The organism is Williamsia muralis (genome assembly GCF_002735905.1).
Classification (GTDB): Bacteria; Actinomycetota; Actinomycetes; order Mycobacteriales; family Mycobacteriaceae; genus Williamsia; species Williamsia muralis_A.
Window position 1 is genome coordinate 1 of record NZ_PEBD01000011.1, and the last position, 57671, is coordinate 57671.

Here is a 57671-nt window from a genome sequence, read left to right on the forward strand (position 1 = left end):
TGCTCATCAGTCCCTGGTGGCGACGCGGATGCGTACGCCCGGTGGGGTGATGGTTGCCCCGTATGTGGCGGCGATGACCCCGCAGTTGGTGGCGGTGGAGTGCTGGGGCGGGGCGACCTACGATGTGGCGTTGCGGTTTTTGAAGGAGGATCCGTGGGACCGCCTGGCGCAGCTGCGTGAGGCGATGCCCAACATCAACTTGCAGATGCTGCTCCGCGGACGCAACACGGTCGGCTACACCCCGTACCCCGAGCAGGTGACCCGCTCGTTCGTGTCCGAGGCCGCCGCGACCGGGATCGACATCTTCCGGATCTTCGACGCGTTGAACAATGTTGATCAGATGCGGCCGGCGATCGATGCGGTCCGCGAGACCGGCACCACGATCGCCGAGGTCGCCCTGTCCTACACCGGTGACCTGTCCAACCCCCGCGAGAACCTGTACACCCTGGACTATTACCTCCGGTTGGCCGAACAACTCGTCGACGCGGGCGCGCACATTCTGGCGATCAAGGACATGGCCGGACTGCTACGCCCGCAGGCGGCCGCGACACTGGTCTCGGCGCTGCGACAGAACTTCGATCTGCCGGTGCATGTGCACACCCATGACACCCCGGGCGGGCAGCTCGCCACGTATCTGGCGGCGTGGCAGGCCGGCGCGGACGCGGTCGATGGTGCCTCGGCGGCGTTGGCCGGGACGACCAGCCAGCCCGCGTTGTCGGCGATTGTTGCCGCCACCGCGCACACCGAGTACGACACCGGCCTGGACCTGGCCGCGGTGTGTGAGCTCGAACCGTATTGGGAGGCGCTGCGGAAGGTGTACGCGCCGTTCGAGTCCGGGCTCCCCGCCCCGACGGGCCGGGTGTACACCCATGAGATTCCGGGCGGTCAGTTGTCGAACCTGCGTCAGCAGGCGATCGGGTTGGGGTTGGGGGACCGGTTCGAACAGGTCGAGCACGCTTATGCCGCCGCCGACCGGATGTTGGGCCGGTTGATCAAGGTCACCCCGTCCTCGAAAGTGGTCGGCGATCTGGCGTTGGCGTTGGTGGGCACCGGGGTCAGTGCCGACGACTTCGCCCAGGACCCGGCCGCCTACGACATTCCTGATTCGGTGATCGGGTTCTTGCGCGGTGAGCTCGGCGACCCCGCCGGGGGTTGGCCCGAACCCCTACGCACCCGGGCGTTGGCCGGCCGGGCCCCGGCCAAACCGGTCACCGACCTGTCTGACGATGATCAGGTCGCCCTCGACGGCGACAGCGCGACCCGACGATCAACGTTGAACCGGTTGCTGTTTCCTGGCCCGACCCGCGACTACGAAGAACACCAAACCGCGTACGGCGACACCTCACGTTTGTCGGCCAACCAGTTCTTCTACGGCCTGCGGTACGGCGACGAACACCGCGTGGAGCTAGAACCCGGCGTCGAACTACTCATCGGGTTGGAAGCGATCAGCGAGGCCGACGAACGCGGTATGCGTACGGTGATGTGCATCCTCAACGGCCAACTCCGACCGGTCCAGGTCCGTGACCGTTCCCTCAAGGTCGACGTCCTCGTCGCCGAAAAAGCAGTCGCCGGCAACCCCAAACACATCGCCGCACCCTTCGCCGGAGTCGTCACCACCGTGGTCGAACCCGGACAACACATCGAACCCGGCGCCACCATCGGCTCCATCGAAGCCATGAAAATGGAAGCCGCCATCACCACCCCCACCGGCGGCACCATCAAACGCATCGCCATCACCACCGTCGCCCAAGTCGAAGGCGGCGACCTCATCGTCGAATTCGAATAGGAAACGGCCGATGGCGTTCTATGTGTTTGAGTAACATAGGTATTCAGCAGCGGGTCCCTTGCCGGCAGTCAGGAGTGTACGCACACGCGCAGTCAACCGTTCGTGTCGAAGCTGCCGTCCACGAAGTCCACCAGGTTGGGCATATGAACGCCCATAATGAACAGAATCGCCACGGCTGAGTGCCGGCACTTCTGCAACAGTCGAAGTCAGTGAAAGAGGCAACGTCATGGAATCAACCAAGTCAGCGCAGGCAACCGTGCTCGTGATCGGCACAACAGGACAGGTCGGCAGGCTCATCCTCGAGGAATTCGATCAGGACTCCACGGGTGTTCGGGTCCGTTATGGTGCACGCAAACCCGAGCAGGTTGACAAGCTGTTATCTGAGGGCCGCGACGCGGTGCTTCTCGACCTCGACGATCCGCGTACGTTCGCGCACGCACTCCACGGAGTCGACCGGCTCTATCTGTTGACCGGTTACACCGTGGCGATGCTCGCGCAGAGCAAGACCATCGTCGATGCGGCTGTGAAGGCGGGCGTTCAGCACATCGTGCATCAGGGCGTGTTCGCCAATTGGGACGTCACCGATCCCCACTTCGTGTGGCATCAAATGATCGAAAGGTACATCGAAGGAAGTGGATTGGCGTGGACTCATCTGCACCCGAACGTCTTCATGGAGGGGCTGTCGACGATGAGCCGGGTCGAGAACGGTGTGTTCTCGGTCTTCTGGGGTGAGCACAGGGTCGGCTGGATCGCGGCCCGCGACATCGCGGCGGTGGCGGCAACCGTTCTACGTCAAGGACCTGAGCGTCACGCAGGCAAGAATTACTGGCTCTCTACGGAAGTGGCCTCGGGACCAGAGGTGGCGGCCATCTTGTCCGAGGTGTTGGGTACCGAGTTCCGCTGTGAGATAGGCGGCCCAGAGGAGTTCAAAGCCTCACTGGCCACCGGCGCGTCCGGCGTAGAGGCCTGGTACGCCGCAGCCGGCGTCGAGTTCACCCGGCAGGTGATCGACGGCCGGATGGGCTACATCGGGACAGTGCGCGACGACGTGGAGTTCGTCACGGGCCGACCCTCGATCACGTTGCGGCAGTGGGCTGCTCAGAACCGCCATCTGGTATCGGCCAGTACCACCGACTGATCGCCAGTGCGTTGCCTGACCCCCGGTCGGTTGTCCGCTAGTGCTGTGACCACCACTGCATGGCCCGGTTGGCGCTCGCTTCGGCGCGGGCGCGTTCGTCGCCCATGCCGACGAAATGGTTGACGGCCATGGGTCGGAGCACCATCGATACCGGGTCGGCGAAGTGTGCGAAATGACCGGCCATCTCGAGTGTGACAAAACCATGTACGGCACTCCACAACTCGGCAGCGATCTGGTTGCTGTCGGTTACCGAGACCCGTCCCGACTGCGCCAATCTCTCGCAGGCGTCCGCGAGCACGGCGTACGCGGTCGCGAACCCGTTCGTGGTCTTGTGTTCGGGAGATCCGACGTATCGATAGGTGCCTCGTGTCGACAACCCGAACATCATGTCGTAGAGGTGGGCGTTGCTTTGGGCCACGCCTCGAGTGGACAGGGCGATGGCGAACAGCTGCACTCCGGGGTCCGCGTCGGCCTGGGAGGCGGCGTGCAGGGCTGTCGCCAGCTGTGAATACCCGTGGGCCACGACGTCCTGCAACAGCTCTTTCAATCCGCCGAAGTGGTGGTAGACGGCAATGGTTGAGACGCCGGCGGCTTCGGTGATGGTTCGGACTTTCAGCTGCTCAGGGCCGTGCTCAGCCAGCAAATCAACGGTCGACCGGATCAGGCGTTCGCGCGCCGAGTCGTTCAGCTGAGGTTCATGCCGCTCCGGTGCGCTTGCCACCAGAACATGGTTTCACACTGCCCGCGCCGGCCTTGTCGGCTGTCGCATCCTATTGCGGTGGCGGGGGAAGTCCGTTGTCGCCGTGCTATAACTTCATTATGCTGACGTTTCGCCAGTCCTTGAACCGATCTGTCAACAAGACCGCTGTACTGATCACGCTGTGCTTGGCGGTGTTCGTCGTGAACGTCTCGACGACGATCATCAACATCGCGCTGCCGACGCTGGCCACCGAGATCGGTGCATCGACTCGGGATCTGCTGTGGATCGTCGACGCCTTCAACCTCGCGTTCGCGGCACTGGTACTGGCGGGCGGTTCGCTCAGTGACCGATTCGGCCGCCGGCCGATGCTGCTCATCGGTCTGGGGGTGTTCCTGATCGCGTCGGTGGGAGGTGCGCTCAGCAGCGATTCCACGACCCTCATTGCCTGGCGGGCGGTCGCCGGCGTTGCCGCGGCGATGGTGTATCCGGTGACCCTGTCGATCCTGGCCAACGTGTTCACCGAGCGCTCCGAACGGGTCAAAGCCCTCGGTTTGTGGGGCGCTGCCACGGGACTGTCCGTCGCGGTCGGGCCGGTGGTCGGAGGCGCGTTGCTCGAATCATTTTGGTGGGGTTCAATTCTCATCTTCAACGGTGCGGCCGCCGCGGCCACACTTCTGTTTGCTCTGCGCTTTGTGCCTGACTCGCGCGACCCGGCGACTCCACCGCTGGACTACGTGGGACTGGTGTTGTCGACCGTTGCACTCGGGACGCTGGTCTACTCGATCATCGAGGCGCCCGATCGTGGGTGGGCCGCGGTCCCGACCTTGGTCGGATTTTCCGTCGCCACAACCATTTTGGTGGTCTTCGTGCTGCATGAGATCCGCGTAGAGCATCCGATGCTCGACGTGCGACTGTTCACCAACCTGCGTTTCACCGCCGTGAGCGGCGCCGTAACGAGCGCGTTCTTTGCGCTCTTCGGCTTCATCTTCTTGGTGACGCAGTATTTCCAGTCGGTGCGCGACTACGGTGCGCTCGAGACGGGTGTGCGAATGTTGCCCGTTGCCGGATCGATCGCGGTCGCCTCGTTGCTCGGACCGCGTCTCGCGGTCCTCATCGGATCGAAGGTGGTTGTCGCACTGGGCCTGGTGTCGCTCAGTGCGGCCTTCGGGTGGGCGTCCACACTGTCCATCGACACCGGGTATTGGACCATCGTCGGCCAGATGGTGTTGCTCGGTGCCGGCATCGGATTGACGAGCACGCCTGCAACAGAGGCGATCATGGGTGTCGTGTCACCTGAGAAGGCGGGTATGGGTTCGGCGGTGAACGACGCCACCCGCGAACTGGGTGGGACTTTGGGCGTCGCGGTCATCGGGTCGGTGGCGCTGTCGGTGTATCGCGACCACCTGCAGCCCGATTCACTGCCGGAGCCGTTGCGGGAACCGGCACGCGAGTCGGTGGGGGCGGCGCTCGCGGCATCGCAACAGGCCGCGGCGACGCTCGGACAACTCGGCGCCGACGTAGGAGCACGCCTGGCCGACACTGCACGGCTGAGCTTTGTTGATGGCTTCACCACCGGCTGCGTGGTCGCGGGCGCGGTGACAGCCGTCGCCGCAGTGCTCACCCTGATCTATCTACCAGCCCATCCCACCGCCCCGGCCGCCGGCGGTGGCCCCGACGACAAGAAGCCGAGCACGAGACCTGAAAACCCAACGGCCAGCAATCCAGGGTCACCGGTTGAACTCTTGTGACCCCAGGCGTTGCCGGGCGCGCATGGTGTCTTTGGTGATCGGTACCTGGCCGAGAGCTTTGGCGAGGCCTATCGGTGGCATGTCACCGTAGATGGTTTCGCTGGCGGCGACCTCGTAGGTCTCGTGCCAGATACCAACGGCGGCAACAGCGTTCCTCTCGCGGCGAAAGAACGCCTTCTGTGCCGGCCGATGAAGTTGTGCCATATCAGCTGCGTACGCATACAGCGATTCGGTGTCCCGCCAATACTGGATGGACGTCCCGCCGTCTTTGCCGAACACCGTGCGGTAGCCGAGTAGCCCGGAGTCCGGATCACGCGAGAGTTCCTTCAACATGCGGTACTGCCCGACAAATACAGGCAGCCACGCATCAACACGCCAAACCTTGTTCAGGCGCATTCCCAGCAGGAACACGACGACGTTGTCGCCGGACGTCCGATCGTGGGTCGTCTTCATTACCGTCATCTCACGCTCCGATCTCGTAGATATAGCCCGATGAAGAGACTATAACTTCGTTACAGTGCGGGGCGCAGGCATTTGAAGTGGTAGGGCGCAGTGGTGCTTGCTTTTCCGGCGCGCTCCACGCCGGCGTCACCCCGTCTGCGACAAGCCTGATTCCTCTGCTGGGGCTGCGGCTCTTTCGAGTGCTTCGAGATATCCGGTGATGGCGTCGCGGTTGTGGGTGAGGAAGTTGATTTTTTCGTTCATCCGGTCGCGTTCCTCCGCGAGGACCGCTTGCAGTGCCGGATCGGCGTTCTCTACGACGATTGTCTGTGGTTTGCCAAGACATGGCAGTATGTCCGCCACGATCCGAGTAGGGATGCCGGAATCGATCAAGCCGCGGATCTTCTTGACCCTGTCGATCAGGTAGTCGTCATAGACCCGGTACCCGTTCTCGAGACGGCGTGGAGTGATCAGCCCCTGTTCTTCGTAGTAGCGGAGCATCCGCCGTGGTATCCCGGTCTTCTCCGAGAGCTCTCCGATTCGCATGTGTTCTCCTTCGACGATTTGACCTTCACATTAATGGCAAGGTTGAGGATGGGGAAGTCAGGACTTACGGAAGCTTCTAAGGGGAATCGATCCATGAAGATCGGCATCATCGGAGCGGGCTCGATCGGCTCGACCATCGCCCGTCGACTCGGCCGCCAGGGACATGACGTCGCAATAGCCAATTCGCGCGGGCCGGAGACCATCCGGGCCGCAGCCTTGAGCACCGGTGCGCGCGCCGTGACGGCCGCCGAAGCGTCTCGGGGAGTGGAGGTACTCATCGTCTCGGTACCGATGAACCGCAACCCGGACATCGCCGACCACGTTAGGCAGGCCCCGGTGGACGCTGTGGTCATCGACACGTCCAACTACTACCCCATGCGGGACGGCGCGATTCGCGCCTTCGATGAGGGTCAGCCCGAATCCGTTTGGCTTTCAGAGTTGTTCGGGCGCCCGGTGGCGAAGGCGTGGAACGCGATCACGTCGCAGTCGTTCGATGCCAAAGCCACCGAGTCGGGTGATCCGCATCGGGTGGCCATTCCGGTCGCCGCAGACCTTGATGCCCACAGAGCGCTCGCGATGTCACTCGTAGAGCAGACCGGCTTCGACGCTGTCGATGCCGGGGATCTTGCGGGTTCCTGGCGCCAGCAGCCCGGCGCACCTGTCTACTGCACCGACCGTGGACGTGACGAGATGTCGCGCTGGCTCGCAGCCGCCGACAAGAACCGCGTGCCGGAGCGTCGAGATCTTGCGATGGAAGCAATCGGTGGGTACATCGCCGCCGGTGGCCGCATCGACGGGAAGTTCCTCGTGGCCATCAACCGGGCCTGCTACAGCTGACCGTCCCTGCACCCCACCACATCTATCACCACAAACCAGCCAGAATGAGGACGAACGAGTCATGACCTCCCGAGACATGTCACCGGCACAGGAAGCCGGCAGCAGTCAGTCACCTACAGGGGACGGAGCCACACAGCAGAAGGCGTCATGGATGGGGGTGTGTTCGCTCAGCGTAGGGGTGTTCGCACTCGTGATGTCGGAGTTCTTGCCGGCCAGTCTGCTGTCCCGGGTCGCATCAGATCTGGACGTCACAGAGGGCGTTGCCGGTCAGTCCGTTGCCATCACGGCCATCGTGGCGGCAATCTCAGGCCTGGTCATCCCAGTTGTGTTGTCGCGCATCGACCGCCGGCACCTGATGATTGCCCTTTCTCTACTCGCGGTCGCGTCGGACCTGCTGGTGGCGGTGGCGCCGAGCTACCCGGTTCTCCTGATTGCTCGCGTTCTGCTCGGCGTCGCGATCGGCGGATTCTGGGCACTTGCGATTTCGATGACCGCACGGTTGGTCCCGGCGTCCAAATTGGGCCTGGGCCTGACGGTCGTGAACGTGGGCGTGTCCCTGGCCACCGTGGCCGCCGTCCCCCTGGGGACGCTGCTCGGTGAAATCTGGGGATGGCGCACCGTTTTCGCGCTGGCCGCAGGTGTGGCCATGATCGCAGCCGTCCTGCAGGTTGTCGCCTTGCCGTCAATTCCGAGCGCCCCGTCTGGTGGATTCCGGCCTCTGCTGCAGACTTTTCGGTCCAGGCTGATCCAGGTGTGCCTGTTCAGCATGGCGCTGATGGGCGCGGGCCACTTTGCCGGCTTTACCTATATTCGTCCTGCGGCAGATGAAGTGGGTGGCCTCGACCCGGATCTGCTCGCCGTGTTGCTACTGGTCTACGGCGTCGGAATCGTGGTGGGAAACCTGGTGGCCGGCCCCTTGGCGGACCGGACCCTGCGGATCGCGGCATTGCTGTTCCCACTCGTCCTGGGTCTCTCGATGATCGCCTTTGCCTTGACGGGTGGCAACGCCGTTGCCTTGTTCGCCGCCGCGGCACTGTGGGGCGTCGGCTTCGGCGCTCTCCCCACCGTCATCTCGACATGGCTGGCACGAGCGGAGCCCCGCCACCTCGAGAGCGTCGGCGGGCTGCAAACCGCAGTCTTCCAGGTCGCGATTGCACTGGGCGCCTTTGTCGGTGGTTTACTCGTCGACGGCGTCGGCGTACAGACCGCAGTGATTCTCGGCGGACTCGCCGCTGTTCTCGGCGCCGGGATCTTGGTTCTGGTCAAGCCCAGACGGTCGCCCGATGACGAAGCTGCAGAGGGCATCGTCAAGAGTGAGGTGACGGTGTGACCGACAAGCAGATCATTCTCGCGATGGGATTGACCGATGGCTACGGCAATCTCCATGGGGCATGGCGTGCACCGAATGTCGATCCGAACAACTATGCCGAGATCGAAGCCAGCATCCGATACGCCCAAGCGGCTGAACGAGGTCTGTTCGCGTTCTTGTTCACACCGGACTTTCCGGCCGTGCGAGGCGACATCGAGCACGCCACCATCAGCAACGTCCTCGACCCGATAGTGTCGCTCACGGCCATTGCTCGCGCGACGAGCCGAATCGGTTTCGTGGCAACGGGTTCGACCACCTTCCAGGAACCGTTCAACGTGGCACGGCAGTTCAAGGCCCTCGATGTGATCAGTCACGGTCGGGCCGGATGGAACGCCGTCACCACCAGCGACCCTGCCGTCGCAGCCAATTACGGACGTCCGGTCAGCGATCGAGCCGAGCGGTACCAGCGCGCGCATGAGGCCGTTCAGATCGTTCAATCACTGTGGGGCAGCTGGGAAAAGGAGGCTTGGGTCAAGGACCAGGCCGGCGACCGCTTCCTGGACCCATCCAAGTTGAGGCCCATCAACCTGCAGGGTGAGCACGTCGCATCCCGCGGACCGCTCGCGATTCCCCCGTCGGAGCAGGGGCAACCGGTCATCTTCACCTCAGGGGGGCCGAGTCCGCACCTGCTCACCCTCGCGGGCCGCTACGCGAGCGGGTTCATCTCCGAGGTCTGGACGATCGATGAAGCACGCGCGCAGCGTCAAATGGTGCGTGACGCCGCAACCGAGTTCGGTCGCGATCCAGACGAGATCAAGTACTTCCCGGGTTTGATGACCACTGTTTCGCCGACTGTCCGTGAGGGCATCGACCGCCGGATCGCGTTGGCGGGCGATGTCATCGAGGCGCGACTGCCACATCTCGGGGCGATGCTCGGGCTGCACTTGAGCCCGGACCGGATCGACGAACCGCTCACCGAACGTGAGCTTGCTGCGGCGCGTGCGGCGCCCACAGACCCCCGATCCGGGATTGCTCTGGAGGTCGCCCGGCTTGGCTGGTCACCCCGCGACGTACTGGCCCACGGTGTGATCGACTTCCACCCCACCGTTGTGGGGCCGGGAGTGCGACATGCTGATCACATGCAGGAGTGGTTCGAGGCGGGTGCCGCGGACGGTTTCTGGGTGTCCCCGGACGTCTACGAGGACGGCGTCGATGCATTTGTCGACGAAGTCGTTCCGCTCCTGCAGGAGCGAGGCATCTATCCGACCGAGTACCCGGGCGCCACCTTGCGGGCCAACTTGGATGTTCCTTCTCAATACGGCATCGATCCTCGGACCAGTAGTCGGACGTCTGTGTAGTGAACTTCAGTCTGTTGCCGTCGATGACTGACAACGCGTACAAGCCACCGGGCTGTCGTCTATTGTCAGACTATTGATAAGAGGCTGGAGCACACAGGTCACTCGGGACCCGGCTCAGGACAGCGGAGTCAGCGCGACCAACTCAGGAGGTTCTTGAATGATCAGACTCGTCTCGATGATTCGCCGGCGGTCGGAACTGAGTCTGTCCGACTTCCAACAGCTTTGGCGTACCGAGCACGGACCCCTGGTGGCGTCGCATCAGAGCAGGCTCGGCCTTCTTCGCTATACGCAAACGCATTGGGACGGGAATGCGGTGCCGACGGCAGTTGCCGAGGCACGGGGGCCGATGGAGCCTTCCTATGACGGCGTGGCCGAATCCTGGTGGGAGTCCGAGGAAAGACTCATCGCGGCGCTGGAGTCTCGAGCGGCCGACGAGATCCTCACCTCTGAGAAAGCTGTCTGTGACATGTCCGAATCGCCGATTTGGGTCGCGCACGAATATCCGCAGTTCAGTTTGTCATTGACGCCATACGTTGCGCGACCGAACAGCACCATCGTCAAGGCGCACTTCACGCTGCGCCATCGCGCGGACCTCACCGTCGCAGAAGCGCAACTGTACTGGCGCACCGTCCACGGACCTCTTATTCGGTCCATGTCGCCTGTGCTCGGCCTCCTCGCCTATCAGCAGGTTCATCGGTTCGAGTCACCCGTAGAGGAGATGCTGCGGAATGCCAGAGGGACGGATGCGCCGCCCTACCTCGGGCACGCTGAAATGTGGTACGACCAATCAGTAGTGCGCCGCGCACCTGAAATCGACAGTGCGAACCGTAGGGCCGCAGAGGATGAAGCCGAATTCATCGACTTCGCTGGGTCTGCGAACGCAGTAGGAAAAGAATATGTGTTTGTCGACGCCCTCTGACTGCCGATCCGCAGCGTCGAGACCGCGGCCGGCGAACAGTCGACCACTGAAAACAAGGAGACAGAAATGACCGGCTCAACTGATGTCGATATAGACGCGACTGATCATCTCTTGAAGACGACGCGTGCGGTGCGCCGCCGCCTCGATTTGGAACGGCCGGTGGAACGAGAAGTTCTGCTCGAGTGCGTGTCGATCGCTCAGCAAGCTCCCACTGGTAGCAACCAACAGGGCTGGTCCTTCGTCATCGTGACAGATGCCGAGAAGCGGAGACGGATAGCGGAGCTGTATCGCGACGGAGTGGGCGAGATGTTCACCACCATGGCGGCCGAGGCGAAGAAGCTGGGTGATGACACGACGGCCCGTATCTACTCGGACGCAGACTATTTGGCCGATATTCTGGATCGGATACCAGCGCATGTGATCCCGTGTATCCAAGGGCGCATCCCGGAATCGACAGATCCGTTCGCGGGACCGATCACGACGTCGATGTTCGGTTCGATTTTGCCGGCGGCGTGGAGTTTCCAATTGGCCTTGCGCTCACGTGGATTGGGGTCCGCGTGGACCACTGCACATCTGATGCGTGAGCGTGAGGTCGCCGATCTGCTGGGCATTCCCGACGACGTGACACAAGCTGCGCTGTTTCCGGTGGCGTATTACACCGGAGAAACCTTCTCGCCGGCGAAACGGCCACCCCCGCAGACGATTACCCATTGGGACGGCTGGTCCGGCTAGCCGACTGGGCAGTCTGTTCGACGATGACTTTCGCCCGTTGCCCACCAGTGGCTCTGGTGGGCAACGGGCCTCCGGTGGCCTTAGAACAACGATCGTGGTCTAGTGCGGAGACCTCGATCAGTGCAAAGTCTCAGGCCGCGAAGATATCTCCGGTGGGTGGCTGCCACAAAGCGGCCTCAGCGCCTGCCCACAGTGCGCTCAGTTCGTATGGGTTCGCGATCACCCGGCGGAAAGTCCGAGTGCCCTCGCGATCCGCACTGACGTACCTGTGCTGAATGGCGACGTTGTCCCATGCGACGAAATCGTTCAGATTCCAATCCTGGTGAATGATGTTGTCGGGCTTGTATACAGCCGCCTCGATTTCGGCGAAGAGTTCTTCGCTGGTCGCGTCGTCCCATCCGAGGACGTGGCTCGAGAACAACGGCGAGACGTCGATGAACTCATCACCGGTCACCGGATGCCGTTCGATGATGGGATGCACCGCATGAGGGGCGTCCGGTACTCGACTCATTCGGCAGCGAGAGTCGAAGCGGAATCCGGGAGTCATCGCGAGCGCATTGACTACGAAAAGGTCTTCTACCTTCGCCCGAAGGTCGGCAGGGAGCAGTGCGGCAGCGCGCACCATGTTGGTGTAGCTCGTCCGCGACTCCACTTCGTTTTCGATGTTGTACCAGGACTGCGCCTGCAGTGCGCCGGCCGGAGTGAACATGTAGTCGGAGTGGAAGACCACTTCGTCCGTCTCGGGGCCGTAGGTTCCCTTGTCCGTGTTCGAGATGAACACAAACCTGTCGTTCTTCGGGACAGAGTTGGTCGCGCCTACGGCCATTGCGGGCTCGACTATGACGCCGCTGAGAAGGGACATGAATGCGACCTGCGCGGCGGGCGACATGTCCTGCTCGGGGAAAATCAGGACGCGGCGTTCGAAGAACAGCCTCCGCAATTCGCCGCCGAGTTCCTTGTCGATCGGCGCACTGAGGTCTACGTCGGTGACGATGGCTCCGAACGAGTCGGCGATGGGCTTCCATGCAACGGGCATTTGCTCTGCTCCTTGATTGGGTGAAGCTGGTTCCTTGTCACGCGGCAGTTTGTCGACGACCCCGGTGACTTGATGTGAACGAGATCACAATTTACAGCGCACTGTCGGAATTTACAACAGTCAGACATTCCGACAGTTTGCAAACGTCTCCTCGAGTCGCGCTGGCCAGGTATCGTTGCCGGAAGGTGGTTGACACCCTTGTCGCCTGAGTGCGGAGCGGTCGCTGATGTCGGCCGTTGACCACCTGGAACGCGTCGCATCCCGCGTCGGCGCTCGACCGAGAGTTCACGCGCCGTCCCTCTCGGCCAAATGCCTGACATTGCAATGGCTGACCATGTCAGTTATTTTCATCACAGGTCGAGTGTCGGGTTGGGCACAGTCCGGCATGAGCCCTCCAATGGAGCGGCAGTAATCCCGATGCACCCGTCGCTCAGATCATCGCCGTATGGCGGCCGCACAGAACGCGCGTCGCACCTTGAGGAGCTGATATGGAACTGACAGGAAAAACTGTGCTCATCACCGGCGCGGCACGAGGGCTGGGTGAGGCTTTTGCCATCGAACTGGCGAAAGACGGCGCCGAAGTGTTCTTGGCCGACGTGGGGTCGGCGGTGACTGAGGTGGCTGCGCGTATCGAGTCAAATGGTGGCCGTGCAGAGGCAATGGTCGGATCCATTGTTGAGTACGCCTTCTGCGACGACGTTGTTGCAGCATGCGTCTCCCGATTCGGCAAAGTCGATGCTGTTGTCAACAATGCCGGCCTCATACATGAAGCTTATTTCTGGGAGGATGATCCGGAAGCAATGCGCGCCATCGTGGAGGTGAACGTACTCGGCACCATGAATATGGGCCGTGCGACAGGTGCGTATATGAAGGACCACGGAGGTGGCGTCATTCTGAATGTCTCCTCCGACGGAGGCGGCGGTATGCCTCAGTACTCGGCATATGCCGCCTCGAAGGGGGCGATCTCGTCTTTGACGTACAGCTGGGCACTCGACGGTGATGATCATGACATCCGTGTGAACGCCATTGCTCCCTTCGCGCGGACGCACATGTCCTTGCTGACACCATCTTTGGCGCCGAATCCTCCCGATCCGGCGCTGATCGCTCCCCTCGTCACCTACCTGGTGAGTGACCGTTCTGAAGGAATCAGCGGACAAGTTTTTCGATTCACTTCGACCGAACTCGGACTACTTCAACATCCACGGTTGAAAGAGCCGACCTTGAAGAAGGATCGGTGGAATACCGCCGATATTCGGGAAGCAATCGATGGCGAGCTCAGCGAACACTTAGAGATTGTCAGCTCCCTGGGTTGGCGACCAAGCCGAATGCGGGATTCGGGGCGAGTCGCGGAGCAATAGGAGCGTACCCACGGCGACACCACCGACGATGCGGAGTCGCACTGCGAAGTCCGATCAGTCTTTCTTCACTGCGTCGTCGAGGCGGCCAACAACGGCACAAGGTCGCACGAGCTTCGTCACAGGGCTCCCGCTTTGCAGATCGCGTCGTCGGCTGCCGGCGCTTCGCCGGCTGTTTCGTCGTCGAGCGGACCGGCAGTGGCTGGCGCGGCATCGACCGCCTCCCCGGTGGCTGCCCCGCCGCCGACCGGACTAGCTGTCCGGCGGATGAACAGGGCGCACACCAACACGATCAGGCCGATGGCCCAGGCGGTCAGGAAGGCCCCTTGACCCGCGGATTCGGCCTGTCCGATGCTCAGTACTCCGGCGTCCTTGGCGCCGGAACCGATGGTGTACGCCGAGATGAACACCGCACCGAAAGCGGCGCCCGCAAGCTGCTGGACGGTGGCGAAGGCTGATGCGCCGTGCGAATAGAGTTCGGCCTTCAGCGCACCCATCGCACTCGTCGTGAGCGTTGCCCACATGGCGGCCTGCGCACTGGTGAAGATCAGCCACGCGAGAACAAGCGTGATGACGCTGGTGCTCGCGTCCACCTGGCTGAGGAACCACAGGACGCCCAGCCAGATGATGGCACAGGGAATCATCAACGGGCGCGGTCCGAAGCGGTCGTACACCCGGCCGCTCAAAGCTGCCATGATCGAGATCGCAGCCCCGCCCGGGATCAAGAAGAGACCGAGCTGCAGGGTGCTCAGGCCGGTGACATTGGTGAGCACCAACGGGACCACGATCAGCAGGCCGATTCCGTTGCCTGCAACGAAGACCATCCCCAAGATGGCCATGGTGTACGGCTTGCTGAGGAAGATCCGCATGTCCAAAAAGGCGCCGTCACGACGCTGCAGCGGGATCTGCCGGAAAACGAATGCCACCAGACCCACCAGGCCCACTGCGATCGGAATGTATGGCGAGATCGGAGAGTGCCCGGAGGATGCTTCGCCGATCAGGGACAGTCCGTAGACCAGGCCGCCGAACCCGACTGCGGAGAGAAGCAACGACGGAACATCCAGGGCCACTGGCTCGGGGGTGGTGGTGTTGCGGAGCTTCCATGCACCCAGCGCGAGGGCAGCGATCGCGATCGGCAGCATCAGGATGAACAGCCAGCGCCAGCTCAGCACCGACAGTATGACCCCGGAAAGCGCTGGTCCGAGGGCCGGCGCGACGGCGGGGACCGCTGTGGTGATCGCCATCATCTGGCCGCGGCGACCTTCGGGAACCAAGCGCATCGTCGTGGTCATCAGCAGGGGCAGGAAGACGGCGGTCCCCGAGGCCTGGATGACCCGGCCGGCCACCAGGAGCCCGAATGTCGGCGCGATGGCGGCGAGCGTCGTCCCGACTATGAACAGCGACATCGCGACCAGGAAGACCGTGCGCATGTGGTACCGCCGCATCACGAAACTGCTGGCTGGGATCAGCACGGCCAAGGTCAGAAGGTAACCGGTCGTGACCCATTGCCCGGTGCTCGGGCTGACACCGAAGTCCGAGATCAACGTGGGCAGGGCGACGCCGAGGAGCATCTCGTTGAGGAAGACGATGAACGTCGAGACCATCAGGATTCCGATGACCAGGAGAACGCCCGGCGGGAGCCGGTCACCGGAGCGCGTCGTCGGTGTCGTATCTGCGACGTCAGATGCCGATTGGGTGGTCATGCGTGTGCTCGCCATCTCTTGAGGTGTGGAAATGATTCAGTCGCTGCGACGTGCCTGGGCCGGTGGGCGGCCAGGATCGAGTGCGGGCCGGCGGGCAAGGCGGCTCCCCGTACGCGCGAATCCGTCAGCCGGCAGTGACCCCCGCGACCTTGAGAGCCGCCGGGCGTCGACCGGTGCTTCAATGAACCGGACAAAAACGGATGCAGTCTCCGTTCAGGGAACAACGATATGGAGGCACTGTCCGCTTGTCAACGAGGAGCGAGCGAACGTGACTGAGGCCACGAAAGTGCCAAGATGCGGATGGCTACGGGGTCGGCTCTGCGGGTGGTTGCGTGCGCCATCCCTCTCGCACGATGGCGCGCAAGGAGTCTCTTGATCCTTCGTCCGCCAGTTGCGCATCACTGACCCACTTGGAAGCGAGCACGGTGAGGACGAGGTCTCGATCCCGCACCCACGGACGGGCGCATCCGGCCGCCTGGGCGTCGGCGAGGAACCGCCCCGTGATCTCCACGAGCCATTCGCAGGTGATCGCCAACGGTGAGGTGTTCTCGCTCAAGGCTTCTCGGAGGGGGCCAGGCAAACCGTCGAAGACGGTCACATAGTCACCCAGCGCGGTCAGCCATAGTTCTAGCGCTTCAGTGGGGTCGCCCTGCTCGGCTTCGATCACGGCCCTGCGGGCGTCCAACTCCTCCCAGCGGGCCTGCATGAGCGTCGCGAGGAGTGATTCCCGGGTAGGAAAGTGGCGATAGAGGGTGCCCGGCCCGAGGCCGGCTCTCTTGGCGATGTCCTGCATTGCGCCACTCACGCCGTGCTCGGAGAAGAACTCCTCCGCGACGTCGAGAATGTGCAGTCGGTTGCGCTCCGCGTCAGCACGCGACTTCCGCGGTGCCGCCTCCTGGTGGACCACCATCTGACCTCCTCTACGAAAGCGGACGATACGTCCACATCGCACCGAGGGCAAATGGCCGCAGCCCGTGCGGGCAGCTCAGAGGAGAGACGCCTGGCAGCCTGCACCCGTCAGGTGACCAGCTTCGTCGCGATGTTCGCGTATGCGAGTCCCAGCCGCGCGGGGTCGCGATGTTCGGTGCTGGGGAACCAGCGGCACACGTCTACGCATAGCGACGAGATGGCGAGGACGGCGTCGTGCGGGTTCGGCGTATTGAAGTCGCCGTGTGATGTGCCCTCGTCGACTATGTGCGCGATCACTGCTGTGGTGTTTCGACGAAGTCCCGCGATGACTTTGTAGTGGGCGGGAGCGAGAGCGTGCAGCTCATACTGCACCACTCGAGCCAAAGCGTTGTTCTCTGCCTGCCAATGCGCGAAAGCGGAAACGACCGACCGCAATCGAGTTGGATAGTCGTCGGCCGGATTGTCCGCGTTGCTCACTGCGGAAAGCGCGCCCCGGTGGCCGTCCAGGCTGATCGCAAACAGCAACTCCTCCTTGGATGCGAAGTGTGGATAGATCGCAGCGGCACTCAGTCCGAGACGTTTGGTGATCTCCCTCGTCGAGGCGCCGCCATAGCCGGACTCCGAAAACACCTCGATCGCAGCATGTTTGATTCTTGAAACTGCTGCAGTGTCCACCGAACGTTGCACTGTCACCGCTTCCTGTCTGCTTCGTGCATCTTGACTTCCGGCCGTGTGCATTGCAGTATAAGCGAGCGCTTACCTAAGCAATCGCTTAGGTTCACTTCCCTGTCTGAGCGCGTTGAGGAGATGTCAATGCCAGAAGCTGTTGTGGTGTCCGCCGTGAGGTCGCCGATAGGCCGTGCATTCAAGGGCTCCTTGGCCTCGATGAGGCCCGACGATCTCGCTACCCAGATGGTGCGGGCAGCGCTCGCGGAGATTCCTGAGCTCGATCCTGCCGAGATCGATGACCTGATCCTTGGCTGTGGTCTCCCTGGGGGCGAACAGGGCTTCAACATGGGACGAAACGTCGCCATCGCTCTCGGCTACGACTTCATGCCTGGGACCACCGTCACCAGATATTGCTCGTCCTCACTGCAGTCCACCCGGATGGCCTTTCACGCCATCAAGGCAGGGGAGGGCCACGCCTTCATCTCCGCGGGCGTGGAGACGGTGTCGAGATTCACCAAAGGCAACTCCGATTCGCTGCCCGACACTCACAACCCGCTGTACGCAGATGCGGAAGCGAGGACCGAGGAGTTGGCCAAGGGCGGACAACGCTGGCACGACCCCCGACTTGACGGACGCATTCCGGATACCTACATAGCAATGGGCCAGACCGCTGAGAACGTCGCGCAGACAACGGGTATCACCAGGGGAGAACAAGATCGATGGGCCGTCAGGTCCCAGAACCGCGCTGAAGAGGCAATCAAGTCCGGCCATTTTGATCGCGAAATCACTCCCGTCACGCTGGAAGACGGAACGGTTGTCTCCCGTGACGACGGACCACGCTTCGGAACCACGTACGAGAAGGTCAGTGGATTGTCGCCCGTCTTCCGTCCCGACGGGACCGTCACCGCGGGCAACGCGTGTCCCCTCAACGACGGTGCGGCCGCACTGGTCGTCATGTCGGATACCAAGGCGGCCCAACTGGGCTTGACGCCTCTCGCGCGGATCGTCTCCACCGCGGTGTCGGGATTGTCACCCGAAATCATGGGGCTCGGACCTATTGATGCGTCCAAGAAGGCAATGGCATTGGCCGGCATGTCGATTCACGACATCGACCTGGTCGAGATCAACGAGGCGTTCGCCGTCCAGGTCATCGGATCTGCGCGTGAACTCGATATCGACGAGAGCAAGTTGAACGTTTCGGGAGGCTCTATCGCCCTGGGGCATCCTTTTGGAATGACGGGCGCTCGAATCGCCACGACGTTGATCAACAATCTGCAGGCGCACGACAAACAGTTCGGCCTGGAAACCATGTGTGTCGGTGGTGGCCAAGGGATGGCCATGATCATCGAGAGGATGTCCTGATGGGTAACGTTTCATTTGATTTCACCGGCCGCACTGTTGTGGTCACCGGAGCCGCCCGCGGTATCGGCAGGGCGCTCTCGCAACGTTTCGCCGATTCGGGCGCAGACACCGTGATGGTCGACTTCGACGCCGACGAACTCGCCTCCGCCGCAAAGGAAGTAGGGGCGACGGGTCTGCCGGCAGATGTCAGCAAAACCGGCGACGTCGAGCGGGTCATCAGTGAAGTCATCGAGCGAAACGGCCGCGTCGACGTGTTGGTGAACAACGCCGGAATCTTGCGGGATCGTGTTCTGTGGAAATTGACGGACGATGACTGGGAGCAGGTGCTGTCCGTCCACGCCGGCGGTACCTTTCGCTTCACCCGTGCCTGTGTTCCGCACTTTCGCGCCCAAGAGTACGGCCGCATCATAAACGTGACGTCGTACACGGGCTTGCACGGAAATCGTGGCCAGGCCAACTACGCGACAGCCAAGGCGGGAATCATCGGTTTCACCAGGACCGCAGCAAAGGAGCTGGCGGCCTTCGGGATCACGGTGAACGCCATCTCGCCCAATGCGGCAACCCGGATGACGGCTTCCATTCCCGAAGAAAAGATTGCCGAGGTGTCCGGACCGATCGCGAGGTTCGCCGATCCCAGCGAGATCAGCGACGCCGTCTGCTTCCTCGGTTCTGAAGAAGCCGGATACATCACCGGCGTGGTTCTGCCGGTCGATGGCGGCCTGTCCATTTGACGAGGGAGTCTCATTCATGCCTGCACCGCTGTCGCGCCGCGATCTCGATTTCCTGCTGTACGAATGGTTGGACATCGTCGCGTTCACCGACCGGGATCGTTTCAAGGAGCATTCGCGAGAAACTTTCGACGGTAGTCTCGATCTGAGTGCTGAGCTGGCCGTCAAACTCTTTGCGACGCACAACAAGAAGGCTGATCAGAACGAACCTCATGTTGGTTCCGACGGCAAGGTCGTGCTCATCGATGAAGTCAAGACCGCCCTCGACCAGTTCAGTCAGGCCGGGCTGCTCGCCGCGCAATTCGATGAAGAAGTGGGCGGCCTGCAACTGCCGTCTGTGGTTGCTCGCGCATGTATGGCCTGGTTCCAGGCTGCGAACACGTCGACGTCGTCATATCCCTTTTTGACCATCGCGAACGCCAATCTGTTGATGGAATATGGTTCCCGCGACCAGATCGACACCTGGGTGCGCCCGATGCTGCAGGGACGGTTCTTCGGAACCATGTGTCTGTCCGAGCCGCAGGCGGGTTCTTCTCTCGCTGACATCACCACCAAGGCGCAGCCCGCTGGTGATGGCACTCACCGAATCACCGGAACCAAGATGTGGATCTCTGGTGGCGACCATGAACTGACCGAGAACATCGTGCATCTGGTGCTCGCCAAGGCGCCGGGCGGCGCTCCTGGTGTCAAAGGCATCTCACTGTTCATCGTGCCCAAGGTGCTGCCAGACGGGCGCCGCAATGATGTTGCGCTGGTGGGCCTCAATCACAAGATGGGGAATCGGGGCACCACCAACACCCTGCTCAATTTCGGTGACGGCACATATGACCCCACATCGGAGCGAGGTGCCGTCGGGTATCTGGTCGGGGAACTGCACCACGGCTTGACCTACATGTTCCACATGATGAACGAGGCCCGGATCGGCGTCGGCCTGATGGCGACCGCTATCGGGTATGCCGGGTATCTGCAGTCGCTCGAGTACGCGAAAGTACGTGTCCAGGGCCGGACACCCTCGGTGAAGAATCCATCCTCACCACCGGTCGCGTTGATCGAGCATGCTGACGTCAAACGAATGTTGTTGGCGCAGAAGTCATATGTAGAAGGTGCGCTGGCGCTCGAATTGTATTGCGCAGCGCTTGTCGACAAACAACAAACCGCGCTGGACACTGCCGAAGCGGACCGGCTCGCAACGTTGATCGACGTACTGACCCCGATCGCGAAGAGCTGGCCGTCCCAATGGTGTCTGGAGGCGAATAACCTCGCCATCCAAGTTCTCGGTGGCTACGGCTACACCAAAGAATTCGATGTAGAACAGCTGTATCGGGACAACAGGCTCAATCCGATACACGAGGGAACCCACGGAATCCAAGGACTCGATCTCCTCGGCCGCAAAGTGGTCATGAACGGCGGATCCGGACTGAAACTCTTGGTCGAGACCATCGAGACGACGGTCTCGTGCGCCGAGGGGATCGAGAGCACAGCGCCATACGCGCTCAGACTGCGCAAGTCCGTCGACCGCCTTGTCGAGGTGACATCGATTCTGTGGTCGGCGACCGATCCTGCAGTCACTTTGGCGAACTCATCTGTCTATCTCGAGGCTGCCGGCCATGTCGTCATGGCCTGGGTGTGGTTGGAGCAGCTGATCACCGTTGCCGACCAGCAAGGCAGCTTCTACGACGGCAAGCGTGCAGCAGCCCAATATTTCTTCCGATATGAGCTGCCGCGCACGGACTTCCAGTTCGATCTGCTCGCGTCGTTGGACAGCACAACACTCGACACCGAACCGGCATGGTTCTAGAGGCATCTCGATGAACCAACTCATGGTGGCAGGAAAGGTTCAGCAATGAGCGTGCTCGACACATTTCGACTCGACGGCAAAGTTGTGGTGGTCACGGGGGCGTCGTCCGGATTGGGTGTCGCCTTCGCCGAGGCATTTGCTGATGCAGGGGCAGATCTGGTCTTGGCTGCACGGCGTGCAGACAAACTCGATGCGACGGCCGCGCTGGTCGAGCAGAGAGGACGGCGAGTCCTGACTGTGGCGACCGATGTCGTCGATCCGGAACAATGTAACTTCGCCATCGATTCGGCAATGAAAACCTTCGGCCGTGTGGATGTACTCGTGAACAACGCGGGGGTCGCATCGGCTCGGCCGGCCACCCGTGAGACCCCGGAGGAGTTCCGCGCTGTCATCGACGTCAATCTCCATGGCGCCTATTGGATGGCGCAAGCGTGTGGTCGTGTGATGACCCAGGGAAGCTCGATCATCAACATCTCGAGCATTCTGGGGATCACCACCGCAGCACTACCCCAAGCCGCATACAGCGCAAGCAAGGCGGGGTTGATCGGACTGACTCGGGATCTCGCTCAGCAGTGGGGGGTTCGAAAGGGCATCCGAGTCAATGCTCTTGCGCCAGGGTTCTTCAAATCAGAGATGACCGACGAGTACAAGCCGGGATATTTGGAAAGCCAACAGCATCGGATGCTGCTCGGCCGCATGGGCGACCCGGCTGAACTGGCTGCCACTGCGGTGTGGCTGGCCTCTGCGGCCGGCGGCTATGTGACTGGGCAGACGATCGCCGTAGATGGTGGAGTGACGACAACGTGAGGAATGCACTGTGAAGACAACTCTGGCGGAGCTCGATGCACTCGTCGGCAAGAGCATGGGAACCAGCGACTGGATCGACATCACGCAAGCGCGGGTGAACTCGTTCGCCGAGTCCACCGAGGATCGGCAGTGGATTCACACCGACCCCGAACGTGCCCGGCGCGAAAGCCCTTTCGGCGGACCGATCGGTCACGGCTACCTGACGTTGTCACTGCTGAGCGCATTCTGGGAGCAGATCATGCTCGTCGACGGTATCTCGATGGCGGTCAATTACGGACTCAATAGAGTGCGTTTCCCCGCCCCCGTCCCGGTGGGCTCGCGCGTCCGGATGTCCGCGACCCTCACGTCGGTCGAATCGGTAACCGGGGGCGTTCAAATTGTGTTGGCGGCAGTGTTCGAAGCCGAAGGTGTTGTGAAGCCGGTCTGTATCGCCGAACCGATCTTCAGACTGTACGAGTGACGCTTGGTCTCTGCGCGAGTGTTCTGCCGAAGGAAACCAACGTAACCATTGCCTCGCGGGAGGGGCCCGCACGTATGTGGTGGATCGTCGTCGTTGACGCTGAGAGCGGGGAACAGTGTCTGTGAATGGGTCGTTGCACAGTCACCTGCACTACGTCTCGCGCAGAGTTTAGTGACGCGCAGCGTCTAGACGAGTCGACCGAGTGTCTCGATGAGACTGCCTGCGATCCCGCCCCCGGGGTTCCGCGCTAACCCTTTTTCAGCGATGGCTGGGGCGTACCCAAGCGCCTATAGCTCGGCCGCGCTTCCTACTGCGATCGTTCACGAAGGCGTGGGCGGTCGTAGGGAGCCAGCAAGAAAACATTAGGGAATGCCATGCCGGCAGCCACAGTCCGGCGCGACGTGGTTGTCCCTTGCAGGGCAACCGCTGCCCGAGCGGCACTTTAGTTCGCATTGATTCAATTCGGCCTCACCTATGCCCACCTGTAGTGACCGCGTTCGAGGCGGTTACCTGTGTCCTCCCGTTGTTTGATTGTGTTCGCACTCGCGCATACCGTTTCACCCAATCATCAAGAGCGATGGAGAGACCCGGCTCACTGACATCGCAGCAACCCCATCGCTTTGGCGTGAGTGGGTGCTACCGCCGGGACCGATGAAGGGGCATGAAGTGTCTGTGGAACTGGAGTCCGCGTGAGGTTCTTGTTGATCACGCTGATCACCCACACCCCCGATCCCATCACCGGAGTGACTCTGTCGCCGGCGGCGCGCCTAGGGGAGGTCGTCGACAGCGCCGTACTAGCCGAGGAGCTCGGATTCGACGGGTTCGGTGTGGGTGAGCGTCACGAACGACCGTTCATCTCTTCGTCGCCGCCGGTCGTGTTGAGCAACATCGCCGCCAGGACGTCGACAATCGACTTGTTCACGGCCGTGACGACGTTGAGCCTGCTCGATCCGGTGCGTGCGTTCGAGGACTACTCGACCCTGGACAATCTCTCGGGCGGACGTTTGCAGCTGATGATCGGCAAGGGCAACGGGGCCGCGCAGGCCAAGCTGTTCCACGTCACCGAGGCTGATCAGTGGGAGCGCAACCGCGAAGGCTATGAGCTGTTCCGTCAGCTTTGGGAGAACGACTCCGTCACCTGGGCAGGCACTTATCGACCGTCACTGACCGACGCGGAGGCGTTACCCAGACCCCTGCAGAAGCGGATCCGTATCTGGCATGGGAGCGCTACCAGTCGTGAATCTGTGGACTTGGCAGCAGCTTTCGGCGACCCGTTGTTCTCGGCAAATGTCACCAATCCGATCGACCCCTACGCCGACCTCATCGACTACTACCGTGAGCGGTGGGTGCACTACGGCCACGACCCCGCGGCCGCGCTGGTCGGCGCCGGGTCGGCCGGGTACTACGCCACCAAGAACTCGCAAGACGCGGTCAACACCTACCGTCCGATCTACGACGCCACCCTCGCCCGGATCGAGTCCTTCGGTCTGCCCAAGGTATTTCCGACGCTCGAGGACGCGATCGAGCGGAGTTCGCTTTTGCTCGGTAGTCCGCAGCAGGTGATCGACAAAGTGCTGCGCTATCACGAGAGGTTCGGCCATGAGGTAATGCACCTGCATGCTGACGCGAGCGGACTGACCTCCTCCCAGCACCGCGATTCCCTCGAGTTGTTCCAGAGCGAGATCGCCCCCGTGCTCCGAAAGGAAATCCCCAGCCGGCCGATCTCAGCACATGCCCGTGTTGTCAAAGCGTCTTGACCCAACCCACATCGCACTAAGAGCCCGCACCATCGCGCCTCCAGATAGGAAGACCATGCCAGTAGAGTTCCTGGGAATCGCCGCCACCAATGACGGCACCGAGACACATCCCCGCACGAGCGCCAGTTCCTTCGACAAGGAGTACACACTCAAACTCGCTCGTGCACACGAGGATTTCGGCTGGGACCGCATTCTGTTCGCCTACGGTGCCGGTGCCCCGGAGCCGGCGGCGGCAGCGTCGTACATCGTCAGCAACCTCGAGGGGATCCAGATCCTGCTGGCACACCGACCCAATGTCTCGTACCCCACGTTCGCCGCGAAAACTTTTGCCACCCTTGACCAGATCTCTGGGGGACGGGTCACCGTGCATTTCATCACCGGTGGCAACGACACCGAGCAGCAGCGCGAAGGCGACTTCCTGCCCAAAGACGACAGGTACGACCGCACCAGGGAGTACATCCAGATCGTGAAGAAGGCCTGGACCTCCCACGAACCGTTTGATCACCACGGTACGCACTATCAGTTCAACGACTTCGTCTCCGACATCTTCCCGGTTGCGCAGCCCCGCCCCAACATCTCGTTCGGTGGATCTTCGGCAGCGGCCTACGCGGTCGGCGGCGCCGAAGCCGACATCTACGCCCTGTGGGGCGAACCTCTCGAGAGCACCGCCGAGCAGATCGCCTCGATCACCGCCTCGGCCAAGGCCGCGGGCCGCGAGCAGCGACCGCGACTGCAGATTGCCTTCCGCCCCATCATTGCGCCGACCGACGAGCTGGCCTGGCGTAAGGCGGAATCGATTGTCGAGCAATTGCATACACGGACTGCCGGCGGGGCGCTGATCTCCCGTATGCATTCCCTGACGGCGCCCCAGAACGCGGGATCGCAGCGATTGCTCGGTATCGCCGATTCGGTCGATCGGTTCGGCTCGGCGGGGTGGACTGCGACCGCGAAGGCCACGGGCGGCGCCGGGAACTCGAACGCGTTGGTCGGCTCACCGGAGACAGTGGCCGCGGCGTTGCTCGAGTACTACGACCTCGGAATCGAGATCCTCTCAGCCCGCGGCTACGACCTCCTCGACGACGCCATCGACTTCGGGCGGCACGTGATCCCCATCGTCCGCGAAGAGGTCGCCAAGCGCGACAAAAGTGCACAAGGCGCGGCGTGACGGGCAGCAGTTAGGACCGTGCCACTTCTATCGAAGATGTTGCTACGCAACGACGCTTGGCGTAGACGCTCTGCTCGGATCCACGGAGGAAACAGATGATTGCACGTATGTCCCGTCCACTGCTCGCCGCCGGCGGCGCAGCGTTGATGGCAGCAACGCTGCTCAGCGCATGTGGCTCCGACGACGCTGGTGGCAGCGGCGATGCCGGGCCCCCGCAGCCGGGAGGCACGCTGCGCTATGGACTCTCGCAGGCGCCGACATGTTCCGACCCCGCACAGGGAGCCAGCAACCAGACGATCTACGTGACCCGCCAGGTGGTGGACTCACTGACCGACCAGGATCCGAAAACCGGCGACATCACTCCGTGGCTCGCCGACAGCTGGGAGATCAGCCCCGACGCGAAGTCGTTCACCTTCAAGCTCAAAGACGGTGTCACCTTCAGCGACGGCACCCCCGTCACAGCCGACTCGGTCAAGAAGAATTTCGACGCCATCGGCACACTGGGTGCCGCGAAAGCTCCGCTCGCCAGCAGCTACCTGAGCGGCTACACGGGCACGACGGTGGTGGATCCGCTCACCGCGCAGGTGAACTTCGCCCAGCCGAACGCACAGTTCCTGCAGGCGACGTCGACCTCGCAGTTGGGCCTGCAGGCCGACGCCACCGTCGGCCAAAGCGCCGAACAACGATGCCTCGGCACCAACATCGGCAGTGGCCCGTTCACTTACGCGAACTGGCAGCAGGACCGCTCGGTGTCGCTCGCCAAACGCGTCGGCTACAACTGGTCGTCGCCGGTCTTCGCGCACAGCGGTGAGGCCTATCTCGACGCGATCGATTTCACGGTGATCCCTGAGTCGGGCGTGCGTACGGGATCGTTGTCGTCCGATCAGCTCGATGCGGTCAGTGACGCGCTGCCCCAGGACGCGCCGCAGATCGAAGCGGTCGGCGGAGAGGTGTTGACCACTCCGAACCCCGGAGTGCCCTTCGGATTGCAGCCCAACGTCTCTCGTGGTGTTCTCGCCGATCCTGTGGTGCGTCAGGCGATCATCCCCGCGATCAATCGACAAGAACTCATCGACACCGTTCTGGGCGAGGACTTCAAGGTCGCGACCGGTGCACTCGCCGCCAACACCCCGGGATACAAGGATCTCTCCTCGCAGGTGACTTTCGATCAGGACAAGGCGAAGTCGATTCTCGACGGTGCAGGTTGGGTCGAGGGCGGCGACGGGATCCGGGAGAAGGGCGGGCAGAAGCTCTCGTTCACCCTGTCGTTCAGTGCGGTGTTCGCCGGCAACCAGGCGATTCTCGAGCTGGTTCAGCAGCAGCTCAAGCAGGTCGGGGTCGACATGAAGCTCGGCCTGGTGTCCACCCCTGAGTTCACAGCACTGCAGGGTAGTGGCAACTACGATGCGGTGTACTACAACAGCACCCGCGCCGACGGTGACATCTTGCGCACGACCTTCGGGCTCGAGAGTCGAAACTTGAACAAGCGCGGCCCGATCCCGGCCCTCGACGACGCCCTCACCGCTCAGCTGGCGGCGACCGACAAGACCCAGCGCGACGGATACCTCGCCACCGCGCAGGAGCAGATCATCTCGAATGGGCTCTGGATTCCGACCACAGAGCTCTCCCAGGTCATCGGGAAGTCCCCGAAGACAGAGGATCTGAAGTTCGACGCCTCTGCGCGACTGGTGTTCTTTGATACCTGGATCTCCGGGAGCTGATCGTGGGCCGGTACGTCGGACTGAGGACACTGCAGGCGGTTGTCGTCCTGTGGGCGTCCTTCACGGTTGCTTTCGTGATCCTGTTCATCTTGCCGTCCGATCCGGTCAGCATTGCGGTGCAAGGTAATTCGGCAACGCCGGTCGACCAGCAGGCAGTGGAGGAATTGCAGGCCCGGTATGGGCTCGACCAGTCACTGCTCTCGCAGTACTGGGCCTCCCTGTCACATGCGGTCCGGGGCGACTTCGGGGCCTCGATCTCGACCGGACAACCGGTGACCACAGCAATCGGCGACGCATTGCCCAATACACTGGCACTGGCCGTCTCCGCGGTGGTCCTGGCTGTCCTCTTCGGCGGTTTGATCGCCTTTGCGACCACGTACACGAAGGCGCAGTGGCTGCGAACCGCCTTGCAGGCGCTGCCCCCACTGGGTGTCGCGGTGCCGACCTTCTGGGTGGGATTGATGCTGCTGCAACTGTTCTCGTTCAACCTGAAGATCTTCCCGGCCTTCGGCGACAAGGGGTTGTCGTCTCTGGTGTTACCCGCGATCACCCTCGCCTTACCGACAGGCGCCGTGATTGCTCAGGTACTTGCTTCGAGTATGGGTACCACCTGGCGGCAACCGTTCGTGGAGACAGCGCAGGCCAAGGGCGCCAGCAGGATTCGGGTAGTCGCCCATCATGTTGTGCGGTTGGCGAGCATCCCGGCCCTGACCATCGCCGGGGTGTTGTTCGGCAACCTGCTCGCCAGTGCGGTGGTCGTCGAGACCGTGTTCTCACGGGCGGGCGTCGGACGGCTGATGCAGACATCGGTGATGGCGCAGGATATACCGGTGGTGTTGGGAATCGTGGTCTTCTCGACTGTGGCGTTTGTGGTGATCAACCTGGTCGTCGACCTGCTCTACCCGCTCATCGACCCCAGGATTGTCGAGTCCTTCCGTAAGAAATCCGCGCCGGCGTCGACGGAAACCGAGAAGAAGGCAGCGTATGTCTGACCTCATCCTTGTGGGCAATCAACCGACGACCTCCGCGGGGGAGATACCCGATTCGGATCTGGCCGCACGACCTGCCGCTGCAGTCGGTCAGCATGTCGCGCGATTCGGGCTGCGGGTTTTGCTGAGATACGCAGTGCTGGCGCTGTCCTTACTGGTGGTGCTGCTGGTCATCGGCTTCGCGCTGTTTCCCTCGGTGTTCGCCGGCGGTGATCCTCTGACCGGCGTGCCCGCAGACAAGTTCGAGGCACCCAGCGCGCAACATTGGTTCGGCACCGACAACATCGGGCGCGACGTCTACACCAGGGTCGTTCACGGAGCCGGGCTGTCGCTGACGGCAACGTTGTTGGCAGTTGGTATCGCCTTGATCGCCGGCACGGTCATCGGCCTGGTGTCGGGTGCTGTCGGCGGCATCGTCGACGCCGTTCTCATGCGCGTGGTCGATGTGCTCCTGTCGATACCGGCGCTGCTGCTGTCGCTGGCGTTGGTGACGGCGCTCGGTTTCGGCACGGTCAACGTCGCCATCGCAGTCGGCGTGGCAATGGTCGCGAGTTTCGCGCGCGTCACCCGTTCGGAGGTTTTACGCGTGCGGCGCGCAACCTACGTGGAGGCAGCGTTCGCATCGGGGGTTCGCTGGCCGACGGTGTTGCTGCGCCACATCCTCCGCAACTCCTACGCCCCTGTGATCTCCTTGGCTGCAGTGGAGTTCGGCATGGCGATCCTGGCGGTGTCAGCGTTGAGCTTCCTCGGATTCGGTGCGGTACCGCCTACTCCGGAATGGGGCTCGCTGATCGCCGAGGGACGGAACTACCTCGCCGTCGCGTGGTGGATGACCACGCTCCCAGGGCTCGTGATCATCGCGGTCGTCCTGTCCGCACACCGGATCGGCCATCAACTGGATCGGGGCTCCCACCAATGACCGAAGGCACACCTTTACTCAGTGTTCGCGGTCTGCGTGTCCAGTACGGGTCCGGTCCGGAAGCGGCGATCGCCGTCGACGGGATCGACCTCGACGTCGCCAAAGGCGAGGTGGTCGCCATCGTCGGCGAGTCGGGATCGGGCAAGTCCACCACGGCCCATGCGATCATCGGCCTTCTGTCGGGGTCCGGGACTGTCACGGCCGGCACGGTGGCGTTCAACGGCACTCGGATCGACAACGCTCCTGATCGTGCGCTGGAGAAGCTCCGGGGCGCCCACATCGGGCTCGTGCCGCAAGACCCGACGACGTCGCTGAATCCTGTGACGCGCATCGGAGAACAGGTCGCCGAGGTGCTCCGTATCCACGGCCGGGCCAATCGGCGCACTGCGGCCATCGAGGCACTTCGTATTCTCACCGAAGCCGGCCTGGACAACCCTGAAGTCCGTATCAGGCAGTACCCGCAGGACTTGTCGGGTGGTCAGCGTCAGCGCGTGCTGATCGGTATCGCGTTGGCCTGCGAGCCGGAGCTGATCATTGCCGACGAGCCCACCAGTGCACTCGACGTGACGGTACAGCGACGCATCCTCGACCACCTCGACGAGAGAATTGCCGCCACCGGCGCTGCAGTGTTGCTCATCACCCATGACCTCGGGGTCGCGGCCGATCGCGCCGATCGCATCGTGGTGATGAGTGAGGGTCGGATTGTGGAAACAGGTACCGCAGCCGAAGTTCTCACCGATCCGCAGCATGAGTACACGCGGAAGCTGCTCGCTGCTGCGCCCAGCATGACGGCCGGAACCACCGTTTCCGTGCGCAGGCCACGACCCCCGGCCGAAGGTCCTGCGCTGCTGACGGTTCGGAATCTGACCAAGCACTTCCGGATCGGCCGGGGCAGCTCGATCACAGCCGTCGACAACGTGTCGTTCGATCTATCTCGAGGACAGACGTTTTCGCTGGTCGGTGAATCCGGGTCGGGCAAGTCTACGACGGCCAGGATCGCAGCCCGCCTCGAGACCGCGTCGTCGGGCACCGTCGACTTCGACGGAGCGACGATCACTGCGCTCCGCGGCAGAGAGCTTCGAGAGCTGCGACGCCGGGTCCAATTCGTCCACCAGAACCCTTACGCGTCGTTGAACCCGAAGCTCACCATCGACAAGATCGTTGCAGAACCGTTGCAGGCCTTCGGTATCGGCACTGCCGCGCAGCGATACGACAGGGTACGTGAACTTCTCGACCAGGTGGCGCTGGGCGACAAGTACCACTCCCGGCGACCGGCGCAGTTGTCCGGCGGTCAGCGTCAGCGGGTCGCGATCGCGCGGGCATTGGCCCTCAATCCGGATCTCGTGGTGCTCGACGAGCCGGTCTCGGCTCTCGACGTATCCGTGCAGGCCCAGATCCTTGACCTACTGGCTCAGCTGCAACGGGACCATTCGCTCAGCTATCTCTTCATCTCCCATGACTTGGCGGTGGTGCGTCAGATCAGCGACGGGGTGGCTGTGATGCGTCGTGGCGAAGTCGTCGAAAACGGTGCCATCGCCGACGTTTTCGACAACCCGTCACACGAGTACACCCAAGAGTTGCTGGACGCCATACCAGGTAAGAAGATCGCGCTTTCGTGATTCAGTGTGAAGCGGGCTGGACCCGGCCGACATAATGGGTCAACGCGGAGAGTAGTTTGTCGACGTCGTCCGAGGTCGAGCCGAGACCGAGACTTGCCCGTACGGCCCCACCACCCTTACCGAGTCGATCGAGTAGGGGATGGGCGCAGAATCGGCCGTCGCGCACTCCGATGCCGTGTTCGGAAGAAAGGTGATGCGACACCGCCACCGCGCTGTGCCCGTCGACGACAAAGCTGACGACGCCCACCGAGTCGGTGATGTCATGAAAGATCTTGAGGACCTCGACGCCCGGGATTTTGGCCAATCCTCGCCGTAGCTGGTCGGTGAGCAGTGTTTCATGTTGCGCCGCAGCGTCCCCGAGGGAATTGATCTCCTGGCAGGCTGCCGCCAATGCGGCCGCACCGAGGACGTTCGGCGATCCACCCTCGTGCCGGGCGGGCGCGGCCACCCAGTGCGTCCGATCCACCGTGACATCGCGGACCGCACCACCGCCGGCCAGGTATGGCGGGGCCTCATCGAGCCAATCTCGTCGCCCCACAAGAACTCCCGCGCCGAACGGTGCGTACACCTTGTGGCCGGAGAATGCGAGGTAGTCGATGCCATCGGCAGCCAGAGAGATCCGCCGGTGTGGGACGAGCTGGGCGCCATCGACGACTATGCGAGCGTCATGTGCATGGGCCAGTTCGGCGAGGCGGCGAATGGGAAAAATCTCCCCGGTCACGTTGGATGCGCCCGTCACTGCGAAAAGTGCTGCCCCAGTGCGTTTGAGTTCAGCAGCGACCAGCGCAAGCGTGGATTCGATACTGTCGGTGGACCTGACGACATGGACATCCCTCCACGGCAACAGGTTCGAGTGATGCTCGATGTCGAGGACGACCACGGGACCAGGGACGCATCCGGCAAGTAGGTTCAATGAATCGGTGGTGTTCCGCGTGAAGATCAGACACTGGTCATCGGCGGCCCCGACAAACTCGGTCACCTCGGCACGGGCGTCTTCATAGGCTTTCGTGGTGACCTGAGAGGCGTATCCCGCGCCCCGGTGGACACTCGAGTACGTCGGAAGCAGTTGCTGAATACGGCGCACGGCGCTACGGAGGGCGGGTGCGCTCGCCGCGTAATCGAAATTGACATAGCGGGCAACCGTGCCGTCGGCCAACGGCGCTTGAAGGTCCGAACCCTCAATATCTGCAACGGCTTTCGCTGTGGGTGCCAGTTCAGTGGTCGTCATGATCGCATCCTCAGGTGTTAAGGACACCAGCACGCACAGGGGTTCGCAGGGATCACCTGCGAACACCGGACATGTGGGGTCCGCGCTTGCCGACTGACGATTTCAGCCGGCCAGGTCATCACCCGGAGCACCCCGCCGCGGTGGAGGGTTGCCGATCAGCAAGCCGGGGCTGTGCGCTGATACTCGTGACCGAGACGAATGCTAACAAACACGCTGCGTGGCCGCCAGTGCCCGCCCGCGAACAACTTTTACGGTGACGCCCTAGCCCCCGGTGGTATCCCGGCGCCAGGTTAGGTTCTTCGAGATTCGAAGGGTCCACGAAAATTGATTCCGCGACGAGTTTGAGTACCCTTCTGTTCAGCGGTCGACCCGAAACCCTCTGGTGGACATCGACCGCCGTGTGTCAACGAGTACCAGTGCCAAGTTCCAGCTGGCTGGTCGGCAACCCTCCACCGCGGCGGGGTGCCCTGGATAAAGGACACGGCTCCAGTCCGAGAACGGGCATGGAGCAAGCGCGGGTTCACGCATGCGAACCCGGGATATTTCGGGAGTTCGATGTTCAGCCATACCTGGCCACCGCTGTCGGTTCGCTTTGTCGGTGTGCCGCACGCCGCTGTCCGTGAGCGGTAGCCGGAGTTCTTCAATGTCAGCCTTCCACCATCACAGGAGACCATCCATGCCGCAACCAACAGTCCGTGTCAGACGCCGATCCAGGGCAGTCTTACTCGCCGCCGTGTCGATCGGACTCGTCGCCAGCGCCTGTAGCTCGGGTGGGCGTAGCGACTCGGCCACGGCGACGGGGGATCCTGTAGACGGCGGAACGCTTCGATTCGCCAGCGCCTCGGGTCCCGGAGCGTGCGTCGATCCGCACCAGAGCCCGGCCGACATCGCGGGCTTCTACGCTCGTCCCATCCTCGATTCACTCGTCGCCCTGAACGCCGACGGCACGCTGGACCCGTGGCTGGCGACGGAATGGACTGTCTCACCCGACCAGCTGACGTACTCGTTCACCTTGCGCGACGATGTCACCTTCTCCAACGGAGAGAAGTTCGACGGAAACGCCGTCAAAGCCAACCTCGACCACATCGTCGACCCGGCAACGAAATCCCAGCTGGCCGCCAACACGATCGCGACCTACACCGGGACCACCGTCAAAGACCCCACGCATGTGAACGTGACCTTCTCGGAACCGAACTCGGCATTCCTGCCATCGCTGGCCACGGCCTACCTGGGAATCGAAGCCCCCTCGACACTTACCAAGGGCCCAGATGCGTTGTGCACGACCATCGTTGGCACGGGGCCATTCATCAGCGAGGGAGGGTACACCCCAAACCAGGGGATCGAGTACACCCGCAACGAGGACTACAACTGGGGTCCGGGCAACGCCGAACACACCGGTAAGGCCCATCTGGCCGCGATCAGCATTCAGGAGATCCCCGAGGATTCTTCCCGCTACGGTGCGCTGACCAGCAATCAGGTCGACGCGATCGCCAGCGTGCCGCCGGTCAACGTCTCCCAGCTCAAAGACACCCCCGGGTTCACCGTCGACACCGCCCAGGCACCGGGAGGCAACTACAACTACTACCCCAACACCGAGGCCGGGGTCTTCTCCGACGTCAGAGTCCGCGAAGCCTTCCGCGCGGGAATCGATTGGGCCACCATCGTCGACAAGTTGTACTTCGGTGTCTTCCAGCCCGCCAAGAACACATTGAGCCCAGCCACCGTCGGCTACAACAAGGAAAGCGAGTCGGCGTACACCTTCGATGAGGACAAGGCCAACAAACTCCTCGACGAGGCCGGCTGGACCGGCCGTGACGGCGAAGGCTTCCGCACCAAGGACGGCAAGCGTCTCACCGTCGTTCACCCCTACCTGAAGGAGTATGCGCGAGAGCAACGCGACACCTTGCTCGAGCAGGTGCAGTCCTCGGCCAAGAAGCTCGGCGCCGATTACCAGATCAAGAACATCACGGTCGACGAGTTCTACAAGGCGCTCTACACCAATGGTTACGACGTACTCGACATCAGCTGGCAACGCGCCTCTCCAGATGCACTTCGCACGCTGTCGGACTCGAGCAACATCCCGCGAGACTCCTTCGGCACCAACTTCGCTCGCTACTCCAACCCGGCCGTCGATGCCGAGCTGAAGGCAGCTCTCGCCGAAACCGACCTGGCCGAGCAGTCCGCAATCTACGGCCGCGCCCAGCAGCAGATCGCCGACGACGCGGCAGTCTTCCCGGTCTACGTGTTCAACTACGCACTGGGCCGCAACAACAATGTCCAGGGTGTGAAGTTCGAGCCGCAGGCGTTCCCGACGTTCTACGACGCCTGGGTCACGCAGTGACGGTGATCGAAACGGTGGCTGTCCCGACCGAGATTCCGCGCACTCGGACTCTCGGTCGGGCGGTCGCCCGCCGGTTGGGTGTCTCGCTGCTGGTGTTGTGGGGTGCGATCACCGCCACCTTCATCGTGATCCACTCCGGCAGTGGGTCGCCGATCAACGCCATCATCGGTACCGCCGAGGTCTCGCCGCAAGTACGGGCGCAGATCATCAGCGACTACAAACTCGACGACCCGATACTGACCCAGTACGGAAACTACCTCTGGCGTCTGTTGCACGGGGATCTCGGCCGGTCATATGCCCTGCGGATGCCAGTGTCCGAGGCGATCGGCGAGCAGATCTGGCCCACACTGCAATTGGTGATCGTCGCCGCGATTCTCTCCTTGTTGACCGCTCTGCTGGTCGGACTGGCGACGGCCAACCGTCCAGGCTGGATCCGCGGCCCGATCACCTCCCTCGAAGTGTTGACCGTGGCCGTACCGACGTTCTGGCTGGGCATCCTGCTGCTGACAATCTTCTCGTTCGAGCTGGGCTGGTTCCCCTCGGTCGGCTCCGAAGGTGTCTCGTCGTTGGTGTTGCCCGCCATCGCGTTGGCGGCGGCACCGGCCGCCCTGCTGTCGCAGGTGCTTCGGCACGGCGTCGAAAAGACGTTGGACGAACCGTTTGTCGTCACCGCCCGATCCCGTGGCGTCGGCGAGACCGTTGTGCTGTTGCGTCATGTGCTCCGGCACGCGGCGATGCCGGTGATCACGCTGTGGGGCTGGATCATCGGTGCTCTGATCAGCGGCGCCGTCGTGGTCGAGCAAGTTTTCTCTCGAGAAGGTCTCGGCCGCTTGACGATTGCTGCTGTCACCGGCAGAGACCTACCCCTGGTGTTGGGTGTGGTCATCATCGCCGCCACCTTCTACACGATCGTCAACACCCTGATCGACGCCGCCTACGGGTGGCTCGACCCACGCCTACGAACCCAGGACTCTTCGTCCGCGACCGGAAAAGCGGCCCTATGAGCACACCCTCGGTATTGCCCGACCCTGCACCGGCCGTCCGCTTCGCGTCGGGACAGACGGTCGTACAACGTATCCGGCGACTGCGGATCTCGGTGATCCTGAGCGGCATCTTCATTGCGATCATCACCCTGGCCGCATTTTTCCCGGCGATGTTCACCGATAAAGACCCCAATGCGGGTGAACCGCTGGACATGCTCCTCGCACCCAACGCTGAACACCTGTTCGGGACCGATCAGAACGGCCGAGACATCTACGCCCGCATCATCCACGGCGCCTGGCCCTCCCTCCTGATCGGTGTCAGCGCAACAGTGTTTGCGCTACTGGCCGGCACCGCGATCGGGGTGTTCGCGGCCCGAGGTGGCCGTACTGGCGACTGGGTGGTGTCCCGTCTGCTCGATGTGTTCCTGGCCATCCCTGGACTTCTGTTGGTGTTCTTGATCGTCGCGGCCCGCGGACCCGGCACCCTGACCACCATCATCGGCGTCGCGGTGGTCACCCTGCCCAGCTACGCCCGTCTCGTCAGAGGCGAAGTGCTCCGGCTGCGGGGAGCGGTGTTCGTCGAAGCGGCGAAAGCACTCGGCTGGACCCAGGCAAACATCATCGGTCGCCACATCATCCCCAACGCCGTCGGACCCGTCCTGGTCCTGGCGACCATCGGCATCGGGTCGGCCATCGGCATCGGATCCTCACTCAGCTTCCTCGGCCTCGGACCTCAACCACCCACCGCCGAGTGGGGCAGCATGCTCTCGGCCAGCCGCACCTACTTCTCCGTCGCCTGGTGGCCTGCCGTCTTTCCCGGTCTCGCCATCACCCTGACAGTGCTGTCGGTGACCGTGGTCGGGCAATACCTGCAACGCCGCACCGACGGACGGATCGCATGATGACCACCCTCACACGACACTCCAGCCCCCACACCCCGCTGGTGGATGTGCAGAACCTACGAGTCGGGTTCAGCTCCGGTGCCCGCACCATCTCTGCGGTCGACGGGGTCTCTTTCACCATCGCGCGAGGACAAAGTGTCGCGATCGTCGGTGAATCGGGCTCGGGGAAATCCGTCACCGCCCGCAGCCTCGTCGGACTCATCGGCGGCAACTCGCGCGTGACTGCAGACAGACTGCACATCAACGGTTCTGACGCCCGCTCGTACTCCGAGCGGCGGTGGCGCAGCCTACGCGGCAATCACGTCGGATTCGTCCTGCAAGACGCGCTGACGTCGCTCGACCCTCTGCGGACCATCGGCGCCGAGATCGGTGAAGTCCTGAACACCCACCGAGTCGTAGGCCGCAGCGACGTCGACGACCGGGTCATGGAACTGCTGACCACGGTGGGCATCCCAGAGCCACAGTTGCGCGCCGGTCAGTACCCGCACCAGCTCTCCGGCGGCCTCCGTCAGCGCGCCCTCATCGCTTCGGCGATCGCCGCCGACCCCGACCTGCTCATCGCCGATGAGCCGACCACCGCTCTCGACGTCACCGTCCAGGCCCAGATCCTGGAGCTTCTCGAACAACGTGCAGACAACGGCACCGCGCTGCTCCTCATCAGCCACGACCTCGCCGTGGTTTCCCGCGTCTCCGACTACCTCTACGTGATGAAAGACGGCGTCTTCGTCGAACACGGACCCACCCGCGACGTCCTGAACAACCCGCGGCATGGCTACACCCGACAACTCCTCGACGCCATCCCCGTCGCCCACGCCCGCGGCACCCGACTGTCCTCCACGTCAGGCGTCGAGGCCCTTCCGCGCGCACCGATCTCCGATGACGTCGTCCTGCAGGCACGCGACCTGACCAAACACTTCGCATTGTCAGGCAACCGACAGCTGCGCGCGGTCGACGACGTCAGCCTGACCGTCCGCGGCGGCGAAACCCTCGGCATCGTCGGCGAATCCGGCTCCGGCAAAACCACCGTCGCGCGCCTGCTTCTCAACCTCGAAACTCCGGACAGCGGCAGCGTTCACGTCGGCGGCAAAGACTGGACAGCGCTGTCCGACAGAGAAATACGGCAGACCCGGCAGAACATCGCGGTCATCTACCAGGACCCACTGAGCTCCTTCGACCCCCGCCACACTGTCGCCCGCATCATCGAGCAGCCCTTACTGGCCGCCGGCGGCCTGACCCGCGCCCAGCGCCGCACCCGGGTCCTCGAACAGCTCGAGCTCGTCGGCCTCAGCGCAGCTCACCTCGGCCGCCGACCCCGGCAACTCTCTGGCGGCCAACGCCAACGGGTCGCCATTGCCCGCGCCCTGGCCACCCGCCCCGACATCGTCATCTGCGACGAACCCGTCTCGGCCCTCGACGTCTCCATCCAGGCCCAGATCCTCGACCTCCTCGCCGACCTACAAGCCGAACTCGGCATCGCCTACGTGTTCATCTCTCACCATCTCGGTGTCATCTACCACGTCGCCGACCGCGTCCTAGTAATGAAAGACGGACGTGCGGTCGAGACCGGCACCGTCGAACAGATCTTCAATCACCCCACCGACGACTACACCCGTGCCCTCCTCGCAGCCATACCAACGCTGGAGAAGCAGCGCGACAACGACAAAGCAGGAATCGGCACATGACCATCACCCGAGTGGACACGGTCGTCGTCGGCGGCGGCGCCATGGGCTCGGCCGCCGCCTGGCACCTCGCCCGCCGCGGAGTCGAAACCGTTCTCCTCGAACGGTTCACGCCCGGTCATGCGAACGGTGCCTCCCACGGCACCTCCCGGATCTTCCGGACCTCGTACGCCGATCCCACGTACGTTGCATTGGCCCGTGAGGCCGAACGACAGTGGGCAGAGCTGGAGGGGGAGGTCGGGGCGACGCTCTTGACGGTCACCGGTGGAGTCGACCAGGGATTTACGCCCTACCTGATTCAAATTGCCGACACCCTTGCTGACCTCGGCGTCGACCACCAATGGCTGAGCGCTGATGAAGCGTCGGAGCGTTGGCGAGGAATCACGTTTACGGGCCGCTCGTTGTACTACCCGAACAGCGGGCGGGTGCATGCCGACAACGCCGTGGCGGCGCTACAGGCGGCCGCTGCCGCCCACGGCGCCGAGGTCAGACACGAATCGCAGGTGGTATCGATCGAAGTCACAGACGGCGATTCGGTCACAGTGCGCACCGCCGACCACAACTACCTCGCCCGCCGGGTGGTGGTGGCCGCCGGAGCATGGGCCGAGCAACTCGTGAGCGACATCGCGCCATTGCCACCGATCCGCGTGACGCAGGAACAACCTGCCCATTTCGCGCCGCGCGACCCGAGCATCAGCTGGCCCAGCTTCGGGATCCTGCACGACCCCGACGAGCCGAGCGCCCCCGAATTCGGTGGGGTCTACGGCCTGTCCTCCGGCGTCGAGGGAGTCAAGGTCGGCTTCCATGGAGTCGGACCGGTCGTCGATCCCGACCACCGCGACTTCACCGCGGAGCCACGGCAGTTGGCCGCTCTGCAGGACTACGTCCGCGAATGGGTGCCCGGCGTCGACGCCGACGCTCTGACGCCCATCAGTTGCACCTACGCCACCACGCCCGACTCCAATTTCGTGATCGACCGCGTCGGCCCTGTCGCCGTCGCTGCCGGATTCTCCGGCCACGGATTCAAGTTCGTCCCTGCGATCGGCAGACTCCTGGCCGACCTCACCATCGACAAAGACGCCCCAAAGTTGTTCTCCTTCCGTAGTCACTCCCCAGAAAAGGTGCACTGACATGCCAAACTTCGCCAGCCCCGCCGATACTGCGACACACGGTGAGTACACGATCAAACGCACGCCCGGCGACACCCGGCCGATCTACCGATTCACCGGACGTATCAGCAACGACGGTTCCACGCCCTACCCGGCAGTCGCCGACCGTTACCACGTCTACTCGGGCTGGTTCTGCCCGTGGGCGCAGCGGGTCACGCTCGTCATCGAGTTGGCCGGCCTCTCCGACACCGTGAGTGTCAGCTACGTAGACGGCAAGCGCGACGCGCGAGGATGGGCCTTTCGGGAAACCCACGGTCCAGATCCGGTGAACGGCTTCACACTGCTGCGTGAGGCCTATGACCTCACCGAGCCAGATTTCGATGGTCATGTCTCGGTCCCCACCCTGTGGGACCGCGAGACCAACAAGGTCATCAGCAATGACTTCGCGACGATCGACGCCGACCTCGCTTCCCAATACGACGTGGCAGCGAACGGTGGGGTCGAGCTGTATCCGGCCGACCTACGCGCCCAGATCGACGAGCTGGAGACGTGGCTGCGCGCCGACGTCAACAGCACTGCGCACACCGCGATCGGCGAAGGACCGGTGGCCGCGGAGGCCGCACGGACCTTGCAGGCGGCGTTTGTAAAGCTCGGACATCGCTTGCGCGACAGCCGCTTCCTGCTCGGTGACGAGGTCACCCTGGCCGATGTCCGACTGTTCGTGACGCTCGTACGCTACGACGCGTCCGCGGCACGAGCCGGCGCACCTCGCCTGGCCGAGTTCGGTGAATTGTGGCGCTATGCACGCGATCTCTACGCCATCGACGCGTTCACCAAGACCACGGACTTCAGTTCATTCGGCGGTGACAAATCGGTGGTCGCCGACTGGCAGAGCTCGGTCGGTGTCGCGCGATGAGTCCCGTGCATCTCGGCGTCGCACTCGACGGTGTCGGCTGGCACCCGGCTGCCTGGCGGGAGGACACCGAGAACGCCCGGCGACTGACCGATCCCGAGTACTGGGTCGAACTCGCGCAGACGGCTGAACGAGGATTGCTCGATTTCATCACCATCGACGACACGTTGGCTCTGCAATCGGAGACCTATGGTCCACCGATCCCGCGCACCGATCGAGTGCGTGGTCGGCTCGACTCGGTGTTGATCGCATCCCGGGTTGCGCCGCGTACCAAGCACATCGGTCTCATTCCTACCGTCGTGGTCACTCACACCGAACCGTTTCACGTCGCCAAGGCGATCGCAACGCTCGACTTCGTGAGCAGTGGCCGGGCAGGCGTGCGACTCAAGGTCGGAGTGACCGGCACTGAGGCACAGCTATTCGGCCGCCGCGACATTCCCGAACTCACCTTGTCCGAACTCAAGGCCGCCACCGACACGTCATTCGTCACCAAGGCATTTGACGAGGCCGTCGATTACGGCGAAGTGCTGCACAGGCTCTGGGACAGCTGGGAGGACGACGCCGAGATCCGCGACCAGTCCACCGGACGGTTCGTCGATCGAAAGAAGCTGCACTACATCGACTTCGAAGGCGAGCACTTCTCTGTCAAGGGTCCGCTGACCGTTCCACGCCCGCCGCAGGGCCAGCCGATCGTCGGCATCTTGGCCCATGCAACCGATGTGTACCGGCTGGGTGTGGCCGTCGGGGATCTCATCTGGTTCACCCCGCGGAGCAACGCCGACGTTGCAGCGGTCCGCGCCGAGATCGCTGCGCTCACTGAGGCGTCACACCGGTCTACGTCGCCCGCGAAGTTGTTCGGCGACCTGGTTGTGGTCCTGGATTCCGACCGGGAACGAGCCCTCGATCGGTTGCACCGCCTCGATGACCTCTCCGGCGAGCCGTCGGCCTCGGACGCCGACATCTTCACCGGCACCCCGTCCGAGCTGGCCGATCTGATCGACGCGTGGACGACGGCCGGCCTCGACGGCATCCGCTTGCGGCCGGCCGGCAATGCTGTTGATCTACCGCTGATCAGCGACGCGTTGGTGCCGGAGCTACAGCGCAGAGGCCTGCGACCAGATGGATACTCCGCCAACACATTGAGGGGCCATCTCGGCTTGGAGCGACCCCGCTCAAGGTACGCAACATCATCGGAGGTGTCATGACAGGCAAGCCAGTCAAACAGGTGCGTCTGGGGGCCGCCTTTCCCGGTGTCAACAACACCACCGTGTGGAGTGACCCGCGGGCGGGAAGCCAGATCGAGTTCAGCAGTTTCGTGCATCTCGCGCAGACTGCCGAAGCCGCGAAGTTCGACTTCTTCTTCCTTGCCGAGGGTCTGCGCCTGCGCGAGAAGAAAGGTCTGATCCACGACCTCGATGTCGTCGGCCGCCCCGACACATTGCCGGTGCTGGCGGCGCTGGCTGCTGTCACAACCGACATCGGTCTCATCGGCACCATCAATGCGACCTTCAACGAACCATTCGAGCTGGCCCGGCAATTCGCCAGCCTGGACCACCTGTCGGGTGGACGTGCGGGCTGGAACCTCGTGACGTCATCGGACGCGTTCACCGGTGAGAACTTTCGGCGCGGCGGCTACCTCTCCTACCGCGACCGGTATGTGCGGGCTGCCGAGCTGCTCGATGTCGTTCGGACACTGTGGGATTCGTGGCCGGAGGACGCAGTTGTGGCAGACGGGGAGCAGGGCCGGTTCTGGAGCGACCCCGACACCGGCGCGTTCGCCCACCACGGCGAGCACTTCGATGTCCGGGGTCAGTTCTCGGTTCCCGCCAGCCCGCAGCGTTATCCGGTGATCTTTCAGGCCGGCGACTCCGAGGCCGGCCGGGACTTCGGCGGTGCCTACGCCGACGGAATTTTCACCCTGGTCCGGGACATCGGTGAATCCCGCACCTACTACCAGGAACTCAAAGCCCGCAAGGTTGCGGCGGGTGGCTCGCCCGACGATCTACTCATCTTGCCGGGAGCCACGTTCGCGCTTGGTGACACGACTGAACAGGCTCACGAGAACGCCGCCGAGATCCGAAGGCAGCAGGTCAGTGGAGCAACCGCAATCGGGTTCATCGAAGAGGTCTGGAATCGCGACCTCAGTCAGTACGACCCCGACGGCCCGCTGCCGGATGTCGCACCTGACCTCGATTCCGCCGCGATCATCCAAGGCAAGAGCCGAATATACAAGGACTCGGCCGCCCTGATCGAGCGGTGGCGGCAGCTCGCCGACACGCAGAACTTGTCGATACGTGACCTCGTCGTCGAGGTCAGCGCCAAGCAGACGTTCATCGGGACGCCGGCCGAGGTCGCCGAGCAGATCAACCACCGCGTCCAGACCGACGCCGCCGACGGCTTCATCCTCTCCCCGCACCTCACTCCGTCCGGACTCGACGAGTTCGCCACGAAGGTGGTACCGGAGTTGCAGGAGCGCGGTGTCTTTCGTTCGGAGTACACCGGTTCGACGCTCCGCGAGAACCTCGGATTGCCGGTCGCGCATGCCCGGTCCTGGCCGCAAGACAACCTGCCGGCCTACGCGTCTACTTCTACCTAGGAGATTTTCATGGGACCCATACCGCTGTCCGTCCTCGATCTACTGCCGCGATCCAGCGGCGTAGACAACGCCACCGCACTGCGCAACACCATCGATCTGGCTCAGCAGGCCGAGCGCTTGGGCTACGCGCGCTACTGGTTTGCCGAACACCACCTGAACCCAGGCGTTCTCGGTTCGTCACCCGCTGTCGAGATCGCGCTGGTCGCCGGATCGACGTCGACCATCCGATTGGGTTCGGCCGGCGTGCAATTCGGACATCGAACGCCGCTGGCTACGGTCGAGGAGTTCGGTCTGATCAATGCTCTGCATCCCGGGCGACTCGATCTCGGGATCGGCCGGTCGATCTCGCGACCGGAACCGAAGGCCGCCCCCGGCGGCGAGTCGGACACGGACAGTGCCAGGAAGAGCTATCTGGCAGCACGCGGCGGCGCTTCGCACGACGAAGACAGTCACACCCCGAATGGCTTGTTGCTTCCCAGACAGTTCGACCTCTCGTCCGCGTTTTCGAGCAGCGCCGCTGCGCATCTGCTGAATCTCCTACAGCAGCCCGGTGCATACGCACCGGGCTACGACGACCAGATCTCCACTGTCCTCGCCCTGCTCAAGGGGAGCTATGTGAGCCCCGAAGGACTTCCCGCCCACGCGTCGCCCGGCGAAGGCGCGGACGTCCAGGTGTGGATCCTGGGCGCGTCAGGAGGATCGAGTGCCACGGTCGCAGGGTCGAAGGGGCTGCGATTCGTGGCAAGTTACCACCACAGCCCGAGCACGGTCATCGACGCGGTCGACGCCTACCGGGCAGCGTTCAAGTCCTCCGCGGACGTACCCGAACCGTACGTCGCGGTGTCGGTGGACGCCGTCATCGCCGAAACCGACGACGAGGCAACCGAACTCGCCAGCGGATACGCACCATGGGTGCGGAGCATCCGGCGCGGCGACGGAGCTATCCCGTTCCCGACTTCGGCCGAAGCCGCGGCGTTGGAATGGACCGACGACGATCGCGAACTCGTGCGCGATCGGGTGCTCACCCAGTTCGTCGGGTCGCCGGCCACGGTCGCCGACAAACTCGAGGTGCTGCGGGATGCCACCGGCGCGTCCGAGATTTCCATCACGACCATCACCCACGATCACGCGGCGCGGGTGCGATCGTACGAATTGATCGCGAAAGAGTGGGCCAACCGGTGACTTCCACGACGTCCCCAGACACCTCGGTGCTCGACAATGCCATGTGGGAGAGCTTGGTCGGTGCGCACGCGCACCTCAGCGAAGGTTCTCAGCGAGCTCGCCGTTACGTGCCGACGGTGGCGCCATTTGTCGCGGTCGACGATCCCGACGACCCACAGACCTGGACGGAACTCGCGCAGTTGATAGGCCCGGGCCAGGACGTCGCCATCCCGCGCGACGTCAGCATCCTCCCCGACGGTTGGTCACTGGTCATGACTGGGCCTGGCGTTCAGATGATCGCGACCGAGGCGTTGCAGTCCAGACCATTCGAAGAAGCGGTCCAGCTCGGAGCCGACGACGTCGACGACATGCTGGCCTTGATCGACCACACTCGACCCGGGCCGTTTCTGCCCGAGACATACCGTTTGGGGACCTACCTCGGAGTGAGGCGGGAGGGGAGGCTGATCGCGATGGCCGGCGAACGCCTGCATCCGCCCGGATGGACCGAGATAAGCGCCGTCTGCACCGAACCCGAGTTCCGTGGTCAAGGCCTTGCCACACGTTTGGTGCTTGCTGTTGCCAACGGTATTGATTCGCGTGGTGAGACGCCGTTCCTGCATGCAGCCGCGACCAACACAAATGCCATCGCACTCTACGAACATCTCGGTTTCGTGCTGCGGACCGAGATCACGTTCAGCGTGGTCAGGTCACCTCTCGGCTAGGGGAGTCAGGCGAAGGACTTGCCCGATCTCTTCATCAGTGCGTTGAGCTCTGCGGCCGCCACGGCCTCCGCATCATCGAGGGACTCTCCGCCGGGCTTGATGATGCGCGAGACACCGCGTCGCAGGTCGTCTTGATACCGGGCGTCGATGACATCGAATTCGAGGTTCTTGACGTAGATGCGCAAGCGATCGCGTAGTGCCTGATCCGAATCAGCTGCCTCGACAACGTTGGGCAACATGCTCGTCTGAACGAGCAAGGCATGTGCGACTTTTCGCGCTTCGGGGTCGCGGAGACCGAGCATGATCTCGCGAGGCGAGGACCGGATGATGTGGTCCTTCCACCAATCGAAGTTCGAACTCTCGTCCACGGTGACCAGTTCAAGCTTTGTTTCGTCGAGGCTGCGCGCCAGCGTCGATATCGCGAGATCGAAATACTTGGTGCGTTCCCCGGTGGGGAGGGCATTGATGTAGGAGCAGAGTTCGTCGCCGGCATCCTGAGCGGAGAAGCAATATCTTCGGATGCCGTGAATGCTCGTGTCCAGCAGCCCGTATTCGTAGTTCATGATGCGGAAGGGGCTGAGGCCACTGTCGAGAACGTCGGGACGGCCGTTGACCGAGGACTCAGCCGAGAACTCCCACGGAGTGGCCGGGTTTCGGCGACCGGCCAGGATGTCGGTCAAACGCGGTTTGCCGTAGAACCGGTGCGGCATGATCGGGCCCGGCCCACGAGAGTAGGCGATGGTGACACCGGTCGATTGTGCTTGCCGAAGAAAACGGTGGTAGTCGAGGTACACCAGGGAGGCCGTGTACCGCGTCAGGGGAGACGGTCGCAGTTCCCCGACATGGTAGACAGCGTCGTATAGCCTCAGATGCCAGTTGTCGGACCAGATCTCGCGCGCGGCGTCGGCGATGAGTCTTCCTTCCGCGGCATCATCACCGCGGAACTGGGAACCGATCGTGGCTGCACCGAGAATGCCGAGCAACGCCGTCACCGGCGCATCGAAACCGGCCGAACCGTCCGCTGAGGTGATCAGCACACCGAGGGATTTTGCGAGTGCCCCGAACGCTGTGTCGCAGTCGACATGGATGAGGGGGTCCAGGCCGGAGAGCAGCTTCAGCCCGTCCTCGGTGAACTCGTGTTGGTCGTACCCCGTGCCCATCGACGCTGTCACGAACTCGGTGAGCACCCGCGACTCCTCGACGGCGTGCTCGGTCAGTGAATCGTTTTCGATGCACTCACGGACGTCGCGGGCGAGGGACCGGGTCGATCCACGCTCGATGAGGGAGAGGAAATCGAGTACCTCGCGACGCAGAGTGCTCGAGAACGGCACCTCGCGTGTACGCCGGTTTGCCGCGATGGCCACCTCGGCGAGCGACACCTCCGGCGCGTAGCGACTCTTCGCACTGTTAGTCGCGTACGCGTGCAGCGTGCCCTTGCGTACCCACTGATTGACAGCTTGCCGGCTGACGCCGACCACCCTGGCAGCCTCGGACTGCGTCACCAGATCCGACGGCAATTCATTCGTGGACGAGCGCGTTCGAAGACGTTCCGCTGCGCGTTCGAGAGCGCGAACCAGTTCGGCGACCGGTACCGCGCCGCTCTCGCCCAGCGTGAGAGCAAGCCTTTCGAGGGCGACCGAGATCGATTCCTCGCCTTGCGTGTGCATTTTTCGAGCGTAACCGATGTCAATGGCATCGCTTGACGCTTTCGCAGAACCCCAGCTATCGTGTGACTGGGATTACACGCTAGGAGGAGTGAGACATGGTCGAGAGTGATCAGTCTACGGTGCTGGCTCGACGGGCGGCCCGTTTGCTGCCCGCACCTCCTGACACCGGCGATGCGTTCGGCATGCTGGCGTGGGAAGAGCTGGTCCTGGCGACGGCCAAGCGCCTCGGGATGGTGGCGCGGTGCGACACCCGCCATCTGCCTCCTGACGTGGTCATGCCGGCGCCAGGAACCAAAGTCACGTGGCAGACCTTGTTGAAACTCGGGGCGTTGCTCAACTCGGACGACGCCATCGGTGACCGAGCCGCCGGATGGTTCACGTCGACGACCACCACGCTCTCGGAGACCGCCGCGGCGCGCTGGGGGAGTGCTGAGAACGCGGGAGCGTGCGCGGGCGGCGTTCGTCGGATGCGTGGCCGCCGAGTCGAGCTGGCTCACGACTGACGATCAGGCCACCGATACCCGATCTGACAACGCATCCGTCCCGGACCGGGAACGGTCCCAGTGCGGGATCCAGAGAGCGGCGATCGCAGCGAACAGCATCGCCGCCGCCAACATGACGAAGCCGACCGCGTAGGCGGCTTCTGCAGGAAAACCGGCGTCCGTCACGTGTGACGCGACCAAACCGGTAAAGGCAGCGGTTCCCATCGCGCCACCGATCGTGCGAATGTTCGCGTTCATCCCGCTGGCCACGCCGGTCTGCCCGCTGGGCACCGATGTGATGACGACAGCCGCGAGCGTCGACACGACAAGACCGAGACCGACACCTTGAACGGACACGGCGAGATAGAGCTGCCAGGTCTGCGTATGCGCAGCGGCAACCATCAGATAGGCGGTCGCGCACAGGATCGACCCTGTGAACATCACGGCTCGCGCCGAGGTCGCTCGGACCAGGCGTGCTGAGAACAGGCCGATGAGCACTGACACTGCCGAGGACGGCAGTAACAGCCATCCCGACTGAGTGATGGTTGCTCCCAGGCCATACCCGGACTCCGCCGGCGTCTGGATGAGCTGGGGCAAAAATGCATAGAACGAGAAGCTCGAGAAGCCGACCATGAATGCCACCGCGTTCGCTGTCCAGACACCGCGGAGCCGCATCATCCTCATGTCGATCAGGGGATATCTGACACGCTGTTCAACGACGATCCATGCCGCAGCGAGTAGAGCTCCGCCGATGAGCAGCGCGACTACGACTCCGCTCGTCCAGCCCCACTCGCCCCCGCGACTGATCGCGAGCAGCAGGGACGCGAGCGCCCCGGAAAGGAGGAGGGCAGGAAGCGGGTTGATCGAACCGCCCCGGGTCGAGTCCGAACGCGGAATACACAGGGCTGCACCGACCACCGCAAGGGTGACCCCGATAGCCGGTAACCAGAACAGCCAGTGATAGTCGAGGAAGACCACGATCGGGCCGGCAAGAATGATCCCGGCGCCGAAGCCGATCGACGCGATCGAAGCGACGACGCTGACCGCTGTCCGGGTCTTCTCAATGCTGAACTCGTCGCGGATGATGCCGAATGACAGCGGCAACACGCCACCTCCGACCCCCTGCACGATGCGTGCCGCGATCAGCCAACCGATCGAGGGAGCGACAGCCGACAGAACCGAACCCACCGCGAGACCCGACAATGCGACGAGAAGGATTCGCTTCTTCCCCACCCGGTCCCCGATGCGCCCGAGCAGGGGAGTGGAGATCGATGCCGACAGCAGATAGGCCGTCAGCACCCACGACACCGTGGATTGATCGGTCTCGAAGCTCCGCTGGATCTCCGGCAGGACCGGGATGATCAACGACTGCAGCAGCGAGAATGCCGACACCGAGACGATGAGGACCACGAGTATGGCGCGTGGGTGCTGCCGACGCGGACGCCGCCCGGCGGCGTCGACCTGACTCAACGGAGGATGAAGCCGGTGTAACCGTCGTTCTCGATCTTGCTCAAACGTTCCACGAACTCGGGTAGTGATCCGACGTACGCCAGGTAGATGCGGCGCTTTCCGGGGATCGTCTCGCCGAAGACATACGACTTGGTGTTCGTGTTGGCAGCCAGGCCCTTGGACGCTTCCTCGTAGACGTGGTCCGTCCACTCGTCCTCAGCCGCCGGGTCGGCCTCGACCCGTGAGATGTTGTTGTCGAAGACGTGAGTGGTCAGGCGTGCCATCCACTCCAGTACCCGTTCACTGCAACGCAGCGAGTTGCCGTGGCCTCCCTTGCCGTGGGGACCGCCCATGATGAAGAAGTTGGGGAAGCCGCTGACCTGGATGCCGAGATAGGTGCACGGACCGTCCTCCCACTTCTCGCGGAGCGTGGTGCCGCCTGCGCCGTGGATGTCGATGCGGTTCAACGCGCCGGTGAATGCCTCGAAACCGGTGGCGAACACGATGATGTCGGCATCGATATTGCCCTGTGCCGTGACGAGTCCCGTGGCGCTGAAGGATTCGATGGGGTTCTCGGCCAGCGAGATCAGTTCGACATTGTCGCGGTTGTAGGTTTCGTAGTAGTTCGTCTCACAGGGCACCCGCTTGGTTCCGAACAGATGATCTTTCGGGATCAGCATCTCCGCGGTCTTGGGGTCGTCGACGCGGCCGCGAATCTTGTCGGCCAAGAACTCGCAATAGATGCGGTTCGCCTCGGGGTCACTCGCGATGTCGTGGTACATCCCGGTCCACTTCGCGAATCCCGGTGCATTCCACGCTGACTCGAACCTGGCGTTGCGCTCTTCGACGCTCACGTCGGTGGATGCGACAGGATCCCAGTCGTGCAGGAACCCGCTGAATGTGCCGCTCATCCGCTCGAAGATCGCCGGGTAGTTCTGCCGGATCTCCGCCATCTTGGCGTCGTCGAACGGGGTGTTCCGAAGCGGCACAGCCCAGTTGGGCGTGCGCTGGAACACCGTGAGATGTTGGGCGGTCTTGCCGATTTCAGTGATCACCTGCACGCCGCTGGCGCCGGTGCCGATGACGACGACCTTCTTTCCGGCGAAGTCGACGTCCTCGTCCGGCCAGAGTCCGGTATGGTACCACTCGCCCTCGAATGTCTCGATGCCGGGGATCTTCGGGAACTGCGGCGCTGAGAGGACGCCCGTGGCCGCGATGACGAGCTTGGCACGGAAGTGCCGACCGTCGACGGTTGTCAGATCCCAGTGGTCGGTGGTCTCGTCGAAGTCCATCCGGGCGACCCGGGTGTTGAACTCGATGTCCTTGCGTAGGTCGAACTTGTCCGCAACCCGGTTGAAGTACTGCTCGAGTTCCGGCTGACCGGCGAACATCTCCTTCCAGTCCCACTCTTCGAGGAGCTCATCAGAGAAGGAGTACTGGTAGCTGAAGCTCTCGGAATCCAGCCGAGCACCGGGGTAGCGGTTCCAGTACCAGGTTCCACCGACCCCGCCGCCGGCCTCGAGTACCCGAACCGAACGGCCCGCTTCCCGCATGAGGAGGAGCTCACGCATGCCGCTGGCACCCGCGCCGATGATGATGACATCGAATTCGTTTGCACCGTCATCGATTACGTCGGACGTCGATGCTGGTGACGTACTGGGCTCGCTCATGATCTCCTCCGAGATGGGTTCACAGTTGTGTTGACGCGTCGCACGCCGGGACTAGACCGCACCGACGACAGGGGCGTCGAGTGCCTGTTCGGCGATCAGCTCGTAGTGTCGCTCCGCCGAGCCGAGGACGGCCGAATCGGCCACTGCGCGTTTGAAATAGAGGTGCGCCGGATACTCCCACGTGAATCCGGTACCGCCGTGCAGTTGGATCGCGGTGGCCGTCGTCCGGAAGTAGGTCTCTGAAGCGACCGCACGGGCCAGGCTCGCAGCCAGACGAGGATCGTCAGTGTCGTCCTGGATGGCCCACGCGCCGTGATAAGCGACCGAGCGCGCTTGTTCCACCGCCATGAGCATGTCGGCGCACTTGTGCTTGACGGCCTGGAACGCGCCGATCGCCTGACCGAACTGCAGGCGGTTCTTGGCATGGTCCACGGTGCGGTCGAGCATCGCCTGACTTCCGCCGACCTGCTCGGCAGCGATCAAAACAGCCCCGACCCTGGCTGCGTACTCGCATACCGCAGGGGTCTCGATCTCGTCGGCCACGCGCACTCCGACAACGTCTTTCAGTTCGTACTGAGCCTGCCTACGGGTGAGGTCCATGGTCGTCAACGCTGTCCGGGTGAGACCTGGATCAGCGGTGTCGACCAGGAAGAGCGCAATCCCGTCGGAGGTGCGGGCGGCGATGAGTGCCGCGTCGGCGGCCATCCCGTCGGCGACGTGGGTGGCGACGCCGTGCAGCGTCCACGTGCCCTCTGACGTCGTCGCAGACACGGTGGCGTCCTCGGCGACGAACACGCCGTCGCCGATGGGGGCCGCCAGTGTCAAGACTGTGTCCCCGCTCATTGCGCCGGCGAGATGCGGTGCGGCAGCTCCGATGTCGGACAGGGCACACAGAGCGGGCACCGCCAGGGCCAGGGTTCCGACGACGGGCCCGCACACCAGTGCCGCGCCCATCTCCTCGAACAGGATGGCCTGGGCGACCAGTCCGGCATCGTCACCGCCGAGCGATTCTGGTACCGCCAGACCGAAGACTCCGAGTTCGCTACCCAGCCGTCGCCACAAAGCCGCGTCGTATCCCGACTCCGATTCCATTGCGCTTCGTACGGCGGATTCGGGTGACATCTCTTGACAGAACTCCCGCACCATTTCACGCAGGGCGATCAGATCCTCTGAGAACTGGAACTCCTGTGTCGGCTCACTCATCGCGGGATGTCCTTCCATGGCTTGCCTTTGTCGTTGCGCACTTCCTGTGGAAGCTTCAGAACCCGTTCGCCGATCACGTTGCGCATGATCTCCGAGGTACCGCCCTCGAGCGTGGTGGCGCGCGATCGCAGGAACTTGCGCTGTATCGCGGTCGGGCCGCTCACGTCGTCGGGGGCATCGGTCGAGTAGGTGTCGATGAGTGCGCCCTCGGGCCCGAGAAGTTCGATGCAGAACTCGTAGACAGCCTGATTCAGTTCCGAGCCGGCCAGTTTGATGGTGGCACTTTCGGGACCGGGGGTGCCGCGGACAGCGGACGCCCGAGCCCGCTCAGCGGTGAGGCGCTGCGATTCTGCGCGCGACCACAGTCGGGCCAGCTTTTCGCGCAGGATTGCGGTGTGGCGTTCGGGATGTGCCTTCCACAGGTCCAGGGCGTCGGCGATCGCGCCGCTGCCCCGGGCAGGAATCCGGTCGCCAAGTGATGTGCGCTCGTCACCTAGGGTCCCGGTGGCCACGAACCATCCGGCACCGACATCGCCGAGGCGCCCCGAGTCCGGGATGTGGACGTCGTCGAGGAACACCTCGTTGAACGACGCACGCCCGGTCAGTTGTCGCAGTGGTCGTACCTGCACACCTGGCGTCGTCATGTCGAGGATGAAGTAGGTGAGGCCGCGATGTTTCGGGACGTCGGGATCGGTGCGCGCCAGCAGGACGGCCCAGCGCGACTTGTGGGCGAGACTGGTCCACACCTTTTGGCCGTTGATCTTCCAGCCGTCGCCGTCGGGAACGGCCATTGTCGCGAGCCCTGCGAGGTCCGACCCGGCGCCCGGTTCGCTGAACAACTGGCACCACAGTTCCTCACCGGTGGCCAGCGGCCGGAGCAGACGGGCGGCAGTGTCGGGGTCGGTGTAGCGGCTGATGGTTCCGGCCACGATGCCGTAGCCAATTGTGTTCACTGTGCGAGGTTCGGGGCCACCGGCATCTTTGATGATCTTGTTGGCGATCATCTGCAGGCTTCGCGGTGCACCGAGTCCGCCGAGGCCCACCGGGAAATGAACCCAGGCCAGACCGGCATCGAACCACGCGCCCATGAGCTCGGTGAGCGGCACCTCGTGCGGGGGATGTTCGGCGACTACTTCGCGCGCGAGTTTCTCCACGAGTGCTGCGTCGGGTGTCACGTCGGTCGTGGTCATCGACCTTCCTTTTCTGCAGGGGATCAGCCGGGGCGCGAGTGGTTCTCGGCTATAGCTTGACTGTAACAGAAGTAGAACATAACTATGAAAGTACTTCGATTGCCGTTCCGGCCACCTCGGCACAGCAGACGGGTGAGGATGTGGTCGGGGCCATCGGACCCCTCGCGATACGGACTGGAGACCTGTGAGCAACGAACCCGCACGACGTGCGCCGCGACAGACCTATACGGCCGACGAGGTCCTGCGTCTGGCCGAGGAGCTCAGGACCTGGGGAAGGTGGGGCCCCGACGACGAATTGGGGGCGGCGAACTGGACCACGCCGGCGATGGTTTCCGCGGCCGCTGGGCTGGCCCGTCGGGGTCAGATCTTCTCTCTCGCCATCCCGATGGATCGGACCGGGCCGCAGTCGGGCCGCACAGCACGGGTCAACCCGCAGCATGTGATGTTTAAGCACGGCGGAGACATGCTCGCCGACGGTGAGGCAGGACTACGCGGCATGCGCTCGACCGACGATGCCGTCTATATGCCTCTGCAGGCCAGTACCCAGTGGGATGCCTTGTGCCACATCTTCTACGACGGCAAGGCCTACAACGACCGCGGGCCGGAGTCGGTGACCAGTGCAGGGGCAAAACACAACAGCATCACCTCGATCAAGGAGCGTGCCGCCGGCCGCGGAGTTCTTGTCGATCTGCCTCGTCTGCTGGATGTGCCATGGCTCGAACCGGGGGATTCCATCGGTGCCGAGGATCTCGAACGCTGGACCGGCCACCACGGCGTCACCATCGGGGAGGGCGACTTCGTGTTGCTGCGCACCGGGCACCTCGAACGTCGGCGGGCGGAGGGGTGGGGCGACTACGTCGCAGGTGCCGCGCCCGGATTGGGTCTGAGCGGTGCGGAGTGGCTGGTCCGGCGCCGGATCGCCGCGGTGGCGTCCGATACCTGGGGTCTGGAGGTGCTTCCATCGGAGTGTCCGGACATCGGCCATCCGGTCCATGTGGTGCTGATGGTCAACGCGGGTGTCCGCATCGGTGAGATCTGGGATCTCGAAGCCCTGTCGGAGGACTGTGCGCACGATGGTGTCCACGAGTTCTTTCTCGTCGCCCAGCCGCTCCCGATCACCGGAGCCGTGGGTTCGCCGATCAACCCAATTGCCATCAAGTAATGTTATAAGCAAGTTGCAATATTGTTCACCCGCGCGGAAGGTCCCCATGTCTGACTACCGGTTCATCACCTACGAACTCCTCGACGAGGGTCTTGTCGCGCGGATCACGCTCGATCGCGCGGGATACCGGAATGCGCAGAACCGAACCCTGCTCGTGGAACTGGACAGCGCCTTCATACGTGCCGAGGCCGACGACACGGTTCGGGTCGTGATCCTCGCCGGCGCCGGCGAGGTCTTCTCGGCCGGGCACGACATGGGCACACCCGACCGGGCCGCCGAGCGGGATCCCGAATCCGAGCACTTCCACTCGACGTTCACCACGCATGGCGCGACCAAGCGCAGCGCGGAGAAGAAGATGGTCGAAGAGTGGCACTTCTTTTACCAAAACGCCTGGCGCTGGCGCAATCTACGCAAGATCACCATTGCCCAGGTGCAGGGTGCGGTGCTGGCGGCGGGTCTCACGCTGGCGTGGTCGTGTGACCTCATCGTCGGCGCCGAGGGAACCAAGTTCGCCGATCCGGTCGCGGTGCGTCTGGGCATGTGCGGTGTCGAGTACTTCGCGCATCCCTGGGAGTTCGGGCCCAGAAAGGCAAAGGAACTCCTACTGCTCGGTGACTCCATCGACATCGAGGAAGCGCACCGCCTCGGCATGGTCAGCCGTATCTTCCCGCGCGACGAGCTGGAGGCCGAGACTCTCGAAATTGCACGCGCCATCGCCAAGCGTCCCAGTGTCACCTCGCTCCTGATCAAGGAATCGGTCAACCAGACGTTGGAGAACCAAGGCTTCTACAACGCGCTGCAGTCCGCGTTCAACCTCCACCAGCTCAATCACGCGCACTGGGCAGAGATCCATGGTGAAGGCGGCGACCGCGCGCAGCCCGAAGACGGCGCCTTGCCGTGGAAACTGCAGAGGGACTGAGCCCATGGTCGATGAACGTGACGCAAACGTGGTCCCCGACTTCAGTCGGATGCTCCGACTCGACGAGACGGTGCAGGTGGTTCTCGGCGCAGGCCTTGGCATCGGCCGTCAGACCGCCCATGCGCTGTCGTCGGTCGGAGCCCGGGTTGTCTGTGTGGACGTCGACGCCGACCGCGCGAAAACGGTTGCCGCGGAGGTGGACGGGATTCCGTGGGCCGGTGATCTCACCTCACGTGATGATGTCGCGGATCTGTTCCGTTTTGTCGCCGACGAGTGCGGCAGGCTCGACGGGGTCGTCGACATCGTGGGTGGCGCCCGCTACAAGGCGATGATCGAGCTCACCGACGACGACTGGACGTTCCACCACAACGTCGTCTTACGACACGCATATCTGACACTGCAATACGCTGCGGAGTACTGGCGCGCGTCGGGAACCGGCGGCACGGTCACGTTCGTGGCCTCGGTCGCCGGGTTGACCAGTGCTCCGATGACCGCGGCATACGGCGCACACAAGGCGGCATTGATGTCCCTCGTCCGGACCGCGGCCGTCGAACTCGGACCCGAAGGGATCCGTGTCAACGCCGTGGCTCCGGGTGTGGTGAGAACGCCTCGTGCGCAAGCGAATCCGAAATGGACCGACGATCTACTCGAGTCGAACATCGAAAAGACGCCCTTGCGCCGATTGGCCGTACCCGCTGACGTCGCCGCCGGCGCGCTCTTCTTCAGCACGCCCATGTCCGGTCACGTCACCGGACAGACATTGATCGTCGATGGCGGCAACACCATCGTCTACAACGTCGACACCCCCGGAGCCTGAGGCACGGACAACAATGCCCCCGCTCGGCGATCCGCCGGGCGGGGGCATTGTCGTAGGTGAGTGGTCAGCCCGGCGAAACGACCTCGTCGCGACGGATCAGACCGAAGTCGGAGTCGACAAGGTCTTCGTCGGCACCGGGTAGCGGCGCTGCCAACGCGGGAACCGGGGCCGACACCGAGAACTTGATCGGTGCGCCCGCGACGTCGACACCTTGGTGATAATGGCCGTCCGGCAACGTCATTCGCATTCCGCGTGCCATCGCCTGAGGATGCGAGAACGCCTCGTTCAGGCTGAGCACCTGGGCTCCGGGTAGGCGGAGCTCCACGTAACGCTGCTCCCACTCGGCTGCGGTCCGGCGCAAGAAGCTCGGCTCGACGAGCCGGTAGAGATCAACCTCGTTGACCCGACGCAGTGGCTCGGACTCGAAACGGGGATCGTGCTCCCACTCAGGTGCCTCGGCCGCCGTGCAGAAGCCGTGCCAGAACTGCTGCGTGATGCAGATGACGAACCACTTGTCGTCCTTGGTCCGGAACGCGCCGAAGGGAAGTGAACCGCTTCCGCCGCGCCGCGGTTCCGGTAAGAACCGCTTGCCGACGGTGACCGCCTGTGGAACCCGGTACGACAGCAGGGCGACCTGGGCATCGAGGAGCGCAAGGTCGATCCGCGAACCCGTACCGGTCAGCCGGCGCCTGCGTTCGGCGCCCAGCATGCCCAGCACCGCGTACATCGAGCCGGTGAGGCCGCCGATGGGGTTGCCCCAACGCACAGGTGTGTCCGGGCGGGTGTGGTCGACGGTGATGCTCATGCCGCCACCGAGTGCTTGGATGGCGTTGTCGAAGGCGGGGTAGGGGCTCCACGGCCCGGTGTGTCCGAATCCGGTGATGGAGCAGCTGATCACATCTGGCTTGATCTCTTGCAAGGATTGGTGGTCGATGCCCAACCGCTGGAGAACACCTGGACGGTAGTTGTCCAGGACCACGTCGGCGTGGCCCAGCAGTCCCCGGAAGTACTCCTGACCTGCTGCCGTCTTCAGGTCGGCGGTGACGCTCTGCTTACCGCGATTCAAACCACATCGGAAGGCGGATTCACGCTCGGGGTCGGGATACGGCTCGAGGAACTGTCCCACCGGCCGGTCGACTCGGATCACGCGGGCGCCGAGGTCGGAGAGCAGTTGTGCGGCAAAGCCCTTGCTGGGCTCATCTCCGTTCAGCTCGAGAACGACCGTTCCGGTCAGGGGGCGGTCTTCGGCTGCGGATCGACCGGTTGCGGGCTCCGGCGCGACCCGCGGGCGCAGCGGCCGCGGCGGTTCGCCGAAGCCGTCGCCGAGGTGGATTGCGCCGGCAGCGGAGAGGGATTCGAGTTCAGCTTCGGTCAGCCCGAGAACCGAGGTGAGTACGAGGGCGGTGTCGGCGCCGTTCGGGCGAGGTGCGCACCAGTGCTCCGGGTCACCGAACTTCAGCGGATCGCCGGCCACCGTTGCACTGCGGCCGAAGTGATCTGCGATATCCACAGCCATGCCACGAGCACGCACCTGGGGGTGGTCGAACACCTCCGCGACACCGAGCACACGGCAGGCGACGACGCCCGCCGCCATGAACTCGTTCTGCCACTCTTCGGCAGGGCGGGTGATCAGCACTTCTTGAAGAATTGCCACGACCTCGTCGCGATGGGCGTGCCTGGCCAGCTGGGTGCTGAAGCGGGGATCGTCGATCATGTCGGTGCGATTCATGATTCGGCATGCTGCGGGCCACATGCGCTGACTGATGCACAGCGCAACCCAGCCGTCACTGCATTCGAAGTTTCCGAAAGGCACTGTGCCCTGGCCACCTTCGAACGGCGCGGGATCTGGCTCCTGCCCGAAAGTGAGTGCCTGGGGCACGCGGTAGGTGTTCAGTGCCAGCATCACGTCGAGCATCGAGACATCGACGTGCTGACCGGCGCCGGTGCGGTCGCGGTGGATGACGGCGGCGAGAACGCCTATGGCGCTGAAGATCCCGGCGAAGAGATCTCCGATCGGGATGCCCCAGCGAACCGGTGGGCTGTCGGGATCGAGTTTTGTGTAGTTCATGGTGCCCGACAGCGCCTGGACGATCGGGTCATAGGCAGGCATGGTCGACCATGGTCCGTCGCTACCGAATCCGGAGAGTGAGCACGTGATGATCTGCGGATTGCGGGCGGCGAGCGAGTCGTAATCCAGTCCGAGCCGTTCCATCACGCCCGAGCGGAAGTTGTCGAAGACCACGTCGGCTTGTTCGACGAGTCGTAGCAACGTTTCGCGGCCCTGATCGTTCTTCAGGTCAAGGCTCACCGAATGCTTGTTACGACTGAGGCCCCAGGTGAACGCTTCGTCTTCGGTCAGAGCGGACGGCGCACTGTTGCCCGTCACCGCACCCGGAATCGATTCGATTCGGATGACCTCGGCACCGAGGTCGGACAACATGAGCGAACCGAACGGCCCGGATACGACCCTCGACAGATCGAGAACCCGTATCCCGTCCAGTGGACTGAGATTGCGTGAGTCAGGCGACATAACCGAATGTTACTGCCAAAGCTTGTTGCAACACAACTGCAACAAGTTTTCAATCTGCTTTGAAGACCATTAAAAGCGTTTGTCGGCCGTCAGACGGTCGAGCTCGCGAAGGCGGCCTCGAAGTCCATCTGGCGGGCGATGTCGTTCTTGACGATCTTTCCGCTGGCGGTGCGGGGAAGGGCCGCCGAGGTGGTCACCATCCGGGCCGGAACCTTGAATGCGGCGAGCTGTGAGGCAACGTGCGCGCGCAGGATGTCGGCGCCAAGATCGGCGCCCGGGTGGACCCGCACGATGGCGGCCAATTCTTCGCCGAGCGTCGGGTGCGCGATCCCGAACGCCGCGGCCTCGACGACATCGGGGTGGCTCGTCAGGCAGGCCTCGACCTCTGCACAGTTGATGTTCTCGCCACCGCGGATGACGACATCTTTGAGGCGGCC

49 protein-coding genes and 3 riboswitches (1 of these 52 running past the window's edge) are annotated in these 57671 nt (G+C 63.4%); of the genes, 34 read left to right on the forward strand and 15 right to left on the reverse strand.

What is annotated here, in order from left to right; all coding sequences use genetic code 11:
- Both CSW57_RS21490 and CSW57_RS21495 read left to right on the forward strand, forming a co-directional pair.
- The coding region (locus CSW57_RS21490) for a biotin/lipoyl-containing protein (protein ID WP_317615619.1) at positions 1–1786 on the forward strand (1786 nt) is incomplete at its 5' end.
- A 226-nt stretch (positions 1787–2012) separates the two neighbouring features.
- Positions 2013–2924: an NmrA family NAD(P)-binding protein gene (locus CSW57_RS21495; RefSeq protein ID WP_099384696.1), complete on the forward strand. Its 912-nt coding sequence runs from the start codon at positions 2013–2015 to the stop codon at positions 2922–2924.
- Positions 2925–2961: 37 nt separating this feature from the next.
- On the opposite strand, the gene CSW57_RS21500 is transcribed toward CSW57_RS21495, so the two are convergent.
- Positions 2962–3645, reverse strand: a complete 684-nt coding sequence (locus CSW57_RS21500; RefSeq protein WP_223249424.1) for a TetR/AcrR family transcriptional regulator — start codon at positions 3643–3645, stop codon at positions 2962–2964.
- Between the two features lie 98 nt (positions 3646–3743).
- Here CSW57_RS21500 and CSW57_RS21505 point away from each other — a divergent pair, with 98 nt between their 5' ends.
- Positions 3744–5372: an MFS transporter gene (locus CSW57_RS21505; protein ID WP_099384697.1), complete on the forward strand. Its 1629-nt coding sequence runs from the start codon at positions 3744–3746 to the stop codon at positions 5370–5372.
- On the opposite strand, the gene CSW57_RS21510 is transcribed toward CSW57_RS21505, so the two are convergent.
- Together CSW57_RS21510 and CSW57_RS21515 are read right to left on the reverse strand one after the other, a co-directional pair.
- Positions 5352–5834, reverse strand: coding sequence for a DUF4188 domain-containing protein (locus CSW57_RS21510; RefSeq protein WP_099384698.1), 483 nt, complete (start codon positions 5832–5834; stop codon positions 5352–5354). The genes CSW57_RS21505 and CSW57_RS21510 overlap by 21 nt on opposite strands.
- A 126-nt stretch (positions 5835–5960) precedes the next feature.
- The gene (locus CSW57_RS21515; protein WP_099384699.1) at positions 5961–6359 is read right to left on the reverse strand and encodes a MerR family transcriptional regulator; all 399 of its coding nucleotides are present in this window, start codon (positions 6357–6359) and stop codon (positions 5961–5963) included.
- Between the two features lie 48 nt (positions 6360–6407).
- Here CSW57_RS21515 and CSW57_RS21520 point away from each other — a divergent pair, with 48 nt between their 5' ends.
- From CSW57_RS21520 to CSW57_RS21540, 5 genes are all read left to right on the forward strand, one after another.
- Positions 6408–7196 carry an NADPH-dependent F420 reductase gene (locus CSW57_RS21520; protein WP_143696592.1) on the forward strand — a complete coding sequence of 263 codons (789 nt, stop codon included), beginning with the start codon at positions 6408–6410 and terminating at the stop codon, positions 7194–7196.
- Positions 7197–7257: 61 nt separating this feature from the next.
- Positions 7258–8526, forward strand: coding sequence for an MFS transporter (locus CSW57_RS21525; RefSeq protein WP_223249425.1), 1269 nt, complete (start codon positions 7258–7260; stop codon positions 8524–8526).
- Complete coding sequence (locus CSW57_RS21530) at positions 8523–9863, forward strand: NtaA/DmoA family FMN-dependent monooxygenase (protein ID WP_223249426.1); 1341 nt, start codon at positions 8523–8525, stop codon at positions 9861–9863. Before CSW57_RS21525 ends, CSW57_RS21530 begins: the two co-directional genes overlap by 4 nt.
- A 157-nt stretch (positions 9864–10020) precedes the next feature.
- On the forward strand, positions 10021–10782 hold the full coding sequence (locus CSW57_RS21535; RefSeq protein WP_099384702.1) for an EthD domain-containing protein: 762 nt from the start codon (positions 10021–10023) through the stop codon (positions 10780–10782).
- Between the two features lie 66 nt (positions 10783–10848).
- Positions 10849–11514, forward strand: coding sequence for a nitroreductase family protein (locus tag CSW57_RS21540; RefSeq protein WP_099384703.1), 666 nt, complete (start codon positions 10849–10851; stop codon positions 11512–11514).
- A 130-nt stretch (positions 11515–11644) separates the two neighbouring features.
- On the opposite strand, the gene CSW57_RS21545 is transcribed toward CSW57_RS21540, so the two are convergent.
- Positions 11645–12550 (reverse strand): TauD/TfdA dioxygenase family protein, encoded by a 906-nt coding sequence (locus CSW57_RS21545; RefSeq protein WP_099384704.1) that lies wholly within the window; start codon positions 12548–12550, stop codon positions 11645–11647.
- Between the two features lie 488 nt (positions 12551–13038).
- Here CSW57_RS21545 and CSW57_RS21550 point away from each other — a divergent pair, with 488 nt between their 5' ends.
- Positions 13039–13908, forward strand: a complete 870-nt coding sequence (locus CSW57_RS21550) for an SDR family NAD(P)-dependent oxidoreductase (RefSeq protein WP_099384705.1) — start codon at positions 13039–13041, stop codon at positions 13906–13908.
- 116 nt (positions 13909–14024) lie between these two features.
- On the opposite strand, the gene CSW57_RS21555 is transcribed toward CSW57_RS21550, so the two are convergent.
- The 3 genes from CSW57_RS21555 to CSW57_RS21565 form a co-directional block, all read right to left on the reverse strand.
- On the reverse strand, positions 14025–15608 hold the full coding sequence (locus tag CSW57_RS21555) for an MFS transporter (RefSeq protein ID WP_189339388.1): 1584 nt from the start codon (positions 15606–15608) through the stop codon (positions 14025–14027).
- A gap of 304 nt (positions 15609–15912) precedes the next feature.
- Positions 15913–16518 (reverse strand): TetR/AcrR family transcriptional regulator, encoded by a 606-nt coding sequence (locus CSW57_RS21560; protein ID WP_099384707.1) that lies wholly within the window; start codon positions 16516–16518, stop codon positions 15913–15915.
- A gap of 107 nt (positions 16519–16625) precedes the next feature.
- Positions 16626–17210 carry a TetR/AcrR family transcriptional regulator gene (locus CSW57_RS21565; RefSeq protein ID WP_223249427.1) on the reverse strand — a complete coding sequence of 195 codons (585 nt, stop codon included), beginning with the start codon at positions 17208–17210 and terminating at the stop codon, positions 16626–16628.
- Positions 17211–17330: 120 nt separating this feature from the next.
- On the opposite strand from CSW57_RS21565, the gene CSW57_RS21570 reads away from it, so the two are divergent.
- From CSW57_RS21570 to CSW57_RS21620, 11 genes are all read left to right on the forward strand, one after another.
- Positions 17331–18548, forward strand: coding sequence for an acetyl-CoA C-acetyltransferase (locus tag CSW57_RS21570; RefSeq protein ID WP_099384791.1), 1218 nt, complete (start codon positions 17331–17333; stop codon positions 18546–18548).
- The gene (locus tag CSW57_RS21575) at positions 18548–19279 is read left to right on the forward strand and encodes an SDR family oxidoreductase (protein ID WP_099384709.1); all 732 of its coding nucleotides are present in this window, start codon (positions 18548–18550) and stop codon (positions 19277–19279) included. The genes CSW57_RS21570 and CSW57_RS21575 overlap by 1 nt, the downstream gene beginning before the upstream one ends.
- A gap of 16 nt (positions 19280–19295) precedes the next feature.
- The gene (locus CSW57_RS21580; RefSeq protein ID WP_099384710.1) at positions 19296–21074 is read left to right on the forward strand and encodes an acyl-CoA dehydrogenase; all 1779 of its coding nucleotides are present in this window, start codon (positions 19296–19298) and stop codon (positions 21072–21074) included.
- A 45-nt stretch (positions 21075–21119) separates the two neighbouring features.
- Entirely contained in the window at positions 21120–21881 is a 762-nt protein-coding gene (locus CSW57_RS21585) for an SDR family NAD(P)-dependent oxidoreductase (RefSeq protein WP_099384711.1), read from the forward strand.
- Positions 21882–21891: 10 nt separating this feature from the next.
- Positions 21892–22341 carry a MaoC family dehydratase gene (locus tag CSW57_RS21590; protein WP_189339389.1) on the forward strand — a complete coding sequence of 150 codons (450 nt, stop codon included), beginning with the start codon at positions 21892–21894 and terminating at the stop codon, positions 22339–22341.
- 562 nt (positions 22342–22903) lie between these two features.
- A riboswitch (SAM riboswitch) is annotated at positions 22904–22999 on the forward strand.
- Positions 23000–23030: 31 nt separating this feature from the next.
- Positions 23031–24098: an LLM class flavin-dependent oxidoreductase gene (locus tag CSW57_RS21595; RefSeq protein ID WP_099384712.1), complete on the forward strand. Its 1068-nt coding sequence runs from the start codon at positions 23031–23033 to the stop codon at positions 24096–24098.
- A 55-nt stretch (positions 24099–24153) separates the two neighbouring features.
- Complete coding sequence (locus CSW57_RS21600; RefSeq protein ID WP_099384713.1) at positions 24154–25263, forward strand: LLM class flavin-dependent oxidoreductase; 1110 nt, start codon at positions 24154–24156, stop codon at positions 25261–25263.
- 107 nt (positions 25264–25370) lie between these two features.
- Positions 25371–26984, forward strand: a complete 1614-nt coding sequence (locus CSW57_RS21605; protein WP_099384714.1) for an ABC transporter substrate-binding protein — start codon at positions 25371–25373, stop codon at positions 26982–26984.
- A gap of 2 nt (positions 26985–26986) precedes the next feature.
- Entirely contained in the window at positions 26987–27976 is a 990-nt protein-coding gene (locus CSW57_RS21610; protein ID WP_099384715.1) for an ABC transporter permease, read from the forward strand.
- Entirely contained in the window at positions 27969–28892 is a 924-nt protein-coding gene (locus CSW57_RS21615; RefSeq protein WP_099384716.1) for an ABC transporter permease, read from the forward strand. Before CSW57_RS21610 ends, CSW57_RS21615 begins: the two co-directional genes overlap by 8 nt.
- Entirely contained in the window at positions 28889–30511 is a 1623-nt protein-coding gene (locus CSW57_RS21620) for a dipeptide ABC transporter ATP-binding protein (protein WP_099384717.1), read from the forward strand. The genes CSW57_RS21615 and CSW57_RS21620 overlap by 4 nt, the downstream gene beginning before the upstream one ends.
- Before the next feature lies 1 nt (position 30512).
- Here the strand turns inward: CSW57_RS21620 and CSW57_RS21625 are convergent, their stop codons facing one another.
- On the reverse strand, positions 30513–31739 hold the full coding sequence (locus tag CSW57_RS21625) for an aminotransferase class V-fold PLP-dependent enzyme (RefSeq protein ID WP_099384793.1): 1227 nt from the start codon (positions 31737–31739) through the stop codon (positions 30513–30515).
- A gap of 77 nt (positions 31740–31816) precedes the next feature.
- Positions 31817–31930, reverse strand: a riboswitch (SAM riboswitch).
- Between the two features lie 210 nt (positions 31931–32140).
- A riboswitch (SAM riboswitch) is annotated at positions 32141–32260 on the forward strand.
- Between the two features lie 155 nt (positions 32261–32415).
- Here CSW57_RS21625 and CSW57_RS21630 point away from each other — a divergent pair.
- The 10 genes from CSW57_RS21630 to CSW57_RS21675 are packed head-to-tail and all read left to right on the forward strand — an operon-like array spanning position 32416 to position 44145.
- Positions 32416–34080, forward strand: coding sequence for an ABC transporter substrate-binding protein (locus CSW57_RS21630; protein ID WP_099384718.1), 1665 nt, complete (start codon positions 32416–32418; stop codon positions 34078–34080).
- Positions 34077–35084, forward strand: coding sequence for an ABC transporter permease (locus CSW57_RS21635; RefSeq protein WP_223249428.1), 1008 nt, complete (start codon positions 34077–34079; stop codon positions 35082–35084). Before CSW57_RS21630 ends, CSW57_RS21635 begins: the two co-directional genes overlap by 4 nt.
- Positions 35081–35965, forward strand: coding sequence for an ABC transporter permease (locus CSW57_RS21640; RefSeq protein ID WP_099384719.1), 885 nt, complete (start codon positions 35081–35083; stop codon positions 35963–35965). The genes CSW57_RS21635 and CSW57_RS21640 overlap by 4 nt, the downstream gene beginning before the upstream one ends.
- Positions 35965–37647: a dipeptide ABC transporter ATP-binding protein gene (locus CSW57_RS21645; RefSeq protein ID WP_099384720.1), complete on the forward strand. Its 1683-nt coding sequence runs from the start codon at positions 35965–35967 to the stop codon at positions 37645–37647. The genes CSW57_RS21640 and CSW57_RS21645 overlap by 1 nt, the downstream gene beginning before the upstream one ends.
- Positions 37644–38774: an N-methyl-L-tryptophan oxidase gene (solA, locus tag CSW57_RS21650; RefSeq protein WP_099384721.1), complete on the forward strand. Its 1131-nt coding sequence runs from the start codon at positions 37644–37646 to the stop codon at positions 38772–38774. The genes CSW57_RS21645 and solA overlap by 4 nt, the downstream gene beginning before the upstream one ends.
- 1 nt (position 38775) lies before the next feature.
- Positions 38776–39669, forward strand: coding sequence for a glutathione S-transferase C-terminal domain-containing protein (locus tag CSW57_RS21655; protein ID WP_099384722.1), 894 nt, complete (start codon positions 38776–38778; stop codon positions 39667–39669).
- On the forward strand, positions 39666–40871 hold the full coding sequence (locus CSW57_RS21660; RefSeq protein ID WP_099384723.1) for an LLM class flavin-dependent oxidoreductase: 1206 nt from the start codon (positions 39666–39668) through the stop codon (positions 40869–40871). The genes CSW57_RS21655 and CSW57_RS21660 overlap by 4 nt, the downstream gene beginning before the upstream one ends.
- On the forward strand, positions 40868–42262 hold the full coding sequence (locus CSW57_RS21665) for an NtaA/DmoA family FMN-dependent monooxygenase (RefSeq protein ID WP_099384724.1): 1395 nt from the start codon (positions 40868–40870) through the stop codon (positions 42260–42262). Before CSW57_RS21660 ends, CSW57_RS21665 begins: the two co-directional genes overlap by 4 nt.
- Before the next feature lie 9 nt (positions 42263–42271).
- Complete coding sequence (locus tag CSW57_RS21670; RefSeq protein WP_099384725.1) at positions 42272–43444, forward strand: LLM class flavin-dependent oxidoreductase; 1173 nt, start codon at positions 42272–42274, stop codon at positions 43442–43444.
- A gap of 41 nt (positions 43445–43485) precedes the next feature.
- Positions 43486–44145: a GNAT family N-acetyltransferase gene (locus tag CSW57_RS21675; protein WP_099384795.1), complete on the forward strand. Its 660-nt coding sequence runs from the start codon at positions 43486–43488 to the stop codon at positions 44143–44145.
- Positions 44146–44150: 5 nt separating this feature from the next.
- Here the strand turns inward: CSW57_RS21675 and CSW57_RS21680 are convergent, their stop codons facing one another.
- Positions 44151–45812 (reverse strand): hypothetical protein, encoded by a 1662-nt coding sequence (locus CSW57_RS21680; protein WP_099384726.1) that lies wholly within the window; start codon positions 45810–45812, stop codon positions 44151–44153.
- A 95-nt stretch (positions 45813–45907) separates the two neighbouring features.
- On the opposite strand from CSW57_RS21680, the gene CSW57_RS21685 reads away from it, so the two are divergent.
- The gene (locus tag CSW57_RS21685; RefSeq protein ID WP_099384727.1) at positions 45908–46315 is read left to right on the forward strand and encodes a hypothetical protein; all 408 of its coding nucleotides are present in this window, start codon (positions 45908–45910) and stop codon (positions 46313–46315) included.
- A 3-nt stretch (positions 46316–46318) separates the two neighbouring features.
- On the opposite strand, the gene CSW57_RS21690 is transcribed toward CSW57_RS21685, so the two are convergent.
- The 4 genes from CSW57_RS21690 to CSW57_RS21705 are packed head-to-tail and all read right to left on the reverse strand — an operon-like array spanning position 46319 to position 51806.
- Positions 46319–47764: an MFS transporter gene (locus CSW57_RS21690; RefSeq protein WP_189339390.1), complete on the reverse strand. Its 1446-nt coding sequence runs from the start codon at positions 47762–47764 to the stop codon at positions 46319–46321.
- Entirely contained in the window at positions 47761–49413 is a 1653-nt protein-coding gene (locus tag CSW57_RS21695; RefSeq protein ID WP_099384729.1) for a flavin-containing monooxygenase, read from the reverse strand. The genes CSW57_RS21690 and CSW57_RS21695 overlap by 4 nt, the downstream gene beginning before the upstream one ends.
- A gap of 51 nt (positions 49414–49464) precedes the next feature.
- A complete protein-coding gene (locus tag CSW57_RS21700) occupies positions 49465–50616 on the reverse strand; it encodes an acyl-CoA dehydrogenase family protein (RefSeq protein ID WP_099384796.1) in 1152 nt (383 codons plus the stop codon).
- On the reverse strand, positions 50613–51806 hold the full coding sequence (locus CSW57_RS21705; protein ID WP_099384730.1) for an acyl-CoA dehydrogenase family protein: 1194 nt from the start codon (positions 51804–51806) through the stop codon (positions 50613–50615). Before CSW57_RS21705 ends, CSW57_RS21700 begins: the two co-directional genes overlap by 4 nt.
- Positions 51807–51990: 184 nt before the next feature.
- Here CSW57_RS21705 and CSW57_RS21710 point away from each other — a divergent pair, with 184 nt between their 5' ends.
- Genes CSW57_RS21710 through CSW57_RS21720 form a run of 3 tightly spaced genes read left to right on the forward strand, consistent with a single transcriptional unit; the run spans position 51991 to position 54704 of the window.
- On the forward strand, positions 51991–52968 hold the full coding sequence (locus CSW57_RS21710) for a cyclase family protein (protein ID WP_223249429.1): 978 nt from the start codon (positions 51991–51993) through the stop codon (positions 52966–52968).
- A gap of 46 nt (positions 52969–53014) precedes the next feature.
- Complete coding sequence (locus tag CSW57_RS21715) at positions 53015–53887, forward strand: enoyl-CoA hydratase (RefSeq protein WP_099384731.1); 873 nt, start codon at positions 53015–53017, stop codon at positions 53885–53887.
- A 4-nt stretch (positions 53888–53891) separates the two neighbouring features.
- Entirely contained in the window at positions 53892–54704 is an 813-nt protein-coding gene (locus CSW57_RS21720; protein WP_099384732.1) for an SDR family NAD(P)-dependent oxidoreductase, read from the forward strand.
- A 64-nt stretch (positions 54705–54768) separates the two neighbouring features.
- Here CSW57_RS21720 and CSW57_RS21725 read toward each other — a convergent pair whose 3' ends face one another.
- Positions 54769–57234 carry a CaiB/BaiF CoA transferase family protein gene (locus tag CSW57_RS21725; protein WP_099384733.1) on the reverse strand — a complete coding sequence of 822 codons (2466 nt, stop codon included), beginning with the start codon at positions 57232–57234 and terminating at the stop codon, positions 54769–54771.
- A gap of 89 nt (positions 57235–57323) precedes the next feature.
- A protein-coding gene (locus tag CSW57_RS21730) for a class I adenylate-forming enzyme family protein (RefSeq protein ID WP_099384734.1) crosses the window boundary here: on the reverse strand, positions 57324–57671 show its end. Its footprint extends 1347 nt past the window's final position; only the last 348 of its 1695 coding nucleotides appear in the window; its start codon lies off the right edge, out of view — the gene reads right to left on this strand; the stop codon is at positions 57324–57326.

Coding starts and splice junctions, on each gene's coding strand:
- CSW57_RS21495 (WP_099384696.1), top strand. CDS start 2,013: ATGGAATCAACCAAGTCAGCGCAGGCAACCGTGCTCGTGATCGGCACA.
- CSW57_RS21505 (WP_099384697.1), top strand. CDS start 3,744: ATGCTGACGTTTCGCCAGTCCTTGAACCGATCTGTCAACAAGACCGCT.
- CSW57_RS21510 (WP_099384698.1), bottom strand. CDS start 5,834: ATGACGGTAATGAAGACGACCCACGATCGGACGTCCGGCGACAACGTC.
- CSW57_RS21515 (WP_099384699.1), bottom strand. CDS start 6,359: ATGCGAATCGGAGAGCTCTCGGAGAAGACCGGGATACCACGGCGGATG.
- CSW57_RS21520 (WP_143696592.1), top strand. CDS start 6,408: ATGGGGAAGTCAGGACTTACGGAAGCTTCTAAGGGGAATCGATCCATG.
- CSW57_RS21525 (WP_223249425.1), top strand. CDS start 7,258: ATGACCTCCCGAGACATGTCACCGGCACAGGAAGCCGGCAGCAGTCAG.
- CSW57_RS21535 (WP_099384702.1), top strand. CDS start 10,021: ATGATCAGACTCGTCTCGATGATTCGCCGGCGGTCGGAACTGAGTCTG.
- CSW57_RS21540 (WP_099384703.1), top strand. CDS start 10,849: ATGACCGGCTCAACTGATGTCGATATAGACGCGACTGATCATCTCTTG.
- CSW57_RS21545 (WP_099384704.1), bottom strand. CDS start 12,550: ATGCCCGTTGCATGGAAGCCCATCGCCGACTCGTTCGGAGCCATCGTC.
- CSW57_RS21550 (WP_099384705.1), top strand. CDS start 13,039: ATGGAACTGACAGGAAAAACTGTGCTCATCACCGGCGCGGCACGAGGG.
- CSW57_RS21555 (WP_189339388.1), bottom strand. CDS start 15,608: ATGACCACCCAATCGGCATCTGACGTCGCAGATACGACACCGACGACG.
- CSW57_RS21560 (WP_099384707.1), bottom strand. CDS start 16,518: ATGGTGGTCCACCAGGAGGCGGCACCGCGGAAGTCGCGTGCTGACGCG.
- CSW57_RS21570 (WP_099384791.1), top strand. CDS start 17,331: ATGCCAGAAGCTGTTGTGGTGTCCGCCGTGAGGTCGCCGATAGGCCGT.
- CSW57_RS21575 (WP_099384709.1), top strand. CDS start 18,548: ATGGGTAACGTTTCATTTGATTTCACCGGCCGCACTGTTGTGGTCACC.
- CSW57_RS21580 (WP_099384710.1), top strand. CDS start 19,296: ATGCCTGCACCGCTGTCGCGCCGCGATCTCGATTTCCTGCTGTACGAA.
- CSW57_RS21585 (WP_099384711.1), top strand. CDS start 21,120: ATGAGCGTGCTCGACACATTTCGACTCGACGGCAAAGTTGTGGTGGTC.
- CSW57_RS21600 (WP_099384713.1), top strand. CDS start 24,154: ATGCCAGTAGAGTTCCTGGGAATCGCCGCCACCAATGACGGCACCGAG.
- CSW57_RS21605 (WP_099384714.1), top strand. CDS start 25,371: ATGTCCCGTCCACTGCTCGCCGCCGGCGGCGCAGCGTTGATGGCAGCA.
- CSW57_RS21615 (WP_099384716.1), top strand. CDS start 27,969: ATGTCTGACCTCATCCTTGTGGGCAATCAACCGACGACCTCCGCGGGG.
- CSW57_RS21620 (WP_099384717.1), top strand. CDS start 28,889: ATGACCGAAGGCACACCTTTACTCAGTGTTCGCGGTCTGCGTGTCCAG.
- CSW57_RS21625 (WP_099384793.1), bottom strand. CDS start 31,739: ATGACGACCACTGAACTGGCACCCACAGCGAAAGCCGTTGCAGATATT.
- CSW57_RS21630 (WP_099384718.1), top strand. CDS start 32,416: ATGCCGCAACCAACAGTCCGTGTCAGACGCCGATCCAGGGCAGTCTTA.
- CSW57_RS21640 (WP_099384719.1), top strand. CDS start 35,081: ATGAGCACACCCTCGGTATTGCCCGACCCTGCACCGGCCGTCCGCTTC.
- CSW57_RS21645 (WP_099384720.1), top strand. CDS start 35,965: ATGACCACCCTCACACGACACTCCAGCCCCCACACCCCGCTGGTGGAT.
- solA (WP_099384721.1), top strand. CDS start 37,644: ATGACCATCACCCGAGTGGACACGGTCGTCGTCGGCGGCGGCGCCATG.
- CSW57_RS21655 (WP_099384722.1), top strand. CDS start 38,776: ATGCCAAACTTCGCCAGCCCCGCCGATACTGCGACACACGGTGAGTAC.
- CSW57_RS21660 (WP_099384723.1), top strand. CDS start 39,666: ATGAGTCCCGTGCATCTCGGCGTCGCACTCGACGGTGTCGGCTGGCAC.
- CSW57_RS21665 (WP_099384724.1), top strand. CDS start 40,868: ATGACAGGCAAGCCAGTCAAACAGGTGCGTCTGGGGGCCGCCTTTCCC.
- CSW57_RS21670 (WP_099384725.1), top strand. CDS start 42,272: ATGGGACCCATACCGCTGTCCGTCCTCGATCTACTGCCGCGATCCAGC.
- CSW57_RS21675 (WP_099384795.1), top strand. CDS start 43,486: ATGTGGGAGAGCTTGGTCGGTGCGCACGCGCACCTCAGCGAAGGTTCT.
- CSW57_RS21680 (WP_099384726.1), bottom strand. CDS start 45,812: ATGCACACGCAAGGCGAGGAATCGATCTCGGTCGCCCTCGAAAGGCTT.
- CSW57_RS21685 (WP_099384727.1), top strand. CDS start 45,908: ATGGTCGAGAGTGATCAGTCTACGGTGCTGGCTCGACGGGCGGCCCGT.
- CSW57_RS21695 (WP_099384729.1), bottom strand. CDS start 49,413: ATGAGCGAGCCCAGTACGTCACCAGCATCGACGTCCGACGTAATCGAT.
- CSW57_RS21700 (WP_099384796.1), bottom strand. CDS start 50,616: ATGAGTGAGCCGACACAGGAGTTCCAGTTCTCAGAGGATCTGATCGCC.
- CSW57_RS21705 (WP_099384730.1), bottom strand. CDS start 51,806: ATGACCACGACCGACGTGACACCCGACGCAGCACTCGTGGAGAAACTC.
- CSW57_RS21715 (WP_099384731.1), top strand. CDS start 53,015: ATGTCTGACTACCGGTTCATCACCTACGAACTCCTCGACGAGGGTCTT.
- CSW57_RS21720 (WP_099384732.1), top strand. CDS start 53,892: ATGGTCGATGAACGTGACGCAAACGTGGTCCCCGACTTCAGTCGGATG.
- CSW57_RS21725 (WP_099384733.1), bottom strand. CDS start 57,234: ATGTCGCCTGACTCACGCAATCTCAGTCCACTGGACGGGATACGGGTT.